Origin of the sequence: Kitasatospora nipponensis, from assembly GCF_039528135.1 — a bacterium.
Lineage (GTDB): Bacteria > Actinomycetota > Actinomycetes > Streptomycetales > Streptomycetaceae > Kitasatospora > Kitasatospora nipponensis.
The window spans coordinates 1-44,255 of sequence record NZ_BAAALF010000055.1 but is presented as its reverse complement, the minus strand read 5'-3'; the positions used below and the strand labels follow the sequence as shown (position 1 = coordinate 44,255).

Sequence of the window (44,255 nt, the reverse complement as noted above, 5' to 3'; positions counted from 1 at the left end):
ACGTCCTGCTCGCCCCCGGCCGCTCCGGCGCGCTGGACGCCGGGGCGCGCCTGACCCGGTGGGCCGACGTGGTGGTCGCCACCGTGCGCACCACGTTGCGCGGCCTGAGCGCGGCCCGGCCCCGGCTGGCCGCGCTGCGCGAGGACCTGGAGAGCGCGGGGACCGGCGCCGACGCGCTGGGCCTGCTGCTGGTCGCCGAAGGCCCCTACCCGGCCGCGGACATCACCCGGGAGTTCGGGCTGCCGGTGCTCGGGGTGCTCCCGTTCGCGGCCCGCACCGCGCGGGTGCTCTCGGACGGCGGGGACAGCACGGACCGCCGGTTCATCAGGTCGGAGCTGATGCGCACCGCGCGCACGGCGGCGGACCGGATCCAGACGCTGGTCGAACGCCGCCGCGCGCGGCTCACCCCGGGTGGGGCGGGCGGTGGGGTCGGCGGGGCGGCCGGGGTCGGCGGGGCGCTCGGCGGCGGGTCGCCGAGCGGGGTCGGTGTCGGGGCGGGCGGTGCGGCGGGTACCGGGGTGCTGAGCGGCATGGGGGGCGGGACGGCGAGCGGCGGCGATGGCGGGCCGGCGGCGGGGTACGGCTGGGGTGCGCCGCAGGAGGCGCAGCCGTCGATGTACCCCGTGGGGACCGGGCAGCCGTCGAACCCGGCCTACGCGCCCTCCTCGGGTCAGGTGTTCGCTCCCGCCGCCGAGGCGGGGTACGGCGGCTCCGGGTACGGGGGTGCGGGGTACGGCGGCTCCGGGTACGGGGGCGCGGGGTACGGCGCTTCGGCAGGTGGGTACGCGGCGCAGGAGTACGGGGCGACGGGCGGTGCGAGCCAGGCCCCGGTGGCGCAGCAGCCCGGGCCGCAGGTGTACGGCGGGGTGCAGGGGGTCGCAGGTCAGGGGTATGCGACGCCTGCGGCTGTGACACCGGAGTACGTGGTGGCGGCCGAGCAGGCGCCGTCGTCCGGGACGTTCGCGACGTCGGGGTCGATGGGGTCGTCGGGGGCGTCGGGGTCGCCCGGGTCGGTGTCCGGCGGGCCGTCCGTCGAGCAGACGTACGGACCGCCGGCCGCACGGGAGTTCACGGCGCCCGCCGAGCAGGTGTACGGGCCGCCACCCGGGCAGGCGTACTCCTCGGCGGCCGGGCAGGTGTACGTGCCGCAGACCGGTCCGGTGCGGGTGCAGCCGGGGCCGGTCGGCGGCGTGCCGCCCGTCGGGCAGCAGCTCACCGCGCGGGCCCCGCAGGAGCCGGCGCCCGCGCCGACCCCGCAGCCGTACCAGCCGCAGCAGCACCAGCCGCAGGCCTATCCGCCGCTGGCCGGGATAGCGCCCCATCCGGCGGCGCCGGAGCCGTTCCGGGCGCCGGCCGAGAGTGACGAGACCCAGGGGGAGGTGCTCCGTGCGCGGTAGCCCGATGCGGGACCGTTCCGCCACCGATCCCGCGGCTCCGCCCTGGACGGCGGAACCGGAACCGGAGGCGGTGGAGGAGGAGGCCCAGCGCCCGGTGCAGGGAGCGGCGGTGACGGGAGGTCAGCTGCTCGGTGCGGTCGGCGGACCCGGGCAGCCGGGCGGGCGACCGTTCGTGACCGGGCCGGTGGCGCCGGGACAGGCCGCGGCCGGGTCGGGGATTCCCGGGCCGGTGCCGCCGTCCGGGCGTCCGGCGGGACCGTTCCCCGGGCAGCCGGCGGACGGTCGGCCGTCAGCGGGCCAGCCGCTCGGTGGACCGCCGCTCGCGGGTGCGCCCGCGGCCGGCCAGCCGTGGCCGGCCCAGCCGCCGGCGCACTTGCAGGGGCCGGCTCAGGGACACGCGCAGGCCCCGGGGCACGCGCACGCGCAGGGTCACGGGCCGGCTCAGGGTCACGGGCAGGCGCCCGCGTCGGGGCAGCCGCAGCCGGTGACCCAGGAGTGGCCGCAGTCCTGGCCGCAGGACTGGTCGAGGGCCGCCCCGCCCCAGCAGCAGGGCCGGCCGGCGTCCTACCCACCACCGGGCGCTCCCGCGGCGGCCGCGCCCGGTCGCCAGCCGTACCCGTCCGCCGGTGCTGCCACGACGGCACCGATGCAGGGACCGGGGCAGGGGCCGGCGCAGGGACCGGGGCAGGGGCCGGCGCACGGACCGGCGCGGGCGCAGGCACAGCCGCGGGCGCAGGCCTCGGCCGATTCCGCCGGGATGCCGTTCGGCGCGCCGGCGGCCGGCGGGCCCGGGCGTGGGCCCGCACCCGGGCCGGTGGGCGCTCCGGCGCCGGTACCGCCCGTCGCGCTGTCGCCGACCGTGAGCGCGTCGCCGGCCGGGCTGCCCGTGCTGTCCACCCTCGACCAGTCCGGCGCGGCCACCGCGCCCGCCGTCGACCCCCGGGTGGCCCGCGAGCTCAAGCGCCAGGTGGCCTCCGAACTGCACCAGCAGCTCTCCCGGTTGGCCGGGACGCAGGGGCTGGACGCCGACCGGGCGACCCGGCGCCAGCGCGGCCGGGCGCTGATCGAGGAGACCGTCGCCCGCTGGTCGGACACCTATGCCCAGACGCACGGGGTCACGCCCACCCGCGAGCAGGACCGGGCGCTCTCCGAGGCCGTCTACGACCTGCTCTTCCGGGCCGGCCGACTGCAGCCGTACCTCGACGACCCGGAGATCGAGAACATCCTGATCAACGGTTGCGACGACGTCTGGATCTCGCGGGTGCACCAGCCGCTGCGCAAGGTCCCGCCGGTGGCCGACAGTGACGCGGAACTCATCGAGCTGCTGCAGGACCTGGCCCGCCAGCACGGCGGCGGCGAGCGCAGCCTGAGCACCGCCAGCCCGACCCTGGCGCTGCGCCTGGAGGGCGGCATGCGCCTGCAGGCGATGACGGAGGTGACGCCGCGTCCGTACGTCGCGATCCGGCGCCACCGGGTCGCCTCGGCGACGCTGGCCGACATGGTGGCGCTGGGCACCGTCGACTCCACCATCGCGGCCTTCCTGGCCTCGGCGATCCGGGCCCGAAAGAACGTGATGATCACCGGCACCCAGGGTGTCGGCAAGACCAGCCTGTTGCGGGCGATGGCCGCCGAGATCCCGCCGGACGAGCGGATCGGGACCCTGGAGTCGGAGTTCGAGCTCTGGCTGCACACGCTGGGGCACCTGCGCCAGGTCGTGCCGATGGAGGCCCGGGAGGGGAACGGTGAGCGGGTCGACGGCAAGGTGGCCGGTGAGCTGACGATCGGTGAGCTCATCCCGGCCGCGCTGCGGATGACGCTCTCGCGGATCATCGTGGGCGAGGTGCGCTCGGGCGAGGTGGTGCCGATGCTGCGGGTGATGACCAACGGCGAGGGCGGCTCGATGTGCACGCTGCACGCGCGCGGCCCGCACATGGTGGTCGACCGGATCGCCGAACTCTGCCTGGAGTACGGCTCGCACATGACCGACAGCCTGGCCTACCGGCTGACCGCGAACGCCGTCGACCTCATCGTGCACGTGGCGATGGTGGACGAGACGGCGGTGGGCGGTCGCCGGCACCGGTTCGTCTCGCACGTCATGGAGGTCACCGGGCTGGGCGAGAACGGGCGGCCCGCGCTGAACACCGTCTTCGGGCCGCGCCCCGACCTCGGCGAGCCGCGGGCCGTCCCGCACACGCCGCCGAACTGCCTGGACGACCTGCGCCGCACCGGCTTCGACGCCGGTCTGCTGCAGTCGGCGTACGGCAGTTGGAGCGCGCCGATCGCGTTGCGGATCGGTGGTCTGCGATGAGAGCAGTGCTCTTGGTGGAGAGCGGCGATCGTGCCGTGGCCGGGCGGTCTTCGGGGAGAGCGGTGCTCTCTGTGCGGTGCGGCGATCGTGTCGAGGGGCGGCCTTCCGGCCCGAGAGCGGTGCTCGCCGTTGGGCTCGGTGACCGTGTCGTGGAGCGGTGCTCGGAGAGGAGAGCGGTGCTCTCGAACGGGAGCGCCGCCCTTGCCGCGGCGGGGCGACCCCGGGGGAGAGCGCTGCTCACCTCTGGGATAGCCGCTCGTGCCGCAGACGGGCGCTCTCTGACGAGAGCAGTGCTCTCATTGCGAGCGCCGCGCCGCCCCTCGCGATCACCCCGGTCACCCGGCCCCACGAGAGCACTGCTCTCGTTTCTGATCACCCGTCACGCCCTGGCGTTCCGTCATTCATCGAGAGGGGGTCGCTGATGCTGCTCTTCGCCCTGTGCGGGCTCGCGCTGGCCGGCGGCCTGGTCGCCCTGGTGGTCGGGCTGACCGGCCGCGGTGCCGGGCCGGCCGAGCACTCCGCGCCCGGCCCGCTGGCCACCCGCGCGCACGTCTTCTGGTACGGCTCGGCCGGCACCCCGAACCCCGCCATCGCCCGGCTGCGCCGCATCGAGCTGGCGGTCTCGCTCATCGCCGCGCCGCTGGCCTGGCTCTTCAGCGGGATCCTGCTCACCCTCTTCCTGGTCCCGCTTGCGGTCTTCGGCCTGCCCTGGCTGGTCGCCGCGACCCGCTCCGACACCCGCCAGATCGTCCGCCTGGAGGCGCTCGCCGACTGGACCAAGCGCCTCTCCGACGTGCTGCTGCTCGGGACCGGCCTCAACCAGGCCCTGATCACCAGCCGCCGCACCGCCCCCGCGGCGCTGGAGAGCGAGATCGAGGACCTCGCCGCCCGACTGCAGGCCCGCTGGCGCGCCGAGGACGCACTGCGCGCCTTCGCCGACAGCATCGCCGACGCCACCGCGGACAAGGTGCTCGCCGCCCTGCTGCTGCGGGCCGGCGACAGCGGTCCGGGTCTGGCCCGGGCCCTGGCCGACCTGGGCGACTCGGTGCGCGAGGAGGTGCGCCAGCGCCGGGTGATCGAGGCGGACCGGGCCAAGCACCGCACCACCATCCGCTGGCTGGTGGTCATCATCCTCGGCGTGATCGTGGTCGGCGCCTTCAACCAGCGGTACTCCGAGCCGTACCGCTCCTTCCAGGGCCAGCTGGTGTTGGCGGCGGTCGCCGGGCTCTTCGTCGCGGTGATCGCCTGGATGCACTCGCTGGCCGCCCAGCCGCCGCTGCCCCGGCTGCTCGAGCCCGACCGGCGCAGCCTGGTCGGCGGGCTGCCCGAGGACGATCCCGTGGACGAGGCCGCGCCCGGCTCGGCGGACGAGCGCGCCCCGGGCGCCGGTGCCGGCGCCGGTTTCCGTGCCGGCGAGAGTCCGGGCGGTACCCGTGGTGGCGCCCGGTCCGGCCGGCTCAAGGGGGTCCGATGATCTCGCCCTGGGCCGTGCTGGCGGGCATGGTGGTCGCCGCCGGACTCGCCCTGCTGATCGCCGAACTCCGCCCGGCCCCACCGGACCTGGGCCAGGCCCTGGACCGGCTGCACCGCGCGCCGGTGGAGCAGCGCGAGAGCCAGGCGCAGAGCGGTGCGCTCTGGTACGACCGGATCGGCGGCCGCTCGTTGGGGCTGGCCGGCACCCGGGTGCCGAGCCAGTCGCTGGCGCTGATCGGGCGCCCGCCCGCCCGGTTCATGGCGCACAAGCTGCTCTTCGCGCTGATCGGCCTGGTGCTGCCCGGCTACCTGGCCGCGATGGCGGCGCTGATCGGCACCGAGCCGCCGGTGGCGCTGCCGATGCTGGTCAGCATCGCCCTGGCGGCGCTGGGCTGGATGCTGCCGGACGCGATCGTGCAGAGCGAGGCCAAGGAGGCCCGCACCGAGTACCTGCACGGCATCGCCGCCTACCTCGAACTCGTCGCGCTGGAACGGGCGTCGGACCACGGTCCGGCCGAGGCGATGCGTCGGGCGGCGGCCGTCGGGCGGGGCAACGTCTTCCGCCGGATCCGGGACGCCCTGGAGCGGGCCGCCACCGACCGGTTGCCACCCTGGGACGGTCTGGACGCGCTGGCCGAGGAACTCGGCCTGACCGCCCTTCAGGACGTGGCCGACATCATGCGACTTTCCGGCACGGACGGCGCCGCCGTGTACGACACCCTGCGGGCCCGCTCCAAGGGCCTGCGCGACGAGCTGCTCGCAGCGGACCTGGCGAAGGCCGGTTCGAACAGCGAACAGATGGTGGCGCCAGGCGCGGCGCTCACCCTGCTCATGACGGTCCTCATCGTCTATCCCGCGCTGTACCAGATGCTCCATGTGCTCTGACATCACGTCCGGCCCACCGGACCTCCGTCCCCCGAGGAGAGCGAACCATGAAGACCCTGCGCAGCTACTTCCACCTGTTCCTGCTACCGCTGCTGCTGCCGCTGGTGCCACTGCAGCTCGCGACGGCGTACCTGCGGGTGCACACCGGCCGGCTGAAGGCGGCCCACGCCGCGGGCGACCGGGGCGCGCTGAGCATCGAGATGGCGCTGATCGTGATCGTGGTGGTCGCCATCGCCGGTGCGGTGCTGGCGGCCCTGACGACCTTCGGGACGAACGCCAAGAACAAGATCCCGAGCGTGCTGCCGACCATCACGCCCAGCTGAGCCGTCCCGCCCGGCTGAGCGGTCCCGCCCGGCTGAGTCGTCGTGTCCGGCCCGGTCGCCGCACCTGGCCGGGCCGGCGCACCCTTGCGCCCCCCCCCCCCCGGCCCCCCCCCCCCCCCCGGCCCCCGTCGGGCGAGCGGCCGCGCGCGCCGGGGCGCGACCGGGGCGTTCTCACCATCAGCCTCGCGCTGGTGTTCCCGATCGCGCTGCTGCTCGTGATGCTCGTGGTCCAGGCCGCGCTGCTCTGGTACTCGGACAGCGTGGCCCTGGCCGCGGCCCGCGAGGGCGCCGACGCGGGCCGGGTGGCCCAGGGCACCGACGACGCCGCCAAGGCCCGGGCGATGGCCTTCCTGGCCCGCTTCCAGGACGTGGTCGGCACGGCCACGGTGGAGGTGCCGCCGCGCAAGGACGGCGTCTTCACCATGGTGGTGCACGTCCACCCGCTGCTCCTGATCCCCTGGTCCGACGGGCTGACGCTGACCCAGCAGGTCAAGGAACCCATCGAGCAGTACGTCCAGCCCGGTCAACGGGCCGGGTGAGGCGGAGTGATGAGGCAACGGTGGACCCGGCGGCACGACCCGCAGGCCGGCAGCCTGGCCATCGAGATGGCCATCCTGGTCCCGGCGCTCGCGCTGCTGATCTCGGTGGCCGTGATCGTCGGGCGGCTGGAGGCGGCGGCGAGCGCGGTCGACGCCGCCGCCCCGGGCGGGGGGCCGGGGCGCCCCCCCCCCCCCCCCCGCGCCCCCCCCCCCCCCCCCCCGCCCCGCCCACCAGCGCGCCCGCGCCGTCGGCCCGCCCGACGTCCCCCGCTCCCAGACCCACCCCGCCCCCGCGCCCCACCACCCAGGCCCCCCCGCCGGTCGCGCCGACCACCGCCGCCGTCCCGCCGCCGGCCACCACCGCGCCCGGCAGCGCACCGGCCACCAGCGCGCCGCCCAGCAGCGCGGCCCCCACCACCAGCGCCCCGGCCAGCCCCTCGCCGAGCGCCTCGGCCGCCACCCTCAAGCCCGGCGACACGGGGGCCGCGGTCACCGCGATGCAGCATGAGCTCTCGGCGGCCGGCTGCGGCTACCCGTGGCACAACGGGAAGTACGACACCTGGACGCAGCAGGCCGTGGGCGACTTCCAGAACGACAACCGACTCTGGAACGAGCCCTGGGGCACCTTCACCCCGGCCACCCGCGCCGCCCTGGACGCCGGCGGCACCTGCGTCGGGTTCTGACCCGTCAGCCCGTCACCGCCCCAATGATGCTGATCCCCGCCAGGACCAGCATCGCCGACGCCGCGACCCGGATGATCACCTTCATCGGCACGTGCTTCAGCAGCTTCTGCCCACCCAGGATCGCCAGGCCGCCCACCGCGCACAGGGCCAGCCAGGCACCCAGGCCCACCGCGAGCGGGTCGGCGTACTTGGCGGCCAGGTTGGCGGTCATGATCTGCGTCAGGTCACCGAACTCGGCCACCGCCACCACCAGGAAGCTCGCCCCGGCCACCTTCCAGAAGCCGCTCGACGAGGGCTCCTTGGCCGCGTGGCCCTCCTCGTCGTGCTTGTGCAGCAGCAGCATCGCGGCGCCGGCCAGGAAGAGCAGCCCGGTGACCAGCTCCACCCAGCGGTGCGGCAGCAGGGCGAGCAGGCTGCCGGCCACCAGCGCCAGGCCGACCTGCACCGCCATCGCCGCGGCCACCCCGGCGAAGACGTAGGCGGCGCGGTAGCGGGTGCCGAGCATCAGCGCGGCCAGCGCGGTCTTGTCCGGCAGTTCGGCCAGGAAGATGATGCCGAAGGTGACGGCGAATACGGTCAGGCTCATCGGGGCGGAGTCCCTCGCGGTCGGGCTGCCCGACCGCGCGGCCCCATGAAAGAAGAGACCTCGGCCCGGCAGCACTGGTCATGATCACAGCACTGCGGCCGAAGGTCTCGCCAACACCCCGGATCCCGCGGTGTCCCGGGCGCCGGGCCCCTCATCACTGAGCGGCCAGTATGTCGACGGTCCGGTGGAGGGCTACTCCCCTTCAACTCCTCCACTCTACCGGACGCCGCACCAGCCCCCGGCCCACCAGCTCCAGCACCACCACGATCGCCACCGACTCCACCGCCAGCAGCGCGACCAGCACGAAGAGCTGCACCGCCCCGGCGGCCACCGGCGAGGCACCGCCCAGCAGCATGCCGACGAAGGCGCCGGGCAGGGTGACCAGACCCACCGTGCGGGTCTGGTCGAGCGCGGGCACCAGCGAGGTGGCGGCGGCCGTGCGGCAGATCTCCAGCCGGGCGTCGCGGTCCTCGAAGCCCAGCGCGAGCGCGGCCTCCACCTCGCCGTGGCGCTGGGTCAGCTCGTCCAGCGCCCGCCGGCCGGCCAGCGAGGTGGCGCTCAGCGCGCCGCCGATCAGGATCCCGGCCACCGGGACGATCGTCAGCCCCTGCCAGGGCAGCAGCCGGCTGCCGAGCAGCAGGACCAGCACCGGCAGCACCCCGGCGCCGATCGGCGCGGCCGCCCAGGCCCAGGACCACCCCGGCGCGTCCGTCATCCGCCGCCCCGCGGTGTGCACCGCGACCGAGAACATCAGCAGCACGAAGAGCGCCGTCCACCAGAGCGAGTGCACCACCCAGGTGATCACGAAGGCGACCGCCGCCAGCTGCACCACCGCCCGTGCCCCCGCGCGCAGCACCGCCCGCCCGTGGCCCAGCCGCCCCCACCCGGCCACCGCGACGGCCGCCGCCAGCAGCACCGCCATCGCCACCCCGAGCAGCGGGGTGACCGGCAGCAGTTGCCCGGAGCCGGCGGCGGCCAGCGGGATCAGATCCAGCTGACGAACCACATGCGGTCCTGCCAGTCGGTCATCGGGATGACCTGCGCGGTGTAGAGGGGCAGGAAGAAGAGGAAGCAGCCCATCACCGCCAACACGATCGCACCGGCCGCCACGCCGCCCACCAGGCGTCGGCGCGGCGGGCAGCCGGGCGGCCCGAGCAGCGCGCCCAGCATCTGGGCCACCGCCAGCGCCAGGAACGGCACCAGCACCACCATGTAGAAGGAGAAGATGGTGCGCTCCTGGAAGCCGAACCAGGGCAGGTAGACGGCGGCCACCGCGCAGAGCACCGCGCCCGAGCGCCAGTCGCGGCGGAAGAACCAGCGCCAGAGCACGTAGAGCAGCGCGAAGCAGGCCGTCCACCAGAAGAACGGGGTACCCAGCGCCAGGATCTGCGTGGTGCAGCCGCCCGGCGCCGTGCAGCCCTGCTGGCCGGTCGGCACGGTCTGCCAGTACATGCTCACCGGGCGGCCCTGCACCAGCCAGCTCCAGGGGTTGGACTGGTAGGTGTGCGGGGTGGTGAGCGTGGTGTTGAAGTGCCACATCTCCGACTGGTAGTGCCACCAGCTGCGGAAGGCGGCCGGGCCCGGGCCCGAGCGGTGCTCGGCCCAGTTCCGGTCGTAGCCGCCGGTGGTGGCGAACCAGCCGGACCAGGAGGCCAGGTAGGTGCCGGCCCCGACCAGGACCAGCGAGGCGAAGGCGGGCAGCGCGTCGCGGCGCAGCATCGAGCGCAGCGGGCGCCGGGCCCCGGCCGCCCGCCGCCCGGCCTGGTCCCAGAGCACGGTGAGCAGGCCGAAGGCGGCCAGGATCTGCGCGCCGTTCCACTTCACCGAGCAGGCCGCGCCCAGCAGCAGCCCCGCCGCCAGCCGCCAGGGCCGCAGGCCCAGGCGGACCAGGTCGGCGTCGGCGCCGTCGGCGACCGCCGCGGCCAGGTGCGCCCGGCTGCGGTCCCGGTCGATCAGCAGGCAGCCGAAGGCACCCAGCACGAAGAACATCAGCACGCCGTCCAGCAGACCGGTGCGGCTCATCACGAAGTGCAGGCCGTCCACCGACATCAGCAGCGCGGCGGTGCAGCCGATCAGCGTGGAGCCGAAGAGCCGGCGGCCGATCCGGGCCAGCATCAGCACCGAGAGGGTGCCCAGCAGCGCGACCATCACCCGCCAGCCGAACGGGTGCAGCCCGAAGACGTACTCCCCCAGCCCGATCACCCACTTGCCGAGCGGCGGGTGGGCGACGAAGGCCGGCGCGGGGCCCAGCGGGATGTGCTGCGGGACCCCCAGGATCTGCTCGTTGGCGTCGCTCGCCCAACTGCCCTCGTACCCCTGCTGGAGCAGCGACCAGGCGTCCTTGGGGTAGTACGTCTCGTCGAAGACGAAGGCGTTGGGGTAGCCCAGGTTCCAGAACCGCAGCACTCCGGCGAAGAGCGCGACCGCGATCGGGCCGAGCCAGCCGGAGTGCCGCAACAGCCAGGGGGCACGGCGGTTCAGCAGGTGCAGGACGTCAGGAGGGGTCCGGGTGGGGACCGCCGGTCGCTCGGTGACTGCCGTATCTGCCATGACCCCACCGACGTATCGACTCGCTGATCAACACGGCCGACTGTAGGACGTGGCGGCCCGTCCCGTCACCCTCTCATGCCGCCGTTCGGAGCTCACGGATCGGCACGGCACCCTGCCCGGCCCGGCTGCCGCTCTCGCGGGTGACGCGCTCGTGCACGGCCGGGGCGGCGTTGTCCTGAGCGGGCGTCAGGTGCCCGCGCAGCCGCAGCGCCAGCACGATGACCAGCACGGTGCAGCCGGCCATCGCCGCCAGGTACAGCGGCCAGGTGCCGGAGCCGACCAGCAGCACGCCGACCGCCGGGCCCACCGCGATGGCCATCTGCTTGACCAGCGCGAAGGCCGAGTTGTAGGTGCCCAGCAGCCGGGCCGGCGCCAGGTCGGCCACGATCGGGCCCAGGGTCGGGGCGAGCAGCGACTCGCCGGCGCCGAAGAGCACGTAGATCGAGACGATCGCCACGGTGGCGGCCAGCGCCTCGCCGCGCACCAGACCGGCCACCAGGGCCGCGCCCCAGGCACCGAGCCAGATCACGCCGGTGGCGGCCATCGCCGTGGTGCGCCGCCGCTTGGCGGTCAGGCGGACCATGAACATCTGCAGCACCACGATGGTCAGCGCGTTGGCGCCGATCGCCAGGCCCAGGGTGGCGGGCGCGGTCTTCACGGTGTCGGTGGCGAAGGCCGCGACGCCGGACTCGAACTGGCCGTAGCAGGTGAAGAAGATCAGACCGGCCAGCAGGCACAGCCGCACCATCGCCTTGTCCTTGGCGAGCGCGCGCAGCCCGGTGGGACCGCCGGCCTCGGCGACCGGCACCGGCGCGGCGGCCGGGATCCGGGCGGCGCCGGTGACGGCGGCCAGGCCCAGGAAGGTCAGCGCCTCGATGGTGAAGAGCCGGGTGAGGCTGGCCGGGTCGGCGACGTCGACGATCTGGCCGCCGACCAGCGCGCCGATGCCCATGCCCAGGTTGACCAGGGTGAACTGCAGCGCGAAGGCGTGCGAGCGGGTCCTGGGGGTGGAGCAGCGCACGATCATGGTGGCGAGCGCCGGCTGGCAGGTGGTGACGCCGCCGCCGAACAGGAAGGAGGCCACCAGCAGCCCGGCGGTGCCACTCGCCTGGCCGAAGGAGAACGCGCCGGTGGCGGCCAGCGCGCAGCCGGCCAGCAGCACCGGGCGCGGCCCGTAGCGGTCGATGCCCCGCCCGGCGAAGGGCAGCACGACCAGCGCGGCCAGCGCGAAGACGGTGAAGACCAGGCCGGCGGCGAGCGAACCGAGCCCGCGCACCTGGTCCACGTAGATGAACATGTACGGCATCGTGAAGCCGCTGCCGAAGGCGCTGAGCGCGTTGCCGAGCTGGACGCGGCGCAGGGGGCCGCCCGCGCCGTACTTCTGCTGCTTCATGGGAGACACCCCTTCGAGGTTCAGACGACTCAGGACGCTGGTCCGGCAGGCTTTTAGGCTGCAAGATTTCAGACCTAAAGTCTAAGGATGGAAAGACTCTGGTGTCAAAGGCTTAAGGAGTGCAGCCACCCGTGGGAGACTGGGGGCATGAGCGCACTCAGGCCCGCCCAGGAGGCCGGCTCGGAGCTGGCCATCGCTGAACAAGTGGCCATCTACCAGCGGGAGTTCCCCACCGTCGACCCCCAGGTCGAAACGATCGTCTCCACGCTGTCGCGGGTCTCGCGGCGGATGGCCGTGGCCTACGGCCGGCAGCTGACTGTGCTCGGGATCACCAGCGCCGAGTGGGAGGTCCTCAAGGCCCTGGTGGTCTCCGGCAGCCCCTACCGGCTCGGGCCGGGCGAGCTGGCCAAGCGGCTGGGCCTGACCCCGGCCGCGATGACCCACCGGATCGACCGGATGGTGGCCGAGGACCTGGTCACCCGCGAGCGGGACGAGGCCAACCGGGTCCGGGTGATCATCGAGCTCACCGAGAACGGCCGCGACAAGTGGCTGGAGTCGATGCGGATGGCCGCGGTCTTCGAGGAGGAGCTCCTCCAGGACATCGCCGGCTCCGAGCGCACCGAGCTCTCCGCGATGCTCGGGCGGATGCTGCGCCGGATCGAGGAACCCCCGGCGCCTTGAGTGGCGGCGGCGGCACGCTGGCGTCAGGGTGAGAGCCGGGGGGATGCGATCGGACCACTTCCGTCAGGACCACTTCCGTCAGGACCCCTGGAGGCGACGAACCCATGCCCGAGGTCACCACCGCTTACCCGCCCGGCACTCCGTGCTGGGTCGATCTGATGGCTTCCGACCAGCAGGCGGCCATCGACTTCTACAAGGACCTGTTCGGCTGGCAGGGCGAGAAGGGCCCCGAGGAGTTCGGCGGCTACGCGATCCTCACCCTCAAGGGCAAGCCGGTGGTCGGCATCGGCGCCGCGATGGCGATGGGTGACAACCCGCCGCCGCCCACGGTGTGGACCACCTACCTGGCCTCCGCCGACGCCGACGCCACCGCCGCGAAGATCACCGGCAACGGCGGCACGCTGCTCTTCCCGGTGATGGACGTCGGCACGGTCGGCCGGATGCTGGTCGCCAGCGACCCGGCCGGCGCGGTCTTCGGCGTCTGGCAGCCGGTCGACTTCTTCGGCGCGCAGATCGTCAACGAGCCGGGCGCGGTGATCTGGAACGAGCTGAACACCTCCGACGTCAAGGGCGCCGTCACCTTCTACGGGGCCGCGCTCGGCATCCGGATCGCCCCGATGGAGGAGATGCCCGAGTACCAGGGCCTCAACGTCGGCGACCGGGTGGTCGGCGGCGCGCAGGGGCTGGACAACCTCCCCGAGGGCACCCCGCCGCACTGGGCCACCTACTTCGCCGTCGACGACGTCGACAGCACGGTGGACGCGGCCGTGCGGGCCGGCGCCTCGGTGCTGGCACCGCCGATGGACACCCCGGTGGGGCGGATGAGCGGGCTGGCCGACCCGCAGGGCGCCCCCTTCTGGGTGATCGCCCCGCAGATGCCCGAAGAGAGCTAGCCCGAGCAGCGCCGGCCCGCGCAGGGGTAGCCGGCGCAGCGGAGCAGAATGGGGCGTGGCCCCGGAGCGTGTTCGCTCCGGGGCCACGGTGTTTCGGTGCCGGGGGTCGGGGTCGGCGGTCGGTCAGCAGGGACCGTTGTCGGTCCAGACACCCCACTGGCCGCTCAGGCTCGGGTCCTCGTTCGTGGTCCACCACTTGTTGGTGTAGGTGTGACCCTTCCAGGAGACCTTGGTGCCGCTGGTGGCGTAGGTCGCCGAGGCGGACCAGCTCGGCGCGGTGCAGGTGCCGGGGGCGGGGGTGGTGGGCGCCGGGGTGGTCGGCGCGGGGGTCGTCGGCGCGGGGCTGGTCGGCGCCGGCGAGGTGGGGGCCGGGCTGGTGGGCGCCGGGCTGGTCGGGGCGGGGCTGGTCGGCGCCGGGCTGGTCGGCGTGGCCGAGGTCGGCGGGGCCGGGCAGCTGGCCGCCGAGCCGTTGGTGGCGCTCACCATGGTGTCGAAGAGCCCGGTCTGGGTGCCCAGGTCGTAGAGCGAGAAGGCGAACGAGCCGCCCAGGCCGTTGCAGTGCAGGTAGTCGGCCTTGGCCTGGATGGACTTGGCGTTCTCACCGCTCCAGAAGGTGCTGCCGTCGTAGAAGTACGAGGCCTTCGCGGTGTCGTCCCAGTAGGTGTCCGCCGGGTTGTCGACGAAGCCGTTGAGCTCCTTGAACATCCGGATGCCGTTGACGTTGCCCGACATCGCCGCGCCGGTGGCGGGGCCGGTCGCGCTCTGGAAGAGCCCGTGGCTGCTGCCGGCCGGCACGCCGGTCCAGCCGCGGTAGTAGAACGGCACACCCATGTTGATCTTCTTGGCGGGGAAGCCGCCCTTGATCCCGTACTCCGCGTCGCCGACCGTCCAGGCCTTGATGGCCTCGTCGATCGAGTACTTGGAGGTGCCCGGCTTGACCGGGGTCATCGGGTCGTTGGGGTCCGAGTACAGCGCGGCCTGGTGGTTGGTCGGGCCGGTGGCGTCCCAGGCACCGTGCATGTCGTAGGTCATCACGTCCATGAACGTCAGGTACTGGCCGATCTTGTCGGTCTCGACGTTCTGGATCTTGTCCTGGCCCGCGCCGACCGCCGCGCTCAGCGCGTAGGTCTTCCCGTCGGTCTTGCCCTGCGCGTCCAGCTCGCCGCGCAGCTCGGCCAGCAGCGCGGTGTAGTTCTGCTTGTCGGCCGCCGAGGAGTGGTTGCCGGTGTGGCCGCCGCCGCCCGGGTACTCCCAGTCGATGTCGAAGCCGTCGAAGATGCCGGCCGGTGCCCGCACCGCCGTAGCCGCCCTGCGACGGCAGGTTGCCCTTGATGAACATGTCGATGCAGGAGGAGACGAAGGTCTTGCGCGAGGCGTCGCTGGCCGCCACGTCGGAGAAGAACTTCGAGTAGGTCCAACCGCCGATCGACAGCAGCACCTTGAGGTTCGGGTTCTTCGCCTTCAGCTCCTTGAGCTGGTTGAAGTTGCCCGTGATCGGCTGGTTCCAGGTGTCGGCCACGCCGTTGACCGCGGTGTCCGCGCCGTAGGACTTCTGGTAGTCCGCGAACGCGTCCGCCGCGCCGTCACCGGCGTTGGGGTTGTTGTCGTCCTGCGAGGCGGCCTTGGTGGCCTCGAAACACTTCCCGCTGGTCGGGTCGATGTTCGCGAAGTCGTAGATCAGGTAGTCCAGCTTGCCGGCCACACCGGTGTCCTGGATGGTCTTCGGGTAGTAGCCGTTGGCGTAGACCGACCACTGGTCGAAGTAGGCCACCTTGATGCCGCCGGAGGTGGCCGGGGCGCCGGTGGTGTTGGTGGCGGCGGCCTGGGCGCTGCCGCCGGAGGTCAGCGCGAGCGAGGCGCCGAGCAGCAGCGAGGCCGCCGAGCCGAGGGCGATGGCGGCCAGCCGCTTCGGGCGGCGGCGCGACGCCGGGGAACCGTCGGTTCCACCGGCAAGCGAACGAGTGAGCATGAGTGGGTGACTCCTGGTTGTGGGGGACCGTCACGCCCGCGTGCTCGACCGGCGGGTGGGGCCACGCGGCCATGGGCATGACATGGGGGAATCGGGTAAGACGGCCCCTGACCTGGGGACAAGGGCCCGGCAGACGCCGAGGACCCCAGGGCCGGCGTCAGAGGTCGAGACCTCTGACGCCGGCTCAGGGGCTCCCTGCACCTGCCGATTAAAATGGACTAGACCAACTCCCGCGTCAAGAGCCGCCTGCGGGGCTTGAGCCGCTCTTAAGGTTGCGCTGCGTGACCCGCGTCGCTGACCTGTGGCTAAACCCCGAGGGCCCGGCCGAAGGTCGAGCGGGTCCGTCTTGAGATGTAGTCGGCCTGCATCCGACGACGCACCGCGAGCGCGCACCGGGTCCTCCTTGCGCGGCTCGTCGCGGGCCCACCCACTGCCTAGCGTGGAGTCGTCGCCCGTCCGCCCCCTCGCCCGAGGATCTGAAGATGATCGAAGCCGTCGGCCTCACCAAGCGCTACGGCCCCAAAACCGCCGTCCAGGACCTGAGTTTCAGCGTCCGTCCCGGCATCGTGACCGGATTCCTGGGCCCCAACGGCGCCGGCAAGTCCACCACCATGCGGATGCTGCTGGGCCTGGACACCCCCAGCGCCGGCCACGCCACCGTGAACGGCCGCCGCTACGCCGAGCACGCCGCCCCGCTGCGCGAGGTCGGCGCGATGCTGGAGGCGCGCGCCATCCACACCGGCCGCTCCGCCTTCAACCACCTGCTCGCGCTCGCCGCCACGCACGGCATCGCGCGCTCGCGGGTCGAGCAGGTCATCGACCTGGTCGGCCTGCGCGAGGTGGCCCGCCGGCGGGCCGGCGGCTTCTCGCTCGGCATGGGCCAGCGCCTGGGCATCGCCTCCGCGCTGCTGGGCGATCCCGCCACGCTGATCCTCGACGAGCCGGTCAACGGGCTCGACCCCGAGGGCATCCTGTGGATCCGCAACCTGCTCAAGTCGCTGGCGGCCGAGGGCCGCACCGTGCTGGTCTCCTCGCACCTGATGAGCGAGATGGCACTGACCGCCGAGCACCTGATCGTGATCGGGCGCGGCCGGCTGATCGCGGACACCTCGGTGGCCGAGTTCACCGCCAGCGCCTCGCGCGGCGGCGTGCTGGTGCGCACCCCCGACGCCGTCAGGCTGGCCGAACTCCTCGGCGCGCTGCCGCAGGTGACGGTCCGCACCGACGCGCAGGACCCGCACCGGCTGGAGGTCGAGGGGGCCGACGGCGAGCGGATCGGCCGCCTGGCCGCCGAGCACGCCCTGGTGCTCTTCGAACTGACGCCGCAGCAGGCGTCGCTGGAGGAGGCGTTCATGGAACTCACCAAGGACGCGGTCGAGTACGAGGCCGTGGTCACCCCCCGCGCACTGGTCGAGGAGCACGCCGCATGAGCACCACCGCCACCCCCCTCGCCCCGCAGGCCAAGGCCCCGGCCGGCCCCGCCGCCGCGGACCGCGCGGGCCGGGTCACCCTGCTCCGGGTCGTGCACTCCGAGTGGATCAAGTTCCGGACCCTGCGGTCGAGCTACTACACCCTGCTGGCCGCGGTCGTCTTCATGATCGGCTTCGGCCTGCTGGCCTGCTACGGCGCCGTCGACCACATCAACCACCCCGAGGCGCACGACCGGGCCTTCATGGTGGACGCGGCCGACCGCAGCCTGCGCGGCTACCTGGCCGCGCAGCTGGCCGTCGGCGTGCTGGGCGTGCTGGTGATCAGCGGCGAGTACAGCACCGGCATGATCCGTGCCTCGCTCTCCGCGGTGCCGCGCCGGCTGCCGGTGCTCTGGGCCAAGGCCGCGGTCTTCGGCGCGGTCACCCTGGTGGTGACCACCGTGACGGCCTTCGTCGCCTTCTTCGGCGGCCAGGCGGTGCTCGCCGGCGTCCACGTGCAGACCACGCTGTCGGCCGCCGGGGTGCTGCGCACCGTCCTCGGCACCGCGCTCTACCTCACCGCGGTGGGCCTGCTCGCGGTCGGCATCGGCGCCATGGTGCGCAACACCGCCGGTGGCATCGCCGCCGTCTTCGGCCTGCTGCTGGTGCTGCCCGGCCTGGTGGAGGTGCTGCCCGCCTCCTGGAGCAGCCACATCGGTCCCTACCTGCCCGGCGCCGCCGGCCAGGCCGTCGCCACCCTGCACGGCGACCCCGGCACCCTCGCCCCCTGGACGGGCTTCGCCGTGATGTGCGGTTACCTGGCCGCGGCCCTGATCGGCGCCGCCGTGGTGATCAAGCGGCGTGATGCCTGAGACGTTCGCCGGGCACGACTGCGCGGTGCACAATGGCGCGGTGACCTCGGCCGCCGCGCTCCCGGCAGCCCTCGGGCGGCGCTTTCCCGGCGCCGCCCGGGGGCTGGCGGGCGTGCGCGCGCTGCTGCGCACCGAACGCCACCCCGGGCTCGCCGACGCCGCCTTCGCGCTGCTGGTCCTGCTGCCGACCGGCCTGCCGTTCCTGCGGCACGTGCACGACCGGCCGCTGGCCTGGGCGCTGCAGTGCGCGCTGGTGGCGCCGCTGGCCTGGCGCCGGCGCGCCCCGGAGGCGGTCTTCGCCGTCATCGCGGGCACCGCGTTCCTGCAGTGGGTGCTCGACGTGCGGATGCCGGCCGACATCGCCGTGCTGATCGCGCTCTACACGGTGGCGGCGCACTGCTCTCGTCGTAGAACACTGCTCGCGTTCGCGATCGTCGAACTCGGTGTGGTGCTGGCGGTCTCCCGCTGGGGCCCCGAGCCCGGCCACCACGACCCGCTGGGTCTCTGGCTCAAGCTGGCCTTCCTGCTCTCCGGTGCCAGCACCGCCGCGGCGGTGCTGGGCCTCAACGTGCGGGCCCGGCAGGCCCAGCTGCTGGCCCTGCGCGAGCGGGCCAGCGAGCTGGAGCGCCGGCGCGACCAGCAGGCCGCCCTCGCGGTCGCCGAGGAGCGCTCGCGGATCGCCCGCGAGATGCACGACATCGTCACCCACAACCTCTCGGTCATGGTGGCGCTGGCCGACGGAGCGGTCTACGCCAACCCGCACGCGCCCGAGAAGGCCACCGCCGCGATGCGCCAGTCCGCCGAGACCGGACGCCAGGCGCTCACCGACATGCGCCGCTTCCTGGGCGTGCTGCGCGCGGACGAGCCCGACGCGCTGCGCCACCCGCAGCCGGGCCTGGGCCAGCTCGCCGCACTGGCCGCGCAGGTCCGGGCGGCCGGGCTGAGCACCGAGCTGACCCTGACCGGCGAGAGCGCCGCCGTCTCCCCCGGCGCCCAGCTGACCGTCTACCGGCTGGTGCAGGAGTCGCTGACCAACACCCTCAAGCACACCTCCCCCGGCGCCCGGGCCACCGTCACGGTGGCCTGCCGCGGCACGACCGTCGAGGTGGAGGTCCGCGACGACGGCCGCCCCCGGCCGGGGTCCGCCACCGGCACCGCCGCCGCGGGTCAGAGCACCGGCCACGGCCTGGCCGGCATGCGCGACCGGGCCGCCGCCTACGGGGGCGAGCTGACCGCCGGACCGCTGCCCGGCGGCGGCTGGCGGGTGGCCACCACCCTCGACCTCGGCCCCGGCTCCGGCTCCCAGGAGGATCCGCTGTGACCATCCGTGTCCTGCTGGTCGACGACCAGCCGCTGCTCCGGGTGGCCTTCACCCTGGTGCTCGACTCGCAGCCCGACATGACGGTCGCCGGCGAGGCCGAGGACGGCGCCGAGGCGGTCCGCCTGGCCGTCGAGCACCGGCCCGACGTGGTGCTGATGGACGTCCGGATGCCGGGCCTGGACGGCATCGAGGCCACCCGGCAGATCGTCGAGCGGGTCCCGGACACCAAGGTGCTCATCCTGACCACCTTCGACCTCGACGAGTACGCCTTCGCCGGCCTGCGGGCCGGCGCCTCCGGGTTCCTGCTGAAGAACGCCCAGCCGGACGAACTGCTCAGCGCGATCCGCAGCGTGGCCGCCGGCGACGCCGTGGTGGCCCCCCGGATCACCCGCCGGCTGCTGGACACCTTCGCCTCCCAGCTGCCCGAGGACGGCGGCGGGGCCGGCCGCGCCGAGCGCGCCATCGAGGCGCTCACCAACCGCGAGCGCAGCGTGCTGGTGCAGCTCGCCCGCGGCATGTCCAACGCCGAGGTGGCCGCCGAGCTCTACCTCGCCGAGGCCACCGTGAAGACCCACGTGAGCCGGATCCTGCTCAAGCTCGGACTGCGCGACCGGGTGCAGGCGGTCGTCTTCGCCTACGAAAACCGCTTGGTGCGACCGACCTGAGCCGCGACAATCAGCCGGTGGACGACAATCGGCTGGTGGACGACGAGCAGAGCACGACCGAGGACACCCTGCGCCGGCGCCGCGCGGCCCGCCTGGCCAGCCGGCGGATCCTGTCCGGCGAGCGCCTGGCGACCGTGCGCGAGCGGCTGACCGAGCTCGCCACGCTGGACGGACTGGACGAGCCGCCGGACTTCTACGCCACCGACGGCCCGGTCCGCCGGCTGGAGGAGCGGGTCGCCGCCCTGCTCGGCACCGAGGACGCGGCCTTCTTCCCCACCGGCACCATGGCCCAGCAGATCGCCCTGCGCTACGGCGCCGAGCTCACCGGCCGCCGGGCGGTGGCGCTGCAGCCGCTCAGCCACCTGGAGGTGCACGAGCGGCAGGCCTACAGCCAGCTCACCGGCCTGCGCGGGCTGTGGCCCAGCGCCGAGCCCCGCATCACCACCCACGCCGAACTCGCCGCCCTCGGCGAGCCGTTCGGCACTCTGACGGTCGAACTCCCGCTGCGCGACGCCGGCTTCCTGCTGCCGAGCTGGGAGGAGCTGTGCGCCACCGTCGAGGCGGCCCGCGCCGCCGGCGCCCGGGTGCACCTGGACGGCGCGCGCCTGTGGACCACCACCGAGCACTTCGGCCGCCCGCTGCACGAGATCGCCGCCCTGGCCGACAGCACCTACGTCTCGTTCTACAAGGACCTCGGCGGGATCAGCGGCGCCGCGCTGGCCGGCACCGCCGACCTGACCGGCTACGCCCGCGCCTGGCGCCACCGGCACGGCGGCACGCTCTTCCAGCAGTGGCCGGCCGCGCTGGCCGCGCTGCACGGCCTGGACACCGTGCTGCCCACGCTGCCCGAGCAGGTCCGGCACGCCCGGACGGTGGCCGCCGCGCTGGCGGCCCTACCCGGCGCCCGGGTCAACCCGGACCCGCCGCACACCAACGCCTTCCAGCTCTGGCTCCCGCACCCCGCCGAGGCCCTGAACGCCGCCACCCTCGCGCTCGCCGAGCAGGAGGGCACCTGGTTCGTCGCGCACTGGCAGGACGCCGCCCCGGGCCTGGCGACCGCCGAGGTCACCGTCGCCGCTCCCGCGCTGGCCTGGAGCGCCGCCGACGTCACCGAGGCCGGCACCCGCTTCCTGGAGCTGGCCGCCGCCCACCGCTGAGGGCGGCCCGGTCAGTACCGCAGGGCGCCCGCGACCGAGGCGTTCACCGTTCCCGTCAGAGTGCGGTGACTGCGGGCGGTGGCGGTGCTGCTCTGGCCGGGCTGGACGGAGTCGACGGTCAGCGCGGTGGTGTCCAGCAGGTTGCCCGAGGCGTCCTTGAAGTCGACCCGCACGGTGTAGCTCTGGGCCTGCGACTGGTGGTTGGTGACGGTGACGGTCGCCTGGGCGCGGCCGTCGGAGCCGAAGCTCACCTGGCCCACGGTCACGTCGCCGCTGCCGTCGAGCCCGCTGGTGACGCTGGCGAACGCCGAGGAGACGGCCGACTGCGCCGAGGCCACCGCCGAGCCGGAGTCGAAGCCGCTGGCGAGGGAGTTGGCCGCGGAGGCGGCGGCCGAGGCCGCCGAGCCGGCCTGCGAGGCGCCGGACTGCACCGCGGAGTTGGCGGCCGAGGCCGCGGAGGCCGCCTGCGAGGCCACCGACTGGGCCGCGCTCAGCACCGAGGTGGCCTGCGAGGTGGCCTTGTTGACCGTGCTGGAGCAGCCCGCCAGCGCCGTGCCCGTACAGAGCACCGCCCCGACCGCGAGGGCGACCGGGGCGGCGAGGACGCGGCGGGCCCGCGGGGCGGGACGGGCGCAGGTGGCGCGCGGCGCCTGGTGGGCCGTGCTGCGGGGGCGGGCGGTGGTGCGGTCCATCTGGCGGCCTCTTCCCTGGGGTACCGGCAAAGCTCCTCCCCACCCTCGGTGGGGTGGGCGGAGCCCGCCAGCCGGTGAACCCGTCCGGGGGAGGTACGCGCCGTGACCGGAGCCGTCGGATCCTCGGGCCGTCAGGCCGTCAGGCGCCGACGCCCAGGTAGATGGCGCTGCCGATGCCGGCCACCATGCAGTAGATGGCGAACGGGGTCAGGCTGCGGCTCTCGAAGTACTTGGTCAGGAACTTCACCGACACGTAGCCCGCCGCGAAGGCCGCGATCGAACCGGCCACCAGCGGCCCGCGGATGCCCGCGTTCTCCGGCTTGAGCAGCTCCGGCAGCTTCAGCGCGGAGGCGGCCAGGATGACCGGGGTGGCCAGCAGGAAGGAGAACCGCGCCGCGTCCTCGTGGTTGAGGCCGCGCAGCACGCCGGTGCTCATGGTGACGCCGGAGCGGCTGATGCCGGGCAGCAGGGCCAGGATCTGCGCCGCGCCGATCCAGGTGCCCTGACGGAAGGTCAGCTTCGCCAGCCGGCGGTCCGACTCGATGTCCGGGTCGACGCCCGGGGTGTGCTCGACCTGACCGCCGGCCCGCCGCCGCCCGCCGCCACCGCGGCGCAGCCGGTCGGCGCCCAGCAGCACGAAGCCGTTCAGCGCCAGGAAGATCGCCGCCGGCAGCGGCTTGCCGAGCGCGGAGCGCAGCGCGTGCTCGGCGACCAGGCCCGCGACGCCCACCGGGATGGTGCCGAAGATCAGCAGCCAGGCCAGCTTCTGGTCGGTGGTCTCTATTCGGCGCTCGCGTATGGAGGTGAAGAGCCCGCGGATCACCCGGACCCAGTCCTTGCGGAAGTAGACCACCAGGGCCAGCGCGGTGGCCAGGTGCAGGCCGACCAGCACGGTCAGGTACGGCGACTGGTCGGCGGTCATGTCCAGGTCGCGCTTGATGCTGCCGCCGAGCAGCGCGGGCAGCAGGATGCTGTGGCCGAGGCTGGAGACCGGGAAGAGCTCGGTGACGCCTTGCAGCAGGCCCACGCCGATGGATTCCGGGTAGGTCAGGGACATCGCACACCTTCAGCTCTGCGGTACGGGTCTCGACGGAAGGCGTCATCGTACCGAGGCGTGCGAACACCACCTCAGGCCCCTCCCAGCGAGAACGTACTACAGATCTGTAGACGCCAGGCCGGCAGGGGCCGGAATTCATCTGCTGCTCACCACGGGCTCACTCCGGGCCCGCCGAAGGCCTACTCGGGCTCGGCCTCCATCGCGGCCGAGGCGGCCTCGCGGACCCCGCGTTCGCGCTTGGAGACCACCATGACCGCGCCGGCCGCCGCCGCCGCGAAGGCCGCCGCGCCGAGCCAGGAGCGGTCCAGCGCGTGCCCGGTCAGGTGGTCCAGCGAGTAGCGGCCGGGGCCGGCCAGGCCGATCGCCAGGCCGCAGACGCCCAGCAGCGCCGGGTACTCGTAGCCGCCCTTGGTGACGAAGAAGCCGTGCGGGAAGTGCACCGAGATCGCGCCGGCCATGGTGCCCGCCACGACCGCGCCGGCCACCGGCGTGGCCAGCCCGGCCACCAGCAGCGCGCCGCCGCCCGCCTCGCCGAGTCCGGCCGCCAGCGCGCTCTGCCCGCCGGGCTTGAAGCCCATGTGCTCCATCGCCTGCGCGGTGCCCTCCAGACCGCCGCCGCCGAACCAGCCGAAGAGCTTCTGGGTGCCGTGGCCGAACAGCACTCCGCCGACGGCGGCCCGCAGCGCGAGCAACCCGAGGTCCTTGCGATGGACGCAGCCCATGATGTCCTCATCTCTCCTGGCCCCGTCGGCTTCCGTGCGCTCCCATCCCAGCCGACCGCCGACTGGTCCTCGACCCGGGCAGGCCATCCGGGGGACCCGCGCGGGCCGGCTGCGGCGACGGGCGGCCGCGGGCCCGCTCGCCCATGCTGGGGGGATGTCCGTCCTCACGCTGAGCAGTGCCTTCGTCACCTTCTTCGCCGTCGTGGGCCCGCCCAAGGTGCTGCTCGCCTACGCGCACCTCAGCCGGGAGCGCACCCTCAACGCGACCCGCAAGCTGGTGCTGATCAGCTCGCTGCTGGCCGCCCTGGTCGGCATCCTGATGGCGGTCTGCGCGGACGCGGTCACCGCCTTCTTCCACGTCAGCGACGAGTCGCTGCAGCTGGCCGGCGGCGTGATCTTCTTCCTCTACGCGGTCGGCCTGGTGCTGGGCGTGCACGTGGGCGGCGGGGGCGAGGACGAGGAGGGCGGGCTGGCCAGCCCGCTGGCCGAGGGCCTGCGCGAGCTGCTGCTGCCGTACGTGGCGAGCCCGCTGGCGATGACGGCGGTGCTGGTCGAGTCACTGACCAAGGACACCTGGGGCTGGCGGACCACCGTGGCGGGCGCCTACCTGGCGGTGGTGGTGATCAACGCGCTCTGCGTGCTGCTGCTGGCCCCGCTGCTGCGGCGCACCCACCAGACCTCGCTGGAGGTGCTGTCGCGCCTGCTGGGCCTGCTGCTGGCGGCGGTCGGCGTGGAGCTGTTCCTCAACGGGCTGGCCGGGCTGGGCGTGCCGCTGGCCGGCTCGGGCGGGCACTGAGGTGCCGGGCGCAGGGCCGGGACCGGGCGCAGGGCCGGGGCCGGGCCGGTGGGCCCGGCGGGCCTCAGGGCGGGGTGACCGCGCGCCAGGGCACCGGGCTGGAGAGGATCATCGAGCTGCTCGGCTGGCCGTAGGCGGCGAGCCGGTCGATCAGCACCTCGAAGTCGGCCATCGCCGGCACCGCCACCAGCAGCACGCAGCACGCCCCGCCGGTCACCCGGTGCAGCTGGAGCACCTCCGGCCACTGGGCCACCGCCGGATCGCGCAGCACGCAGCGCGGCCCGTAGCACTCCACCTGGACCAGCGCGGTCACTGCCAGCCCGGCCCGGGCCAGGTCGACGTGGGCGTGGTAGCCGCCGATCACCCCCTCCGCCTCCAGCCGGCGCACCCGCTCCGCGACCGCCGGCGGGGAGAGGCTGACCCGGCGCGAGAGCTCGTTGTAGGAGAGCCGGGCGTCGGCCTGCAGCTCGGCGAGCAGGTGGCGGTCGAGGGCGTCCATGGCGAGGGCTCCGGGGGGTGCGAGGTGCGGTTTTTCATTCGACAGGCACGATCGGGAGAAGACCTTCCGTTCGGAAGGCCGAGTGCCGGATCGGGTACCCGTCGCCCATTCAAGAGCCCGGTGCACCGCCGCACAATAGTCCCCACCAGCCACCAAGGGGGAAACGCCACCATGTCCCAGCCCACCGTCAGCACGCCGAAGCTGGCCTTCGACGCCACCGCCGAGGGCGCCGGGACCGGCGCCACCTCCCCCGAGGACAGCGGCGCCACGCCGTACGAGCGCTACGCGCGCCTCGACGTGCTGCACACCCTGCAGCAGCCACGCAGCAAGGTCCCCGCCGAGCTGTCCTTCATCGTCACCACCCAGGTGATGGAGCTGCTCTTCGGCCTGCTGCGGCACGAGTGGACGCTCGCCCAGCGCGCGCTGCGCGAGGACGACCTGCCCGGCGCGCTCGCCGCGCTGCGCCGCGGGACCCACGTGCAGGACGTGCTGAACAGCTCCTGGGACCTGTTGGGCACGCTCACCCCGGTGGAGTTCAGCGCGTTCCGCCCGGTGCTGGGCGAGGCCTCCGGCTTCCAGTCCTCGGCCTTCCTGCACCTCGAGTTCCTGGTCGGCAACAAGTCGCCGCGGCTGCTGGAGATGTACCAGGGCGCGCCCGCCGTGCACCAGGAGCTCGCGGCCGCGCTGCGCGCGCCCACCCTGTACGACGACGCGCTGGCCCTGCTGACCCGCCGCGGGGTGCTGGCCGCGCAGGAGGCCGAGGAGGGCGACGCCGCGGGCGCGGGCCGCTACCGCCCGCGCGAGGCGGTGCAGCAGGCCTGGCACACCGTCTACACCGACCCGGCCGCCGGCGAGCTCGTCACGCTGGCCGAGGCGCTGCTCGACACGGCCGAACGCGTCACCCGCTGGCGCCAGCGGCACTACGCTTCGGTCAAGCGCTCGATGGGCGCCAAGCCCGGCACCGGCGGCTCCAGCGGCCTGGCCTGGCTGAAGGCCGCCACCGAGCAGGACGTCTTCCCGGAGCTGTGGACCGTGCGAGGAGAGCTGTGAGCGCCCCTGTGACCATTCCCGGCACCCGCGAGCAGTGCGCGGCGCTGGACGCCGTCGACCCGCTGGCGCCGTTCCGCAAGGAGTTCACCCTCCCCGCGAACGGCGTCTACCTGGACGGCAACTCGCTCGGCGTGCTGCCGGTGCGCACCCCCGAGGTGGTCCGCCGGACCGTCGAGGAGGAGTGGGGCCGGGACCTGATCACCAGCTGGAACAAGCACGGCTGGACCGAGCTGCCGTACACGCTGGGCGACCGGATCGCGCCGCTGGTCGGCGCCGGGGCCGGCGAGGTGGTGGTCTGCGACAGCGTCTCGGTCAACCTCTTCAAGCTGCTGACCGCCGCGCTGCGGATGCGCCCCGGACGGCGCACGGTGCTCGGCGAGCGGGACACCTTCCCCACCGACCTGTACATCGCCGAGGGCGTCACCGGCCTCTTCGAGGGTGGCAGCAGCGTGCTGATGCCCTCGGTGGACGACCTGGACGCCTACCTGGACGAGGGCGTCGCGGCGGTGGTCCTCTCGCACGTCGACTACCGCACCGGCCGGCTGCTGGACATGGCGGAGATCACCGCCCGGGTGCACCGGGCCGGCGCGCTGATGATCTGGGACGTCTGCCACTCGGTGGGCGCGGTGCCGATCGAACTGACCGCCTGCGACGTGGACTTCGCGGTCGGCTGCACGTACAAGTACCTCAACGCCGGGCCGTGCGCGCCGGCCTTCCTGTACGCCGCGCCGCGCCACCACGCGGTGGCCGAGCAGCCGTTGACCGGCTGGTTCGGGCACGCCGAGCCGTTCGCCTTCGACAGCGGGTACCGGCCGGCCGAGGGCATCGGGCGCTTCCTCACCAGCTTCCCCTCGCTGCTGGCGCTGTCCGGGCTGCGGGCCACCCTGGAGATCTGGGAGCAGGTGGACCTGCGGGAGGTGCGGGCCAAGAGCCTCGCGCTGACCGGCCTGTTCATCGAGCAGGCGCAGGGGCTGGACGTGGTGACGCCGCGCCGGCCGGAGGAGCGCGGCAGCCAGGTGGCCATCCGCCACCCCGACGGCTTCCCGGTGGTGCAGGCGATGATCGAGCGCGGCGTGATCGGCGACTTCCGCGCGCCGGACCTGATCCGCTTCGGCTTCACGCCGCTCTACGTCTCCTACACCGAGGTCTGGGACGCCGCGGCGGCCCTGCGCGAGGTGCTGGCGAGCGGCGAGTGGCGGGCCGAGCGGTTCAACCGCCGGGGCGCGGTGACCTGAGCGGCGGTGACCACAGCGGCGGTGACCCGAGTCTCGGTCACCGTCGCGTCACACCCCCGGGCGCGGCGTGCCGGCGGTCGGGGCCGGCTGCCATCATGCAGCCATGACGAGCAACGGGGGGTCGGCCGAGGAGCCGACGAGCTACGGGCTGCAGCCACCGGTGTCACGGCCGACGTCCCCGCCGACGTCCCCGCCGACGTCCGGGCCGATATCCCCGCCCGCGGCGGTGGAGGCGCACCCGGGCGCCGGGCGGCTGGTCGGCGGCCGCTACCGCTTGCTGGAGCGGCTCGGCTTCGGCGGCATGGGCACCGTCTGGCGGGCCCACGACGAGGTGGTCGACCGGGACGTGGCCGTCAAGGAGCCCCGGCTGCCCACGGAACTCTCCGCCGCCGAACGGACGACCGCGCACCTGCGGATGCAGCGCGAGGCCAGGGCGGCGGCCCGCGTCGACCACCCCTCGGTGGTGACCGTCCACGACGTGGTCACCGTGGACGACAGCCCGTGGATCGTCATGGAACTGGTGCGCGGGCGCTCGCTGGCCGAGGTGCTGCAGGAGGGCACCCTCCCGCCGCGCGAGGCCGCCCGGATCGGGCTGGCGGTGCTGGAGGCGCTGGCGGCCGCGCACGAGGCGGGCGTGCTGCACCGGGACGTCAAGCCCGCCAACATCCTGCTCGGCCGCCACGGGCGGGTGGTGCTGACCGACTTCGGCATCGCCAAGGTGGAGGGCGAGCAGAAGCTCACCGAGACCGGTACCTTCATCGGCTCCCCCGAATTCCTGTCCCCTGAAAGGGTGTTGGGCCAGGGACCGGGGCCGGCCAGCGATCTGTGGTCGCTCGGGGTGGTGCTCTTCCAGGCCGTCGAGGGGGTCTCGCCGTTCCGCCGGCAGACCACCGCCTCCACCCTGCAGGCCATCCTGCTGGCCGAGTTGCCCCGGCCGGCCAACGCCGGCGAGCTGGCCGACCTGCTGGCGCGACTGCTGCGCAAGGAGCCGCAGACCCGGCCGGTGGCGGCCGCGCTGATCCCCGCCCTGCGGGCGTTCGCCGAGCCGCCACCACGCGCCCCGGCCGCGAGCGCCGCCGACCCCGGGCCCGTCGGGGCGGCCGGGGCCGGGGCCGTCGGCGGGACCGCCGGCGGGGGGCCGCTGCCGCGCCGCGTGCTGCGCGCCGTCCGGACCAGCCGACGCGCCCAACTCGCCACCGGAACCGGCGTGCTGGCCATCAGCACGGCACTGCTCTGGGCGCTGCTGAGTCCACCGGCGGCGGACCTGCCGGCGGGGTGGAGGACCTTCGAGGAGAAGGAGGTGGACGCCACCCTGGCCGCCCCGGGCGGCTACCTGCGCAGCGTGGACGACAGCGTGGTGACCTTCAGTGATCCCACCAAGGTGTTCGTCATCAAGCTCACCAAGTGGACCGGGGAGAGCAAGAGTTCGCTCGGCGTCGGGAACGCGGACCTGGCCTGGTTCCGGGAGAACCAGAGCCACGGCAGCGACGACCGGGCGGACGGCGCCGTGACCGCCACCCAGCAGCAGGGCAAGAACGCCGCGCTGCTGGACGTGCACTACACCGACACCACGGACTACGCGAACCCGAAGGCGCAGCGCACCCTGGAACTGGCCCTGGTCCGCAAGGACGGCGCCGGCTACAAGCTGGAACTGGCGATGCCCGCGGCCACCGAGCAGGCGGCCGAGGGCCAGCGGATCTTCGCCGACCTGCGGGCCCACCTGCAGATCCACGGACTCTAGGGCGCGGGCTGGGCGCGGTGCGGCCCGGCCGGCAGTGTGCCGGCCGGGCCGCACCGGTCCGTCGGCTGCGACGAACCGTCAACTGCCGTGGACCGTCAGCTGTGGCGGCCGCGCCGGCGGCCGATCAGCAGCGCGCCACCACCCGCCAGCAGCAGGCCGCCGGCCACCGCGAGCACGGTGGTGGAGCCGTCCTGGCCGGTGTTCGGCAGGACCGGCGGGGTTCCGTTGCCGGTGGGCCAGGGCGGGCCGTCGGAGTGGGTGTGGCCGTGGGTCGGACTCGGGCCGGTGGACCAGCTCGTGGAGTGGGTGGGCGTGGGGGTGGGCTTGGGGGTGGGCGTGGGGGTCGGGGTGGGCGTGGGGGTGGGTGTCGGGGTGGGAGTGGGCGTGGGCGTGGGGCTGCAGGTGGGTGTCGGCGTGGGCGTGGGGGTCGGCGTAGGGGTCGGGGTCGGCGTGGGAGTCGGGCCCGAGCAGTCCGGCAGGTCCCCGTCGAAGGGGTAACTGTGCAGCTCGGTGCCGCTGGTGCCGGTCTGCACCAGACTGCCCGCCAGGTAGACCCGGCCGTTGGTGCCGGGGGTGTCCACCGTGGTGGTGGCGTTCGGGTTCCCGCCCAGGATCGTGCCCTGGAACTGGGCTCCGCCGGTGATCCGGGCCGTGTTGGAGGTCGGGAAGTTCCACAGCAACTTGCCGCGCAGGTCGGTCAGCTGGTCGCCCGGGATGCCGGTGCCGGTGTTGGTGCTGATCACCGCGTCGGCCGGCAGCATGTTGACGATGACGGTGGCGCCGGCCGGGATGCCGGTGAACTTCAGGTCGATCGCGTGACCGGCCGAGCCGAGGTTCTGGTCGACGTTGAAGACCTGCCGGGCGCTCGTGCCGTCGCCCTTGAAGGTCGCGTCGTAGGTGGTGACCGTCACCGTGCCGGTGGCGGTGGCCTTGCCGGCGCAGCTGGAGAAGTCCTCGATGGTGGTGCGCAGCGGGGCGTACCGGTCGCGCACGCCGGTGTCGTGGACCTGCTGGCCGGTCGGGGTGAGGTCGACCGTGCCGGTGGTGGTGCCGCCGTAGCGCAGGTTGCCCCAGGCGACGGTGCCCTTGTAGTCGCTGCCGCCGACCTCCACCCGGTTGGTCGGCCTGACCAGCACGTTGCCGCCGACCGAGACGAAGTCCGCGCCGTTGGGCGGGGGCACCCGTGAGCCGACGCCGGCCACGCCCATGTTGAACACGCCGCCACCGTTCTTCTCCACGGTGAGGTTGCCGAGCGTGACCACCCAGCCCTCGGCCTCGGCGGAGCGGCCGGCGACCGTGTAGTCGCCGCCGGCGAAGACGTTGACGTTGGAGTCGCGGCCGGTGAATTCGAGGTTGTTCGGCGGGGGGAAGGTGGCGGGACAGTTCGGGCCACCGCAGGGGCCGAGCGGCGGCGGGAATCCGATCGCCTCCGCGCTGGAGAGCGGTAACGCCAGCGCCGCCACCACGATCCCCGCCGCCAGTGCCGACCTGCTCGTTCGTCTCATGCGCGCCTCCTGTTCGTCCGGCCCGGCACGGTCGGCGACCGCGCACGGCATGCCCGTTCCATCAAAGGTCGGGGGGCCGGTGGCGGGGGCAGCGGCGCGGCGCCACGCGGCGCGGGTCCGTCCAACGGCCCAGCCGAGGGCCGGGTGGCCGGGGCCGAACGAGTGGGTGTTAGCGTGCCGGACGGGTACCGGCCCGGGGCGGGTGCCCGCACGCCGCGAGCACTTCTCGCGCCGCCCCCGGACTAGCGCGAAGGCAGTCGTACCCCATGGCCAAGTTCCTGTTGAGCCTGCACGTCCTGGCCGCGATCGTGGCCATCGGCCCGGTGACGGTGGCCGCGAGCATGTTCCCGCGCCGGGCGCGGGCCGCGCTGGAGGCGAGCGGGGGCGCAACCGAGCGGGCGGAGGCGGCCGCGTCGGTCAAGCTGCTGTACCGGATCACCCAGGTCTACGCGCTGCTCGGGATCGCCGTGCCGGTGCTCGGGGTGGGGCTGGCGCAGGTCATGGGCGTGATGGGCAGCGCATGGCTGATCACCTCGCTGGTGCTGACCTCGATCGCCGCGCTGGTGCTGCTGGTGCTGGTGCTGCCGCGCCAGGAGGCGGTGGTCGCCGCCCTCGCCGGCGAGGAGGGCGCGGACGCGGCGCAGGCGGCCGGCGGGCTGAAGCTGCTGGCGATGAGCACCGGGATCTTCTCGCTGCTCTGGGCCGTGGTGACGGTGCTGATGGTGGTCCGCCCGGGCTCGTCCACGGGGGCCTGACCGGCCGCGGCGCCCGGCGTCGGGGTCCTCTCCCGCGCCGCGCCCGCCTCAGCCGCCGGGGCGGCGGACGGCTCCCGGTGCGGTGAGCCGGACACCCGCGCGCTTCACCGCCCGGCCCACGATCGCGGTCTCCACCCGGTCCACGCCCAGCGGCCCGAGTACCTCGGTGGTGAAGCGGTAGAGCCCCTCGTAGTCCGGGCAGAAGACGGCCGCCATCAGGTTGGCCGGGCCGCTGGTGGCCAGCACGCCGTGCACCTGCGGGTGCGCCGCCAGGACCCGGCCGGCCTCGGCGAGGTGGGCGGGCGGCACGGTGAGCCAGAGGTTGGCGTCGACCGCCATGCCGAGCACCCGCGGGTCGACGGTGGCGTGGGTGCGCAGCAGTCCGGCCGCGGCGAGGCGGTGCAGCCGGCGGCGGACGGTGGACTCCGGGGTGCCCAGGGCCGCGGCGAGCGAGGCGGCCGACCGGCGGGCGTCGTCGGCCAGTTCGGCGAGCAGCAGGCGGTCCAGCGGGTCCGGCGCGGGGGCCCGCACGGCGGCCGGGACGGCGGCGAGGGCGGGCATCGGGCCGGGCGTCGGGCCAGCGGCCGAGCCGGCGGGGGCGGCCGTGGGGTCGGGGACCGGGGCCGCGGGGCTCAGCGCGGCCACCTCGTCGGCGGTGAACAGCCCGCCCTGCCACTGCCCGGCGTCCGCGAAGAGGTGCAGCACGGCGTGCACCGTGGTCTCGGTGACCGCCTCGGTGCCCGGCAGCTGGCGGTAGAGCAGCCGGTCGCGGCCGGCCAGGTCGGTCAGCACCACGGCGCTGACCTCCTCGCCGCCGAGCATCAGGTCCACGAACGGCACGTCCGCGCGGGCCGCCAGTGCGTCGGCCACCGCCGCGACCTTGCCGCGCAGCACCCGCACCCGCAGCAACAGCGCGCCGACCTCCTCGTCCTCGGCCCCCGCCAGCAGCACCACCCGCAGCACGCCGGTCTCCCGCAGCCGGGCCAGCCGGCGGGTCACGGTGCGCACCGAGACCCCGAGGGCGGCGGCGATCCGGCCGGGCTCGGCCCGGCCGTCGATCTGCAGCGCGCAGACCAGTCGGCGGTCCAGCAGGTCCAGCAGGGTGGCCGGATCCGTCGTTTCGGTCTGCATCACTGTCCGATCTCCACCGTGCGGCCGCCGAACGACGCCGCATCCTGTCGCCCGGACGGTACTCCTGTCCCCGACGGAGCACCACGGAGCCGACCCGGGACAGGGGCGAGAACGATGACCGAGCAGAGGGACCGCAGGGTGAGCGAGGACGAGGAGCTGCTGGCCGCGGTCGAGGCGGTGACCCGCGAGGTCGGCGCCTGGCTGGCGCGGCGGCAGGCGGACGAGCCGGTGGCGGCGACCGACCGGGCGGGTGCCTTCGCCGCGTTCGCGGCGGTGGACGGGCCCGCCTCGGCGCAGCTGCGCGAGCGGCTGGGCGCGCTGCGCCCGCAGGCGGGGTGGGTGGACGACGAGCTGGCGCAGGAGCTGCCCGCCACCGGCGAGTGGTGGGTCTGCGACGCCACCGACGGCGCGGTGCAGTACCTGCTGGGCCTGCCGCAGTGGGCGGTGACGGCGACCCTGCTGCGCGAGGGCGAGGCGGTGGTCGCGGTGGTGCACGCGCCGCTGCTGGGCTGCACCTACACCGCCGTGCGCGGCGCGGGAGCGCAGCGCAACGGTGCCCGGATCGCGCCCTCGCGGCGGGAGTTGGCGGCCGCCGTGCTGGCCACCAGCCAGCCGCCCACGGTCGGCGCGGACCCGGTGGCGCGGCGGCGGGCCGGCGAGTCGCTGACCGCGGTGCTCGGCGGCCCGGCCCTGGCGGTGCGCAACCTGGGGCCCACCGCGCTCCAGGTCGCCCAGGTCGGCTCGGGCCACCTGGACGCCTTCTGGGAGTACGGACCGGACGCGGTCAACCTGCTCCCCGGCGCGCTGGTCGCCACCGAGGCGGGCGCGGCGGTCAGCGACGCGACGGGTGCGCCGTGGACGCCGGCGGCGACCAGCTTCCTGGCCGCGCCGCCGGCCCGGCAGGGCGAGCTGCTGGAGCTGCTGGCCGCCGTGCGGTAGCACCGGGTGGGGCCGGGGTCTGGGATCTGGGTCCGGAGTCAGTCCTGGTTCCAGGCCGGGTGCTTGGGGTCGTCGGCGCGCACCAGCAGGTCGGCGGCCTCGGCCGGGCGGACCTCCGCCTCGTAGCGGGCGAAGGCGGGCAGCGTCCACTGCTCGGCCGGCGGGGTGCGGCGGCGCAGGGCCGGCTCCGACATCCGCAGGTGGACCGTCAGGTCGAACGGGAACCAGCGGCCGAGCAGCATCGGCCCGTCCATCAACAGCACGGTCCCGGGGGCGAGTTCGCGGTACGGGCTGCGGGTGGAGCGGTCGGTGTCCGGGTCGCGCAGGTCGGGCAGCACCCGCCCGCTGCCGCCCGGGTCGAGCGGGGTGAAGACCTCGCGGAAGAGCGCGTTGGTGTCGAGCCAGAGGTCGAGGTAGGCGTCGGGGTCCTGGTGCCCGTACTCCAGCCGTAGCGAGGCGGGCCGCAGGAAGCCCTGGGCCCGCACCCGTTGGACGGCCAGCCCGCGCAGCCGCAGCTCCTCGGCCACCTGCTCGGCCAACCGCTCGGGCTCGGCCGCGGGTGCGCCGTCGACCGCGACCCGCGGCCACGCTCCGCCGTCGGCCGTGGTCAGCCGCTCGATCCGGTCGGCCAGTTCACCGGTCAGCCGGGTCCAGGTGATGGGATGCAGACGCATGATCCCCATCATGCCCGCCCGGCCCGTCACCGAGCCCGGTGGTCGCGCTCGGCGGTCGCGATCGCTGGTCTCGCTCAGCGGTCGCGCTCAGAGGTCGAGGCGGCGACCGCGGCGCAGCCGGCGGCCCGGGCGGGCGACGAGCCGCAGGGGGATCCCGACGGGGCTCGCCGCGGTCCGCCGTTCGGCGTGGATGTGCAGGTGGGGCTCGGTGGTGTTGCCCGAGTTGCCGATCAGGGCCAGCGGTTGGCCCGCCGTCACCCGGTCGCCGACCCGCACCCGTACGCTGCCCCGGCGCAGGTGGGCGAGGACGACCAGCACCTCGCCGTCGGCCGTCGACGTCCGCAGGATGACGTGGTTGCCGGTCGCCGGCTGCGGGCGCAGGGCCCGGCGCTCGCCCGGGGCGACCTGGACCGGCTGGTCGTGGAAACCGTCCGCGCTGCCGATCACCGTCCCGTCGCAGGGGGCCACCAGGGTCGAGCCGTACGCGTGGTAGGCGGCGAGGTCGCGGGGCATCGGGCCGCGCGCGGAGCGCCGGCCGCGCCGGCCCAGGCAGACGACGTCGAGGGCGATCCGCTGGGCCGGCACGCCGACGTGGTGGTTCACCGACCGGCCGCCGCCCTGGACCACCAGCGCCCGGCTGCCCGGCAGCGGGTTGGTGATCAGCAGTACCGGGCGCCGGCCGCCCTCCTCGCGCACGCCCCGGACCACCGCCAGCGCGCTCAGCACGACCACGGCGGTCACGGCGGCGCCCACCGGCGGGATGCCACCGGCCGGCAGCGCGGGCCACCGCAGGGCGGCCCACCCGGCCGGGACCAGCACCAGCGCCGTACCCGCGGCCCGGACCCAGCGGCCGACCCACTCCCAGGGCACCCTCAGCCGGCTCACCGGCAGCAGCGCCAGCGCAGCGAGCAGCGAGAGCCCGGCCTCGGTCCGGGTCCCGGTCAGCGCGGCGTTCAGGGCCAGGGCCGGGCCGGCCAGGGCGCCGACCAGGGGCGCGAGCACCGGGCCGGCCAGCCGCTCGCGCAGCGTCCGGACGGAGGCGGACTCGGGCCCGGCGTCGGCGTCGGCGTCCGCGTCCGCGTCGGGGTCAGCGTCGGATCCCTCGGGTGCGAGCCAGAGGAAGACGATCCGGCCCTGCCCGTCGACGTTCACCAGCGCGCTGAACTCCCCCCGCGCACAGCGCACCCGGTGGCGGCTGGCGGCACCGCCCGGGAGGAGCTCGCGGACCTCCCCGTGGCGGGCCACCACCCGTTCGCGGAGTGCGGCCAGGAAGTCGGCGCCGACGTTCTGGACGAAGCCGGGCGCGAAGAGCGCGGGGTCGAGGTGCGGCGGTGTCAGGTAGGCGTGCAGGGCGGCCCGTTCCCGCTCCTGGACGCCCCCGACGTCCTCGATGTCCTCGATGTCCTCGACCCGGCGCTGCGCCATCTCCCGCTCCCCCGTGCTCACCCGAACCTCCCGCGCACGGCCGCGCGCGGACGGACCCCGATCGTCGCACGGGGGGGGCGGGGCCGGTCGGCGGCGGTCGGGGGCGGACGGCGGCGGTCGGGGGCGGACGGCAGCGGCCCGCGCGGGCCGGTGGCGTCAGGGCAGCCGGTGCTCCGGGGGCAGGGCGCGCACCGCGGCCTCGGCGGCGGCCTGGGCCCGGGCCTCCAGCTCCGCGACCGTGCCGCGCAGGCGGTGCACGGCCTCGGCGGCGGGCAGGGCGAGCCTACCGGGCAGCAGGTCGACGCTGCGGCGGGCCAGCCAGGCGGTGCCCTTGGTGGCCAGCCACCAGAGTTCGGCGGCCCGGCTGGGGGGCGGCGGCGCGAGGACGGTGGCCGGCTCCGCGCCGACCGCGAAGCCCGACTCGCCCAGTGCGGCGTGGTAGCGGCGGGCGATCAGCAGGTGGCCGAGCGGGCTGGGGTGCAGCCGGTCGGCGCTCAGCAGGCCGCGCTGGGTGAGCCACGGCAGGTCGGCCAGGTGCAGGTGGACGGCGTGGTGACGCTCGGAGAGTTCGTGGACCACGGTGTTGACCGCCGCGATCCGCCGGGCCAGCGGCCGGGCGAGCGGGGCGGGCAGGCCCAGCAGCCGGCCCGGGTCGGGCAGGCAGGCGGTGAGCAGGACCGCACCCGCGCCGGACAGTTCGGCGAGGGGGCGGTCCAGCGCGGCCGCGGGGCCCCCAATGTCGAAGCCGGCCCGCAGGGTGTCGTTGCCCCCCGCCAGGACGGCCGCGACGTGCGGGCGCAGCGCGAGCGCCGCCGGCAGCTGGCGCTGCGCCAGGTCGCCGGCGAGTGCCCCGCTGGTGGCCAGGTTGTGGTGCTGGACGGCCGAGGGGTCGGCCGCCAGCGACGGCGCGAGCAGGGCGCTCCAGCCGCGCCAGCCCTGCTCGGTCGGCGCGCCGACGCCCTCGGTCAGCGAGTCGCCGAGGGCGGCGAAGCGCACGGTCCCGGTGGCCGGGTGGGCGTGCGCGCGGGCCGGGCGGGTGGGCGCGGTCATCTCGGGCTCCCGGTGCGCTCCACCCCGTCGTCGGACGGCACCGCCCCCCCGGCAAGGCTCGCGTGCACGGTGGGCACCGCGCCGGCTGGGGGCACCGCCACGCCGGCGGGCCCCGGGTACGGCTGCTCGTGCACGCACCGGACGCCCGCGACCGCCGCCGCCCGGCCGTACCGCTCGGCGGGGGCGCGGGCCGCCGCCCGGCGTTCGGCCTCCGGGCGGGCCAGCAGGTCCTCCACGGCGTCCGCGAAGCCCGTGCCCGAGTCCTCGGCGACCGCGCCGGCCGGCCCGACGATGGCCGACAGCGCCGAGGAGCGGCTCACCGCGACCGGCGTCCCGCAGGCCAGCGCCTCCAGTGCCGCCAGGCCGAAGGTCTCGATCGGGCCGGGTGCCACGGTGGCGTCGGCGGAGGCCAACAGCGCGGCCAGTTCGGCGCGTTCGGCCAGGTGGCCGAGGAAGCGCACCGGCAGCCGGTCACGCCGGGCCCGCGCCTCCAGCCGCTCGCGCAGCGGACCGGTGCCCGCCACCACCAGGACGGCGTCCTGCCCACGGCGGCGCAGCTCGGCCAGCGCGTCCAGGGCCAGGCCCGGCCGCTTCTCGGGCGACAGGCGCGAGCAGAGCACCAGCAGCGGCTGCGCCGGCTCGGCGTACCTGGCCCGTACGGTGGCGTCGTGGCGCCACGGCTGCAACTGCTCCAGGTCCACCCCCAGCGGCGCCTCCACCAGGTGCCGGACCCCCAGGCGGCGGAACTCGGCGGCGGCCCAGGCCGTGGTGCAGATGATCTGGTCGTAGGCCGCCGCCGTGCGGGAGTTGAGCCGGTCGGCGAGCGAGCGGGCGAGCGGCTCGGGCAGGCCGCGGGTCCGCAGCAGCCCGGTGGCGTTCTCGTGCGAGACCATGGCCGACCGCACGCCGTTGGCGCCGGCCCACCGTCCGGTCCAGCGCAGCGTGGTGCGGTCGGAGACCTCCAGCCGGTCGGGGGCCAGCGCGGTCAGCTCGCGCTCCACCGCCCGCCGGTCGGTGAGCACCCGGTAGCCGCCGCTGGCCGGCAGGACCCGGCCCGGTAGTGTCACCACCCGCCCCTGGTCGGTGAGTTCGTCGCGTCTGTGCGGACCGGGGATGACCAGAACGGGTTCATGGCCGGCGGCCAGGTAGCCGGCGCCGAGGTGGCGCAGCGCGGTCCGCAGGCCGCCGGAGACGGGCGTGACGAAGTTGGCGATCCGCACGATCCGCAGCGGGGTGGCGGTCATACCGGCTGCTCCTCGGCCGGTGCGGGCACGGTGGTCTGAACAGCGGTCTGCACGGCAGCCTGCACCGGGACCTGGACCGGGGCCTGCCCCGGGACCGGCATCTGCACCGGCACCTGCGGCTGGGCCTGCGCGCTGACGCTCTGCGCGTTGAGCGGGATCCCGCGGTGCTCGGCCAGCACCTCCTCGTAGTGCCGCAGCAGCAGGTCGCCCACCGCCTCCCAGGTGCGCGCGGTGACGTCGGCGCGGCCGGCGCGGCCGTAGTCGGCCCGCCGCTCGGCGTCGGCGGCCAGCTCCGCGACGGCCTCCGCCACCGCCCGGACGTCGCGCGGGGCGACCAGCAGGCCGGTGCGGCGGTGGCCGACCAGGTCGAGCGGCCCGCCGGCGGCCGGGGCCACCACCGGGACGCCGCTGGCCATCGCCTCCTGGATGGTCTGGCAGAAGGTCTCCAGCGGACCGGTGTGCACGAAGAGGTCGAAGGTGGCGTAGCAGCGGGCGAGCTCCTCGCCGGTGCGCCGGCCCAGGAAGATCGCCCCGGGCAGCGCCTCGCGCAGCGCGGGGGCGCTCGGGCCGTCGCCGATGATCACCAGCCGCACGCCGGGCAGCGCGCAGACGCCGGCCAGCAGGTCGACCCGCTTCTCGGGGGCCAGCCGGCCCACGTAGCCCACCAGCACCTCGCCGCCGGGCGCGAGCGCGCGGTGCAGGGCCTGGTCGCGGTGGCGGGGGTGGAAGCGCAGCGAGTCCACGCCGCGCGGCCACAGGTGCACGCGCGGCACGCCGTGCGCGGTGAGGTCCTGGGCGGCGGGGGTGGAGGGGGCCAGGGTGCGCGCGGCGGCGCCGTGGATGGTGCGGATCCGGTGCCAGGCCGCGGCGGCGCCCAGGCCTCCGCCGACCCGGTACGCCTGCGCGTAGCCGGCCAGGTCGGTCTGGTAGACCGCGACGGAGGGCAGGTCCAGGCGCTTGGCCTCGACCGCGCCGCGCGCGCCGAGGATGAAGGGACTGGCCAGGTGGACGAGGTCGGCCCGGTGGTCGGCCAGCGCCGCTGCCAGCCGGGAGCTGGGCAGCGCGAGGCGGACCTGGGGGTAGCGGGGTAGTGGCACGGACGGGATCCGGACCACCGGGATGTCGGTGGTGTCCGGGCCGAAGGAGTGCGCTGGACTGTTCGAACCGCGCGCCGGCGCGGGGGTGATGACCAGCGGCTGGTGGCCGCGCCGGACCAGGTGCTCGGCGGTGCGCAGCACACTGTGGGCCACGCCGTTGACTTCGGGCGGGAAGGACTCGGTGACGATGGCGACTCGCATGCCATGGTTGTTGCCTGGCTGGACGTGCGCAGGGCCAAAGGGATCTGTCGAACAGGCGAACGGCGGCCAGCTCTTTGCCTCCGCTTGCCTGCTGGTTGCCCTCGGACCCCTCGCCGGGCCCCCAGAATCGATCAAGACATGACAAAGAATCATGACAAATCCGCGCACAACAGCTAGCCAACCGGCCAGTAACCGCTCTACCGTCAACTCCCCACCCCCACAGTGAGGAGCACCCCTTGCGCGCACGCTTCCTCGGTGCCCCGCGCCCGCGGCGCCCCTGGCACGCCAGCCGTACCCGACGGCTGCGCCTGCCCGCCCTCGCGCTCACCGCCGCCCTGCTGGCCGCCGCCCCCGGCACCGCCGCCTTAGCCGCCGCCCCGGCGCCGAGGGCCGCGACCGGCGACTACTGCGGCGGTCAGTGCAACGACATCCTGCCCGCCGGCGAGAACGGCAACGCGACCCTGGCCGACATCATCGGCAACCGCCTCTTCGGCACCCGCCCGGCCCACACCGACGACCAGCTCGGCCCCTACTCCGCCCTGGCCGCCGGCTACCCCGGCCTCACCAACGCCCAGTTGGGCAACTTCTTCGACGACGCCTCGTTCGGCGTGCCGGCCGCCCAGGTGGCCAGCACCGTCAGCCCGCGCCCCGACGTCACCATCGTGCGCGACAAGGCGACCGGCGTCCCGCACATCACCGGCACCACCCGCTACGGCACCGAGTACGGTGCCGGCTACGCGGCGGCCCAGGACCGGCTCTGGGTGATGGACCTGTTCCGGCACGTCGGCCGCGGCCAGCTCTCCGGCTTCGCCGGCGGGGCGGCGGCCAACCGCCAGCTGGAGCAGAGCTTCTGGCAGGCCGCGCCGTACACCGAGGCCGAACTGCAGCAGCAGATCGACGCCATCTCCGGCCAGGGAGACCGGGCCCGGCAGGCGCTGAGCGACGCGCAGGCGTACATCGACGGCATCAACCAGTACATCACCCAGTCCTACAACGGCCGTTACTTCCCCGGCGAGTACGACCTCACCGGCCACATCAACGCGATCACCAACGCCGGCTCGATCGCCCCCTTCAAGCTCACCGACCTGGTCGCGCTGGCCTCGGTGATCGGCGCGCTGTTCGGCTCCGGTGGCGGCGGCGAACTGGCGTCCGCCCAGGTCAAACTGGCCGCCGAGGCGCAGTACGGGCCGCAGTTGGGCGACCAGGTCTGGTCCTCGCTGCGGGAGGCCAACGACCCGGAGGCGGTCAGCACGCTGCACGACGGGCAGTCCTTCCCGTACGCGCTGCCGCCGAGCGACCCGCAGGGCGTGGCGATGCCCGACGCCGGCTCGGTCGTCCCCGAGCCGCTGATCTACGACGCCACCGGCTCGGCCACCTCCGCCACCACCAAGGCCACCGGCGTCCTGCCGGGCAACCTGCTGACCGCCAAGCACGGGATGTCCAACGCCCTGGTGGTCTCCGGGAAGTACACCGACTCGGGGCACCCGGTGGCCGTCTTCGGCCCGCAGACCGGCTACTTCGCCCCGCAGTTGCTGATGCTGGAGGAGCTGCAGGGCCCGGGGATCAGCGCCCGCGGCGCCGCCTTCGCGGGCCTGAGCTTCTACGTGGAGCTCGGCCGCGGCCAGGACTACGCGTGGAGCGCCACCTCGGCCGGCCAGGACATCACCGACACCTACGCCGTGCCGCTCTGCACCACCGACGGCTCGCCGGTCACGCTGAGCGCCAACTCCTACCTCTGGCACGGGCAGTGCACGCCGTTCGACAAGCTGGCCCAGCAGGACGCCTGGGCGCCGACCACCGCCGACTCGACGGCCGCCGGCTCCTACTCGCTGGTGATGTACCGCTCGAACTACGGCCTGGTCAGCGCCCGCGGCACGGTCGGCGGCAAGCCGGTGGCGTTCACCTCGCTGCGCTCCACCTACCGGCACGAGGCCGACTCGATCATCGGCTTCCAGATGCTCAACGACCCGGGCCTGGTGCACGACCCGGCGAGCTTCCAGCAGGCCACCCAGAACATCAACTACACCTTCAACTGGTTCTACGCCGACTCCTCGCACACCGCGTACTACAACTCGGGCAACAACCCGGTGCGCGCCCCGGGCGTGGACGCGGGCCTGCCGGTGCAGGCCCAACCGGCCTACGAGTGGCAGGGATTCAACCCGGCGACCAACACCGCCCAGTACACCCCGCCGGCCCAGCACCCGCAGTCGGTGGACCAGGACTACTACGTCTCCTGGAACAACAAGCAGGCCGCCGACTACGGCGCCGCCGGCTTCGGCGACGGCTCGGTGCACCGCGCCAACCTGCTGGACGCCCGGGTGAAGGCGCTGATCTCCGGCGGCGGCAAGGTGACCCGCAGCTCCCTCACCCAGGCGATGGAGAGCGCCGCACTGACCGACCTGCGGGCCGAGGACGTGCTGCCCGAGCTGCTCCAGGTGATCCGCAGCGCCCCGCTCACCGATCCCAAACTGAACACCGTGGTCCAGCAGTTGGAGAACTGGCGGGCAGCCGGTGGGCAGCGCAGGGAGACCTCCGCGGGCAGCCACGCCTACGCCGACGCGGACGCCATCCGGGTGCTGGACGCCTGGTGGCCGCTGCTGGCCCAGGGCGTCTTCCAACCCGGCCTGGGCACCAACCTGTTCGGCGCGCTGACCGGCGCCCTGCAGATCAACGAGTCGCCCTCGGGCGGCCAGACCGGCCCGGTCAACGGCGGTCCCGCCAGCGCCAACGAGTCGATCCCGCACAAGGGTTCGTCCTTCCAGTACGGCTGGTGGAGCTACCTGGACAAGGACCTGCGCTCGGTCCTGGGCAGCCCGGTGGCCGGCGCACTGGCGCAGCCGTACTGCGGCGGCGGCAAGCTGGCCGCCTGCCGGACCGTCCTGCTGACCACCCTGCAGCAGGCGGCCGCCCAGAGCCCGGCCCAGGTCTACCCGGGGGACGGTGACTGCTCGGCCGGCGACCAGTGGTGCGCCGACACCATCATCCAGCGCCCGCTGGGCGGGGTGACGGACAACAAGACCACCTGGCAGAACCGGCCCACCTACCAGCAGGTGGTGGAGTTCCCGAGCCACCGCTGACACGCACCGCCCACCACTGAAGAGCCCCCGGTGACCACCGCGGCCGGCGCAGGTCCTGCTCGGGCGGCGCCCCCCCGGGGGGTCGGGTGCGTGCGGTCGGGCGGTCCGGGCCACGGGGCGTGCGGTCAGGCGGCCGAGGGCCGCGGGACGCTCGCGTCCTGCCGCTCGGGGCCACCCGGCGCGGCGCTGGCCGGCGCCGCGCCGGCGGCGGGCAGGCCGCGCAGCACGGTCAGCGCCAGCACCACGCCCAGCAGCATCACGGCGGTGGCGCCGAGGGCGGCCGCCTGCAGACCGTCGGCGAAGGCCTGCCGGGCGGCGTCCAGCACGGCGTGGCCGGCCGCCGAGGGCAGCCGGGAGGCCACCACCTGGGCGGAGCCGAGGGTCTCGCGCACCGAGTGGACGGCGTCGGCGGCCAGGTCGGCGAGCAGCCGGCCGGCCAGGTCGACGCGGTAGACCGCGGTGCCGATGCTGCCGAGGATCGCCATCCCGAGCGCGCCGCCCAGCTCGGTGCCCGACTCCAGCAGGGCGGAGGCGGTGCTCGCCCGCTCCGGCGGGGCGGCCGCCATCACCACCTCGCTGACCTGGGTCATCAGCGTGACCATGCCGGCGGCGTAGAGGACCGCGCCGGCCAGCACCCGCCACAGCGGGGTGTGCGGGCCGACCACCGCGAAGCTCGCGAAGCCCGCCGCGCCGATCAGGAAGCCGCCCGCCATCACCTTGTCCCGGCCCACCCGCAGCCCCAGCGCGGCCGCCGCCGGCGCCACCGCGCCGACCACCACGCTCGGCAGCACGCTCCACAGCGCGGCGGTCAGCGGGCGCATCCCCAGCACCGACTGCAGGTACTGGGTGACGAAGATGGCGAAGCCCACGACGGCGAACATGGCCAGCAGGTTCATCGCGATGGAGCCGCCGAACGCGCGGCCGCGCAGCAGCGCCAGGTCGATCAGCGCGTCGGGGTGGGTCTGCTGGCGCCGCACGAAGACGGCACCGACCAGCAGGCCCGCCAGCACGCAGAGCGCCGGCGGCAGCGCGAGGCCGCCGCGCGCCAACTCCTTGACGCCGTAGACCAGGGGCAGCACCGCGGCCAGCGAGAGCGCCGCGCTCGGCAGGTCGAACCGCCCCTCGCGGACCCGGGGCGACTCGGGGACCAGCACCGGGCCGAGCACCAGCAGCAGGAGCATCGCCGGGGTGTTGACCAGGAAGACCGAGCCCCACCAGAAGTGCTCCAGCAGCAGCCCGCTGAGCACGGGGCCGAGCGCGATGCCGGCGCTGGTGACCGCCGTCCAGACCGCGATGGCCCGGCTGCGCTGCCTGGCGTCGTGGAAGAGGGTGCGGATCAGGCCCAGCGTGGAGGGCATCAGGGTGGCGCCCGCGATGCCGAGCACGGCCCGGGCGCCGATCAGGGTCGCCGCGCTGGTGGAGTAGGCGGCCAGCACCGAGGCGCCTCCGAAGGCCAGCGCACCGGTGAGCAGCAGCCGGCGCCGGCCGATCCGGTCGCCGAGGGCGCCCATGGTGATCAGCAGGCCGGCCAGCACGAAGCCGTAGACGTCGAAGATCCAGAGCTGCTGGGTGGCGCTGGGGGCGAGGTCGCGACTGATGAACGGGACGGCGAAGTAGAGCACCGAGACGTCCATCGAGACCAGCAGCAGCGGGAGCAGCAGCACGGTCAGGGCCAGCCACTCGCGGCGGCCGGCCCGCGCGGGGCCGGTCGAAACGGCGCGCGGGGCGCCCGGCGTCGAGGTGGCGTCTACCGGAACGGTCATGGCGGTTCTCCCCCGGGAATCACGGCGCGTACGACGTACGCTTGGCCGGTGCGTACAGAGTACGCATGGGGCGCCGTCGGCAGCAAGCCCGTCTTTACAAGGGATTTGGCCAGAGTCCCGTAGCGGCACCGCACTAGTGCACCTAGCGCACTAGTACACTGACGAAACTGACCGCCACCGACCGAGGAGATCCGGGTGTCCGCTGCCGCCGAGCCCACCGCCGACCCCGCCGACCCCGCCGCCGGCGGCCCGCCCTCCGTGCGGATCGCCGCCGAGCTGCGGCGGGGGATCGCCGCGGGCGAGCTGCGCCCGGGCGACCGGGTGCCCTCGACCCGCCGGCTCACCCAGGAGTGGGGCATCGCGATGGCCACCGCCACCAAGGTGCTGGCCGGCCTGCGGCGGGAGGGACTGGTGCTGAGCCGGCCGGGCGTCGGCACGGTGGTGGCCGAGGGCGCCGACCGGCTGGCGGCGGGCGGCGGCGGGGTGACGGCCGCTGCC

37 protein-coding genes and 2 pseudogenes are annotated in these 44,255 nt (G+C 74.8%); 22 read left to right on the top strand and 17 right to left on the bottom strand.

Features of this window, described 5'->3' with window-relative positions; all coding sequences use genetic code 11:
• The 7 genes and pseudogenes from ABD323_RS17585 to ABD323_RS17555 form a co-directional block, all read left to right on the top strand.
• A pseudogene (locus ABD323_RS17585) lies at positions 1-1,397 on the top strand (hypothetical protein); the annotation flags it as partial.
• 859 nt (positions 1,398-2,256) lie between these two features.
• A complete protein-coding gene (locus ABD323_RS17580; protein ID WP_344442582.1) occupies positions 2,257-3,705 on the top strand; it encodes a TadA family conjugal transfer-associated ATPase in 1,449 nt (482 codons plus the stop codon).
• A 421-nt stretch (positions 3,706-4,126) separates the two neighbouring features.
• Positions 4,127-5,179 carry a type II secretion system F family protein gene (locus ABD323_RS17575; protein ID WP_344442581.1) on the top strand — a complete coding sequence of 351 codons (1,053 nt, stop codon included), beginning with the start codon at positions 4,127-4,129 and terminating at the stop codon, positions 5,177-5,179.
• Positions 5,176-6,063 (top strand): hypothetical protein, encoded by an 888-nt coding sequence (locus ABD323_RS17570; RefSeq protein WP_344442580.1) that lies wholly within the window; start codon positions 5,176-5,178, stop codon positions 6,061-6,063. The genes ABD323_RS17575 and ABD323_RS17570 overlap by 4 nt, the downstream gene beginning before the upstream one ends.
• A gap of 47 nt (positions 6,064-6,110) precedes the next feature.
• Positions 6,111-6,386 carry a hypothetical protein gene (locus ABD323_RS17565; RefSeq protein WP_344442586.1) on the top strand — a complete coding sequence of 92 codons (276 nt, stop codon included), beginning with the start codon at positions 6,111-6,113 and terminating at the stop codon, positions 6,384-6,386.
• Positions 6,383-6,925 (top strand): TadE/TadG family type IV pilus assembly protein, encoded by a 543-nt coding sequence (locus tag ABD323_RS17560; RefSeq protein ID WP_344442585.1) that lies wholly within the window; start codon positions 6,383-6,385, stop codon positions 6,923-6,925. Before ABD323_RS17565 ends, ABD323_RS17560 begins: the two co-directional genes overlap by 4 nt.
• Entirely contained in the window at positions 6,922-7,608 is a 687-nt protein-coding gene (locus tag ABD323_RS17555; protein WP_344442579.1) for a peptidoglycan-binding domain-containing protein, read from the top strand. The genes ABD323_RS17560 and ABD323_RS17555 overlap by 4 nt, the downstream gene beginning before the upstream one ends.
• A 4-nt stretch (positions 7,609-7,612) precedes the next feature.
• Here ABD323_RS17555 and ABD323_RS17550 read toward each other — a convergent pair whose 3' ends face one another.
• The 4 genes from ABD323_RS17550 to ABD323_RS17535 all read right to left on the bottom strand — a co-directional run bounded on the left by ABD323_RS17550 (position 7,613) and on the right by ABD323_RS17535 (position 12,137).
• Complete coding sequence (locus ABD323_RS17550; protein WP_344442578.1) at positions 7,613-8,194, bottom strand: TMEM165/GDT1 family protein; 582 nt, start codon at positions 8,192-8,194, stop codon at positions 7,613-7,615.
• 202 nt (positions 8,195-8,396) lie between these two features.
• Positions 8,397-9,116 (bottom strand): ABC transporter permease, encoded by a 720-nt coding sequence (locus ABD323_RS17545; protein ID WP_344442584.1) that lies wholly within the window; start codon positions 9,114-9,116, stop codon positions 8,397-8,399.
• A 62-nt stretch (positions 9,117-9,178) separates the two neighbouring features.
• Positions 9,179-10,744 carry a dolichyl-phosphate-mannose--protein mannosyltransferase gene (locus tag ABD323_RS17540; protein WP_344442577.1) on the bottom strand — a complete coding sequence of 522 codons (1,566 nt, stop codon included), beginning with the start codon at positions 10,742-10,744 and terminating at the stop codon, positions 9,179-9,181.
• Between the two features lie 73 nt (positions 10,745-10,817).
• Positions 10,818-12,137, bottom strand: a complete 1,320-nt coding sequence (locus ABD323_RS17535) for an MFS transporter (RefSeq protein WP_344442576.1) — start codon at positions 12,135-12,137, stop codon at positions 10,818-10,820.
• Between the two features lie 147 nt (positions 12,138-12,284).
• On the opposite strand from ABD323_RS17535, the gene ABD323_RS17530 reads away from it, so the two are divergent.
• Together ABD323_RS17530 and ABD323_RS17525 are read left to right on the top strand one after the other, a co-directional pair.
• Positions 12,285-12,818, top strand: a complete 534-nt coding sequence (locus ABD323_RS17530; protein WP_344442575.1) for a MarR family winged helix-turn-helix transcriptional regulator — start codon at positions 12,285-12,287, stop codon at positions 12,816-12,818.
• 104 nt (positions 12,819-12,922) lie between these two features.
• The gene (locus ABD323_RS17525) at positions 12,923-13,711 is read left to right on the top strand and encodes a VOC family protein (protein WP_344442574.1); all 789 of its coding nucleotides are present in this window, start codon (positions 12,923-12,925) and stop codon (positions 13,709-13,711) included.
• Between the two features lie 123 nt (positions 13,712-13,834).
• Here ABD323_RS17525 and ABD323_RS46030 read toward each other — a convergent pair.
• Positions 13,835-15,680: pseudogene (locus ABD323_RS46030) on the bottom strand (glycosyl hydrolase family 18 protein).
• A 482-nt stretch (positions 15,681-16,162) separates the two neighbouring features.
• On the opposite strand from ABD323_RS46030, the gene ABD323_RS17510 reads away from it, so the two are divergent.
• Genes ABD323_RS17510 through ABD323_RS17490 form a run of 5 tightly spaced genes read left to right on the top strand, consistent with a single transcriptional unit; the run spans position 16,163 to position 21,104 of the window.
• Positions 16,163-17,110: an ATP-binding cassette domain-containing protein gene (locus tag ABD323_RS17510; RefSeq protein ID WP_344442572.1), complete on the top strand. Its 948-nt coding sequence runs from the start codon at positions 16,163-16,165 to the stop codon at positions 17,108-17,110.
• Complete coding sequence (locus ABD323_RS17505) at positions 17,107-17,961, top strand: ABC transporter permease (protein WP_344442571.1); 855 nt, start codon at positions 17,107-17,109, stop codon at positions 17,959-17,961. The genes ABD323_RS17510 and ABD323_RS17505 overlap by 4 nt, the downstream gene beginning before the upstream one ends.
• Positions 17,954-19,282, top strand: a complete 1,329-nt coding sequence (locus ABD323_RS17500; protein WP_344442570.1) for a sensor histidine kinase — start codon at positions 17,954-17,956, stop codon at positions 19,280-19,282. The genes ABD323_RS17505 and ABD323_RS17500 overlap by 8 nt, the downstream gene beginning before the upstream one ends.
• Positions 19,279-19,947 carry a response regulator gene (locus ABD323_RS17495; RefSeq protein ID WP_344442569.1) on the top strand — a complete coding sequence of 223 codons (669 nt, stop codon included), beginning with the start codon at positions 19,279-19,281 and terminating at the stop codon, positions 19,945-19,947. The genes ABD323_RS17500 and ABD323_RS17495 overlap by 4 nt, the downstream gene beginning before the upstream one ends.
• A gap of 17 nt (positions 19,948-19,964) precedes the next feature.
• The gene (locus ABD323_RS17490; RefSeq protein WP_344442568.1) at positions 19,965-21,104 is read left to right on the top strand and encodes a threonine aldolase family protein; all 1,140 of its coding nucleotides are present in this window, start codon (positions 19,965-19,967) and stop codon (positions 21,102-21,104) included.
• An 11-nt stretch (positions 21,105-21,115) separates the two neighbouring features.
• Here the strand turns inward: ABD323_RS17490 and ABD323_RS17485 are convergent, their stop codons facing one another.
• From ABD323_RS17485 to ABD323_RS17475, 3 genes are all read right to left on the bottom strand, one after another.
• Positions 21,116-21,796, bottom strand: a complete 681-nt coding sequence (locus ABD323_RS17485; protein ID WP_344442567.1) for a putative periplasmic lipoprotein — start codon at positions 21,794-21,796, stop codon at positions 21,116-21,118.
• Between the two features lie 139 nt (positions 21,797-21,935).
• A complete protein-coding gene (locus ABD323_RS17480; protein ID WP_344442566.1) occupies positions 21,936-22,853 on the bottom strand; it encodes an undecaprenyl-diphosphate phosphatase in 918 nt (305 codons plus the stop codon).
• A gap of 179 nt (positions 22,854-23,032) precedes the next feature.
• Positions 23,033-23,575: a DoxX family protein gene (locus ABD323_RS17475; RefSeq protein WP_344442565.1), complete on the bottom strand. Its 543-nt coding sequence runs from the start codon at positions 23,573-23,575 to the stop codon at positions 23,033-23,035.
• Positions 23,576-23,729: 154 nt separating this feature from the next.
• Between ABD323_RS17475 and ABD323_RS17470 the strand changes: the two genes are divergently transcribed.
• Entirely contained in the window at positions 23,730-24,371 is a 642-nt protein-coding gene (locus ABD323_RS17470) for a MarC family protein (protein ID WP_344442563.1), read from the top strand.
• Positions 24,372-24,435: 64 nt separating this feature from the next.
• Here the strand turns inward: ABD323_RS17470 and ABD323_RS17465 are convergent, their stop codons facing one another.
• Complete coding sequence (locus ABD323_RS17465; RefSeq protein WP_344442561.1) at positions 24,436-24,870, bottom strand: Lrp/AsnC family transcriptional regulator; 435 nt, start codon at positions 24,868-24,870, stop codon at positions 24,436-24,438.
• A gap of 171 nt (positions 24,871-25,041) precedes the next feature.
• On the opposite strand from ABD323_RS17465, the gene ABD323_RS17460 reads away from it, so the two are divergent.
• The 3 genes from ABD323_RS17460 (at position 25,042) to ABD323_RS17450 (ending at position 28,896) form a co-directional block, all read left to right on the top strand.
• Positions 25,042-25,920, top strand: a complete 879-nt coding sequence (locus ABD323_RS17460; RefSeq protein WP_344442560.1) for a tryptophan 2,3-dioxygenase — start codon at positions 25,042-25,044, stop codon at positions 25,918-25,920.
• Positions 25,917-27,155, top strand: coding sequence for a kynureninase (gene kynU, locus ABD323_RS17455; protein ID WP_344442559.1), 1,239 nt, complete (start codon positions 25,917-25,919; stop codon positions 27,153-27,155). The genes ABD323_RS17460 and kynU overlap by 4 nt, the downstream gene beginning before the upstream one ends.
• A 103-nt stretch (positions 27,156-27,258) precedes the next feature.
• Complete coding sequence (locus ABD323_RS17450) at positions 27,259-28,896, top strand: serine/threonine-protein kinase (protein WP_344442558.1); 1,638 nt, start codon at positions 27,259-27,261, stop codon at positions 28,894-28,896.
• A gap of 95 nt (positions 28,897-28,991) precedes the next feature.
• Here ABD323_RS17450 and ABD323_RS17445 read toward each other — a convergent pair whose 3' ends face one another.
• On the bottom strand, positions 28,992-30,401 hold the full coding sequence (locus tag ABD323_RS17445) for a choice-of-anchor A family protein (RefSeq protein WP_344442557.1): 1,410 nt from the start codon (positions 30,399-30,401) through the stop codon (positions 28,992-28,994).
• Positions 30,402-30,667: 266 nt separating this feature from the next.
• Between ABD323_RS17445 and ABD323_RS17440 the strand changes: the two genes are divergently transcribed.
• Positions 30,668-31,156 (top strand): hypothetical protein, encoded by a 489-nt coding sequence (locus tag ABD323_RS17440; RefSeq protein ID WP_344442556.1) that lies wholly within the window; start codon positions 30,668-30,670, stop codon positions 31,154-31,156.
• 48 nt (positions 31,157-31,204) lie between these two features.
• On the opposite strand, the gene ABD323_RS17435 is transcribed toward ABD323_RS17440, so the two are convergent.
• Entirely contained in the window at positions 31,205-32,287 is a 1,083-nt protein-coding gene (locus ABD323_RS17435; protein ID WP_344442555.1) for an AsnC family transcriptional regulator, read from the bottom strand.
• A gap of 114 nt (positions 32,288-32,401) precedes the next feature.
• Here ABD323_RS17435 and ABD323_RS17430 point away from each other — a divergent pair, with 114 nt between their 5' ends.
• Complete coding sequence (locus ABD323_RS17430) at positions 32,402-33,226, top strand: inositol monophosphatase family protein (RefSeq protein ID WP_344442554.1); 825 nt, start codon at positions 32,402-32,404, stop codon at positions 33,224-33,226.
• 38 nt (positions 33,227-33,264) lie between these two features.
• Here ABD323_RS17430 and ABD323_RS17425 read toward each other — a convergent pair whose 3' ends face one another.
• The 5 genes from ABD323_RS17425 to ABD323_RS17405 form a co-directional block, all read right to left on the bottom strand.
• The gene (locus tag ABD323_RS17425; RefSeq protein WP_344442553.1) at positions 33,265-33,900 is read right to left on the bottom strand and encodes a nucleoside/nucleotide kinase family protein; all 636 of its coding nucleotides are present in this window, start codon (positions 33,898-33,900) and stop codon (positions 33,265-33,267) included.
• Positions 33,901-33,987: 87 nt separating this feature from the next.
• Complete coding sequence (locus ABD323_RS17420; RefSeq protein ID WP_344442551.1) at positions 33,988-35,346, bottom strand: M23 family metallopeptidase; 1,359 nt, start codon at positions 35,344-35,346, stop codon at positions 33,988-33,990.
• A gap of 135 nt (positions 35,347-35,481) precedes the next feature.
• Positions 35,482-36,375 (bottom strand): SGNH/GDSL hydrolase family protein, encoded by an 894-nt coding sequence (locus ABD323_RS17415; RefSeq protein ID WP_344442549.1) that lies wholly within the window; start codon positions 36,373-36,375, stop codon positions 35,482-35,484.
• Positions 36,372-37,619, bottom strand: a complete 1,248-nt coding sequence (locus ABD323_RS17410) for a glycosyltransferase (protein WP_344442548.1) — start codon at positions 37,617-37,619, stop codon at positions 36,372-36,374. Before ABD323_RS17410 ends, ABD323_RS17415 begins: the two co-directional genes overlap by 4 nt.
• Entirely contained in the window at positions 37,616-38,917 is a 1,302-nt protein-coding gene (locus ABD323_RS17405; RefSeq protein WP_344442547.1) for a glycosyltransferase family 4 protein, read from the bottom strand. The genes ABD323_RS17410 and ABD323_RS17405 overlap by 4 nt, the downstream gene beginning before the upstream one ends.
• Positions 38,918-39,153: 236 nt before the next feature.
• On the opposite strand from ABD323_RS17405, the gene ABD323_RS17400 reads away from it, so the two are divergent.
• On the top strand, positions 39,154-41,994 hold the full coding sequence (locus ABD323_RS17400; RefSeq protein ID WP_425556039.1) for a penicillin acylase family protein: 2,841 nt from the start codon (positions 39,154-39,156) through the stop codon (positions 41,992-41,994).
• Between the two features lie 125 nt (positions 41,995-42,119).
• Here the strand turns inward: ABD323_RS17400 and ABD323_RS17395 are convergent, their stop codons facing one another.
• A complete protein-coding gene (locus tag ABD323_RS17395) occupies positions 42,120-43,757 on the bottom strand; it encodes an MFS transporter (RefSeq protein WP_344442546.1) in 1,638 nt (545 codons plus the stop codon).
• A gap of 195 nt (positions 43,758-43,952) precedes the next feature.
• Here ABD323_RS17395 and ABD323_RS17390 point away from each other — a divergent pair.
• The coding region (locus tag ABD323_RS17390) for a GntR family transcriptional regulator (RefSeq protein ID WP_344442545.1) at positions 43,953-44,255 on the top strand (303 nt) is incomplete at its 3' end.

Coding starts and splice junctions, on each gene's coding strand:
- ABD323_RS17575 (WP_344442581.1), top strand. CDS start 4,127: ATGCTGCTCTTCGCCCTGTGCGGGCTCGCGCTGGCCGGCGGCCTGGTC.
- ABD323_RS17570 (WP_344442580.1), top strand. CDS start 5,176: ATGATCTCGCCCTGGGCCGTGCTGGCGGGCATGGTGGTCGCCGCCGGA.
- ABD323_RS17565 (WP_344442586.1), top strand. CDS start 6,111: ATGAAGACCCTGCGCAGCTACTTCCACCTGTTCCTGCTACCGCTGCTG.
- ABD323_RS17550 (WP_344442578.1), bottom strand. CDS start 8,194: ATGAGCCTGACCGTATTCGCCGTCACCTTCGGCATCATCTTCCTGGCC.
- ABD323_RS17545 (WP_344442584.1), bottom strand. CDS start 9,116: ATGGCGGTGCTGCTGGCGGCGGCCGTCGCGGTGGCCGGGTGGGGGCGG.
- ABD323_RS17540 (WP_344442577.1), bottom strand. CDS start 10,744: ATGGCAGATACGGCAGTCACCGAGCGACCGGCGGTCCCCACCCGGACC.
- ABD323_RS17535 (WP_344442576.1), bottom strand. CDS start 12,137: ATGAAGCAGCAGAAGTACGGCGCGGGCGGCCCCCTGCGCCGCGTCCAG.
- ABD323_RS17530 (WP_344442575.1), top strand. CDS start 12,285: ATGAGCGCACTCAGGCCCGCCCAGGAGGCCGGCTCGGAGCTGGCCATC.
- ABD323_RS17525 (WP_344442574.1), top strand. CDS start 12,923: ATGCCCGAGGTCACCACCGCTTACCCGCCCGGCACTCCGTGCTGGGTC.
- ABD323_RS17510 (WP_344442572.1), top strand. CDS start 16,163: ATGATCGAAGCCGTCGGCCTCACCAAGCGCTACGGCCCCAAAACCGCC.
- ABD323_RS17505 (WP_344442571.1), top strand. CDS start 17,107: ATGAGCACCACCGCCACCCCCCTCGCCCCGCAGGCCAAGGCCCCGGCC.
- ABD323_RS17500 (WP_344442570.1), top strand. CDS start 17,954: ATGCCTGAGACGTTCGCCGGGCACGACTGCGCGGTGCACAATGGCGCG.
- ABD323_RS17485 (WP_344442567.1), bottom strand. CDS start 21,796: ATGGACCGCACCACCGCCCGCCCCCGCAGCACGGCCCACCAGGCGCCG.
- ABD323_RS17480 (WP_344442566.1), bottom strand. CDS start 22,853: ATGTCCCTGACCTACCCGGAATCCATCGGCGTGGGCCTGCTGCAAGGC.
- ABD323_RS17475 (WP_344442565.1), bottom strand. CDS start 23,575: ATGGGCTGCGTCCATCGCAAGGACCTCGGGTTGCTCGCGCTGCGGGCC.
- ABD323_RS17470 (WP_344442563.1), top strand. CDS start 23,730: ATGTCCGTCCTCACGCTGAGCAGTGCCTTCGTCACCTTCTTCGCCGTC.
- ABD323_RS17465 (WP_344442561.1), bottom strand. CDS start 24,870: ATGGACGCCCTCGACCGCCACCTGCTCGCCGAGCTGCAGGCCGACGCC.
- ABD323_RS17460 (WP_344442560.1), top strand. CDS start 25,042: ATGTCCCAGCCCACCGTCAGCACGCCGAAGCTGGCCTTCGACGCCACC.
- ABD323_RS17450 (WP_344442558.1), top strand. CDS start 27,259: ATGACGAGCAACGGGGGGTCGGCCGAGGAGCCGACGAGCTACGGGCTG.
- ABD323_RS17445 (WP_344442557.1), bottom strand. CDS start 30,401: ATGAGACGAACGAGCAGGTCGGCACTGGCGGCGGGGATCGTGGTGGCG.
- ABD323_RS17440 (WP_344442556.1), top strand. CDS start 30,668: ATGGCCAAGTTCCTGTTGAGCCTGCACGTCCTGGCCGCGATCGTGGCC.
- ABD323_RS17435 (WP_344442555.1), bottom strand. CDS start 32,287: ATGCAGACCGAAACGACGGATCCGGCCACCCTGCTGGACCTGCTGGAC.
- ABD323_RS17430 (WP_344442554.1), top strand. CDS start 32,402: ATGACCGAGCAGAGGGACCGCAGGGTGAGCGAGGACGAGGAGCTGCTG.
- ABD323_RS17425 (WP_344442553.1), bottom strand. CDS start 33,900: ATGCGTCTGCATCCCATCACCTGGACCCGGCTGACCGGTGAACTGGCC.
- ABD323_RS17415 (WP_344442549.1), bottom strand. CDS start 36,375: ATGACCGCGCCCACCCGCCCGGCCCGCGCGCACGCCCACCCGGCCACC.
- ABD323_RS17410 (WP_344442548.1), bottom strand. CDS start 37,619: ATGACCGCCACCCCGCTGCGGATCGTGCGGATCGCCAACTTCGTCACG.
- ABD323_RS17405 (WP_344442547.1), bottom strand. CDS start 38,917: ATGCGAGTCGCCATCGTCACCGAGTCCTTCCCGCCCGAAGTCAACGGC.
- ABD323_RS17395 (WP_344442546.1), bottom strand. CDS start 43,757: ATGACCGTTCCGGTAGACGCCACCTCGACGCCGGGCGCCCCGCGCGCC.